The sequence below is a fragment of the Streptomyces sp. AC555_RSS877 genome (assembly GCF_019049245.1).
Lineage (GTDB): Bacteria > Actinomycetota > Actinomycetes > Streptomycetales > Streptomycetaceae > Streptomyces.
Map to the genome: position 1 here is coordinate 1 of NZ_JAGMUK010000064.1, position 56,601 is coordinate 56,601.

Annotated in this window: 50 protein-coding genes (1 of these 50 only partly in view); 30 read left to right on the plus strand and 20 right to left on the minus strand. The window is 71.4% G+C overall.

What is annotated here, in order from left to right; translation table 11 throughout:
- Positions 1-97: 97 nt before the first annotated feature.
- Positions 98-1,117: a LacI family DNA-binding transcriptional regulator gene (locus KUM49_RS28510; RefSeq protein ID WP_217239833.1), complete on the minus strand. Its 1,020-nt coding sequence runs from the start codon at positions 1,115-1,117 to the stop codon at positions 98-100.
- 181 nt (positions 1,118-1,298) lie between these two features.
- On the opposite strand from KUM49_RS28510, the gene KUM49_RS28515 reads away from it, so the two are divergent.
- From KUM49_RS28515 to KUM49_RS28525, 3 genes are all read left to right on the plus strand, one after another.
- The gene (locus KUM49_RS28515) at positions 1,299-2,684 is read left to right on the plus strand and encodes a mucin-1 (RefSeq protein WP_217239834.1); all 1,386 of its coding nucleotides are present in this window, start codon (positions 1,299-1,301) and stop codon (positions 2,682-2,684) included.
- Positions 2,685-2,982: 298 nt separating this feature from the next.
- On the plus strand, positions 2,983-3,504 hold the full coding sequence (locus tag KUM49_RS28520; RefSeq protein WP_217239835.1) for a hypothetical protein: 522 nt from the start codon (positions 2,983-2,985) through the stop codon (positions 3,502-3,504).
- A 117-nt stretch (positions 3,505-3,621) separates the two neighbouring features.
- On the plus strand, positions 3,622-4,317 hold the full coding sequence (locus KUM49_RS28525) for a class F sortase (protein WP_217239836.1): 696 nt from the start codon (positions 3,622-3,624) through the stop codon (positions 4,315-4,317).
- A 21-nt stretch (positions 4,318-4,338) separates the two neighbouring features.
- On the opposite strand, the gene KUM49_RS28530 is transcribed toward KUM49_RS28525, so the two are convergent.
- Positions 4,339-5,121: a sulfite exporter TauE/SafE family protein gene (locus KUM49_RS28530; RefSeq protein WP_217239837.1), complete on the minus strand. Its 783-nt coding sequence runs from the start codon at positions 5,119-5,121 to the stop codon at positions 4,339-4,341.
- A 358-nt stretch (positions 5,122-5,479) separates the two neighbouring features.
- On the opposite strand from KUM49_RS28530, the gene KUM49_RS28535 reads away from it, so the two are divergent.
- The 5 genes from KUM49_RS28535 to KUM49_RS28555 all read left to right on the plus strand — a co-directional run bounded on the left by KUM49_RS28535 (position 5,480) and on the right by KUM49_RS28555 (position 11,115).
- Positions 5,480-6,694 (plus strand): NAD(P)/FAD-dependent oxidoreductase, encoded by a 1,215-nt coding sequence (locus tag KUM49_RS28535; protein WP_217239838.1) that lies wholly within the window; start codon positions 5,480-5,482, stop codon positions 6,692-6,694.
- The gene (gene nirB, locus KUM49_RS28540; protein WP_217239839.1) at positions 6,694-9,300 is read left to right on the plus strand and encodes a nitrite reductase large subunit NirB; all 2,607 of its coding nucleotides are present in this window, start codon (positions 6,694-6,696) and stop codon (positions 9,298-9,300) included. Before KUM49_RS28535 ends, nirB begins: the two co-directional genes overlap by 1 nt.
- Positions 9,297-9,647, plus strand: coding sequence for a nitrite reductase small subunit NirD (gene nirD / locus KUM49_RS28545; RefSeq protein WP_217239840.1), 351 nt, complete (start codon positions 9,297-9,299; stop codon positions 9,645-9,647). The genes nirB and nirD overlap by 4 nt, the downstream gene beginning before the upstream one ends.
- 46 nt (positions 9,648-9,693) lie before the next feature.
- Positions 9,694-10,278, plus strand: coding sequence for a TetR/AcrR family transcriptional regulator (locus KUM49_RS28550; protein WP_217239841.1), 585 nt, complete (start codon positions 9,694-9,696; stop codon positions 10,276-10,278).
- Positions 10,279-10,347: 69 nt separating this feature from the next.
- Positions 10,348-11,115 (plus strand): SDR family NAD(P)-dependent oxidoreductase, encoded by a 768-nt coding sequence (locus tag KUM49_RS28555; RefSeq protein ID WP_217239842.1) that lies wholly within the window; start codon positions 10,348-10,350, stop codon positions 11,113-11,115.
- A 79-nt stretch (positions 11,116-11,194) separates the two neighbouring features.
- On the opposite strand, the gene KUM49_RS28560 is transcribed toward KUM49_RS28555, so the two are convergent.
- From KUM49_RS28560 to KUM49_RS28570, 3 genes are read right to left on the minus strand one after another with little or no spacing between them, the layout of a single operon-like run.
- Entirely contained in the window at positions 11,195-12,121 is a 927-nt protein-coding gene (locus tag KUM49_RS28560; protein ID WP_217239843.1) for an oxidoreductase, read from the minus strand.
- Between the two features lie 31 nt (positions 12,122-12,152).
- Positions 12,153-13,847, minus strand: coding sequence for a SulP family inorganic anion transporter (locus KUM49_RS28565; RefSeq protein ID WP_374200207.1), 1,695 nt, complete (start codon positions 13,845-13,847; stop codon positions 12,153-12,155).
- Positions 13,844-14,449: a carbonic anhydrase gene (locus tag KUM49_RS28570; protein ID WP_217239845.1), complete on the minus strand. Its 606-nt coding sequence runs from the start codon at positions 14,447-14,449 to the stop codon at positions 13,844-13,846. The genes KUM49_RS28565 and KUM49_RS28570 overlap by 4 nt, the downstream gene beginning before the upstream one ends.
- A 252-nt stretch (positions 14,450-14,701) precedes the next feature.
- Here KUM49_RS28570 and KUM49_RS28575 point away from each other — a divergent pair, with 252 nt between their 5' ends.
- The 5 genes from KUM49_RS28575 (at position 14,702) to KUM49_RS50315 (ending at position 19,625) form a co-directional block, all read left to right on the plus strand.
- Positions 14,702-15,538 (plus strand): response regulator transcription factor, encoded by an 837-nt coding sequence (locus KUM49_RS28575; protein WP_217239846.1) that lies wholly within the window; start codon positions 14,702-14,704, stop codon positions 15,536-15,538.
- A complete protein-coding gene (locus KUM49_RS28580) occupies positions 15,535-17,073 on the plus strand; it encodes a HAMP domain-containing sensor histidine kinase (RefSeq protein ID WP_217239847.1) in 1,539 nt (512 codons plus the stop codon). Before KUM49_RS28575 ends, KUM49_RS28580 begins: the two co-directional genes overlap by 4 nt.
- Before the next feature lie 67 nt (positions 17,074-17,140).
- Complete coding sequence (locus tag KUM49_RS28585) at positions 17,141-18,301, plus strand: alkaline phosphatase PhoX (RefSeq protein WP_217239848.1); 1,161 nt, start codon at positions 17,141-17,143, stop codon at positions 18,299-18,301.
- 93 nt (positions 18,302-18,394) lie between these two features.
- Entirely contained in the window at positions 18,395-18,871 is a 477-nt protein-coding gene (locus tag KUM49_RS28590) for an excalibur calcium-binding domain-containing protein (RefSeq protein ID WP_217239849.1), read from the plus strand.
- A gap of 322 nt (positions 18,872-19,193) precedes the next feature.
- Entirely contained in the window at positions 19,194-19,625 is a 432-nt protein-coding gene (locus tag KUM49_RS50315) for a hypothetical protein (protein ID WP_308406776.1), read from the plus strand.
- On the opposite strand, the gene KUM49_RS28605 is transcribed toward KUM49_RS50315, so the two are convergent.
- From KUM49_RS28605 to KUM49_RS28615, 3 genes are all read right to left on the minus strand, one after another.
- Positions 19,610-19,936, minus strand: a complete 327-nt coding sequence (locus KUM49_RS28605) for a hypothetical protein (RefSeq protein ID WP_217239850.1) — start codon at positions 19,934-19,936, stop codon at positions 19,610-19,612. The genes KUM49_RS50315 and KUM49_RS28605 overlap by 16 nt on opposite strands.
- A gap of 203 nt (positions 19,937-20,139) precedes the next feature.
- The gene (gene ppdK / locus KUM49_RS28610; RefSeq protein ID WP_217239851.1) at positions 20,140-22,887 is read right to left on the minus strand and encodes a pyruvate, phosphate dikinase; all 2,748 of its coding nucleotides are present in this window, start codon (positions 22,885-22,887) and stop codon (positions 20,140-20,142) included.
- Positions 22,888-23,304: 417 nt separating this feature from the next.
- The gene (locus KUM49_RS28615; protein ID WP_217239852.1) at positions 23,305-24,531 is read right to left on the minus strand and encodes an ROK family protein; all 1,227 of its coding nucleotides are present in this window, start codon (positions 24,529-24,531) and stop codon (positions 23,305-23,307) included.
- Between the two features lie 119 nt (positions 24,532-24,650).
- Here KUM49_RS28615 and KUM49_RS28620 point away from each other — a divergent pair, with 119 nt between their 5' ends.
- The 3 genes from KUM49_RS28620 (at position 24,651) to KUM49_RS28630 (ending at position 30,093) form a co-directional block, all read left to right on the plus strand.
- On the plus strand, positions 24,651-26,219 hold the full coding sequence (locus KUM49_RS28620) for a hypothetical protein (protein WP_374200208.1): 1,569 nt from the start codon (positions 24,651-24,653) through the stop codon (positions 26,217-26,219).
- On the plus strand, positions 26,216-28,153 hold the full coding sequence (locus tag KUM49_RS28625; protein WP_217239854.1) for a glycogen debranching N-terminal domain-containing protein: 1,938 nt from the start codon (positions 26,216-26,218) through the stop codon (positions 28,151-28,153). Before KUM49_RS28620 ends, KUM49_RS28625 begins: the two co-directional genes overlap by 4 nt.
- A 188-nt stretch (positions 28,154-28,341) precedes the next feature.
- Positions 28,342-30,093: a CDP-alcohol phosphatidyltransferase gene (locus KUM49_RS28630; protein WP_374200209.1), complete on the plus strand. Its 1,752-nt coding sequence runs from the start codon at positions 28,342-28,344 to the stop codon at positions 30,091-30,093.
- 17 nt (positions 30,094-30,110) lie between these two features.
- Here the strand turns inward: KUM49_RS28630 and dusB are convergent, their stop codons facing one another.
- Positions 30,111-31,253, minus strand: a complete 1,143-nt coding sequence (dusB, locus tag KUM49_RS28635) for a tRNA dihydrouridine synthase DusB (RefSeq protein WP_217239855.1) — start codon at positions 31,251-31,253, stop codon at positions 30,111-30,113.
- 104 nt (positions 31,254-31,357) lie between these two features.
- Between dusB and KUM49_RS28640 the strand changes: the two genes are divergently transcribed.
- A complete protein-coding gene (locus KUM49_RS28640; protein WP_217239856.1) occupies positions 31,358-32,812 on the plus strand; it encodes an MFS transporter in 1,455 nt (484 codons plus the stop codon).
- 729 nt (positions 32,813-33,541) lie between these two features.
- Here KUM49_RS28640 and KUM49_RS28645 read toward each other — a convergent pair.
- Together KUM49_RS28645 and KUM49_RS28650 are read right to left on the minus strand one after the other, a co-directional pair.
- Complete coding sequence (locus KUM49_RS28645; protein ID WP_217239857.1) at positions 33,542-38,200, minus strand: cation-translocating P-type ATPase; 4,659 nt, start codon at positions 38,198-38,200, stop codon at positions 33,542-33,544.
- A 9-nt stretch (positions 38,201-38,209) separates the two neighbouring features.
- Complete coding sequence (locus KUM49_RS28650; RefSeq protein ID WP_217239858.1) at positions 38,210-38,737, minus strand: hypothetical protein; 528 nt, start codon at positions 38,735-38,737, stop codon at positions 38,210-38,212.
- A gap of 235 nt (positions 38,738-38,972) precedes the next feature.
- Between KUM49_RS28650 and KUM49_RS28655 the strand changes: the two genes are divergently transcribed.
- The gene (locus tag KUM49_RS28655) at positions 38,973-39,179 is read left to right on the plus strand and encodes a hypothetical protein (protein ID WP_217239859.1); all 207 of its coding nucleotides are present in this window, start codon (positions 38,973-38,975) and stop codon (positions 39,177-39,179) included.
- A gap of 6 nt (positions 39,180-39,185) precedes the next feature.
- Here KUM49_RS28655 and KUM49_RS28660 read toward each other — a convergent pair whose 3' ends face one another.
- From KUM49_RS28660 to KUM49_RS28670, 3 genes are all read right to left on the minus strand, one after another.
- Entirely contained in the window at positions 39,186-39,608 is a 423-nt protein-coding gene (locus KUM49_RS28660; RefSeq protein WP_217239860.1) for a VOC family protein, read from the minus strand.
- Positions 39,609-39,676: 68 nt separating this feature from the next.
- Positions 39,677-40,267 (minus strand): TetR family transcriptional regulator, encoded by a 591-nt coding sequence (locus KUM49_RS28665; RefSeq protein WP_217239861.1) that lies wholly within the window; start codon positions 40,265-40,267, stop codon positions 39,677-39,679.
- A gap of 25 nt (positions 40,268-40,292) precedes the next feature.
- A complete protein-coding gene (locus KUM49_RS28670; RefSeq protein WP_217239862.1) occupies positions 40,293-41,309 on the minus strand; it encodes an aldo/keto reductase in 1,017 nt (338 codons plus the stop codon).
- A 225-nt stretch (positions 41,310-41,534) separates the two neighbouring features.
- Between KUM49_RS28670 and KUM49_RS28675 the strand changes: the two genes are divergently transcribed.
- The gene (locus KUM49_RS28675) at positions 41,535-42,647 is read left to right on the plus strand and encodes an endonuclease/exonuclease/phosphatase family protein (RefSeq protein ID WP_217239863.1); all 1,113 of its coding nucleotides are present in this window, start codon (positions 41,535-41,537) and stop codon (positions 42,645-42,647) included.
- Between the two features lie 49 nt (positions 42,648-42,696).
- Here the strand turns inward: KUM49_RS28675 and KUM49_RS28680 are convergent, their stop codons facing one another.
- The gene (locus tag KUM49_RS28680) at positions 42,697-44,079 is read right to left on the minus strand and encodes a glycine--tRNA ligase (protein ID WP_217239864.1); all 1,383 of its coding nucleotides are present in this window, start codon (positions 44,077-44,079) and stop codon (positions 42,697-42,699) included.
- A gap of 162 nt (positions 44,080-44,241) precedes the next feature.
- Between KUM49_RS28680 and KUM49_RS28685 the strand changes: the two genes are divergently transcribed.
- Genes KUM49_RS28685 through KUM49_RS28700 form a run of 4 tightly spaced genes read left to right on the plus strand, consistent with a single transcriptional unit; the run spans position 44,242 to position 47,362 of the window.
- A complete protein-coding gene (locus KUM49_RS28685; RefSeq protein WP_217239865.1) occupies positions 44,242-45,198 on the plus strand; it encodes a metal ABC transporter solute-binding protein, Zn/Mn family in 957 nt (318 codons plus the stop codon).
- Positions 45,199-45,215: 17 nt separating this feature from the next.
- Positions 45,216-45,983: a metal ABC transporter ATP-binding protein gene (locus KUM49_RS28690; protein ID WP_217239866.1), complete on the plus strand. Its 768-nt coding sequence runs from the start codon at positions 45,216-45,218 to the stop codon at positions 45,981-45,983.
- Positions 45,983-46,885 (plus strand): metal ABC transporter permease, encoded by a 903-nt coding sequence (locus KUM49_RS28695; RefSeq protein ID WP_217239867.1) that lies wholly within the window; start codon positions 45,983-45,985, stop codon positions 46,883-46,885. Before KUM49_RS28690 ends, KUM49_RS28695 begins: the two co-directional genes overlap by 1 nt.
- Before the next feature lie 60 nt (positions 46,886-46,945).
- A complete protein-coding gene (locus KUM49_RS28700; protein ID WP_217239868.1) occupies positions 46,946-47,362 on the plus strand; it encodes a Fur family transcriptional regulator in 417 nt (138 codons plus the stop codon).
- A gap of 120 nt (positions 47,363-47,482) precedes the next feature.
- Here the strand turns inward: KUM49_RS28700 and KUM49_RS28705 are convergent, their stop codons facing one another.
- Genes KUM49_RS28705 through KUM49_RS28715 form a run of 3 tightly spaced genes read right to left on the minus strand, consistent with a single transcriptional unit; the run spans position 47,483 to position 49,379 of the window.
- Entirely contained in the window at positions 47,483-48,316 is an 834-nt protein-coding gene (locus KUM49_RS28705; protein ID WP_217239869.1) for an isoprenyl transferase, read from the minus strand.
- A gap of 49 nt (positions 48,317-48,365) precedes the next feature.
- Positions 48,366-49,115: a DNA repair protein RecO gene (gene recO / locus KUM49_RS28710; protein WP_217239870.1), complete on the minus strand. Its 750-nt coding sequence runs from the start codon at positions 49,113-49,115 to the stop codon at positions 48,366-48,368.
- 48 nt (positions 49,116-49,163) lie between these two features.
- Positions 49,164-49,379, minus strand: coding sequence for a hypothetical protein (locus KUM49_RS28715; protein ID WP_217239871.1), 216 nt, complete (start codon positions 49,377-49,379; stop codon positions 49,164-49,166).
- 327 nt (positions 49,380-49,706) lie between these two features.
- Between KUM49_RS28715 and KUM49_RS28720 the strand changes: the two genes are divergently transcribed.
- The 3 genes from KUM49_RS28720 (at position 49,707) to KUM49_RS28730 (ending at position 52,427) form a co-directional block, all read left to right on the plus strand.
- Positions 49,707-50,540 carry a helix-turn-helix transcriptional regulator gene (locus tag KUM49_RS28720; protein ID WP_217239872.1) on the plus strand — a complete coding sequence of 278 codons (834 nt, stop codon included), beginning with the start codon at positions 49,707-49,709 and terminating at the stop codon, positions 50,538-50,540.
- Positions 50,522-50,809, plus strand: a complete 288-nt coding sequence (locus tag KUM49_RS28725) for a DUF397 domain-containing protein (RefSeq protein WP_217239873.1) — start codon at positions 50,522-50,524, stop codon at positions 50,807-50,809. Before KUM49_RS28720 ends, KUM49_RS28725 begins: the two co-directional genes overlap by 19 nt.
- Positions 50,810-50,948: 139 nt before the next feature.
- Positions 50,949-52,427: an alpha/beta hydrolase gene (locus tag KUM49_RS28730; protein ID WP_217239874.1), complete on the plus strand. Its 1,479-nt coding sequence runs from the start codon at positions 50,949-50,951 to the stop codon at positions 52,425-52,427.
- A 19-nt stretch (positions 52,428-52,446) separates the two neighbouring features.
- Here the strand turns inward: KUM49_RS28730 and KUM49_RS28735 are convergent, their stop codons facing one another.
- A complete protein-coding gene (locus tag KUM49_RS28735) occupies positions 52,447-53,577 on the minus strand; it encodes an abortive phage infection protein (protein WP_217239875.1) in 1,131 nt (376 codons plus the stop codon).
- 154 nt (positions 53,578-53,731) lie between these two features.
- Between KUM49_RS28735 and bla the strand changes: the two genes are divergently transcribed.
- Positions 53,732-54,613 carry a class A beta-lactamase gene (gene bla, locus KUM49_RS28740; RefSeq protein ID WP_217239876.1) on the plus strand — a complete coding sequence of 294 codons (882 nt, stop codon included), beginning with the start codon at positions 53,732-53,734 and terminating at the stop codon, positions 54,611-54,613.
- Positions 54,614-54,678: 65 nt separating this feature from the next.
- Positions 54,679-54,804 (plus strand): hypothetical protein, encoded by a 126-nt coding sequence (locus tag KUM49_RS49885; protein ID WP_302185490.1) that lies wholly within the window; start codon positions 54,679-54,681, stop codon positions 54,802-54,804.
- On the opposite strand, the gene KUM49_RS28745 is transcribed toward KUM49_RS49885, so the two are convergent.
- The gene (locus KUM49_RS28745; protein WP_217239877.1) at positions 54,778-55,269 is read right to left on the minus strand and encodes a protein phosphatase; all 492 of its coding nucleotides are present in this window, start codon (positions 55,267-55,269) and stop codon (positions 54,778-54,780) included. The two genes, KUM49_RS49885 and KUM49_RS28745, sit on opposite strands and share 27 nt — an antisense overlap.
- 81 nt (positions 55,270-55,350) lie before the next feature.
- Here KUM49_RS28745 and KUM49_RS28750 point away from each other — a divergent pair, with 81 nt between their 5' ends.
- Both KUM49_RS28750 and KUM49_RS28755 read left to right on the plus strand, forming a co-directional pair.
- Complete coding sequence (locus tag KUM49_RS28750; protein WP_217239878.1) at positions 55,351-55,917, plus strand: SigE family RNA polymerase sigma factor; 567 nt, start codon at positions 55,351-55,353, stop codon at positions 55,915-55,917.
- Positions 55,914-56,601 carry the 5' portion of a hypothetical protein gene (locus tag KUM49_RS28755; protein ID WP_217239879.1) on the plus strand. Its footprint extends 260 nt past the window's final position, so the window shows 688 of its 948 coding nt (coding positions 1-688); the start codon lies at positions 55,914-55,916; its stop codon lies beyond the right edge, outside the window. The genes KUM49_RS28750 and KUM49_RS28755 overlap by 4 nt, the downstream gene beginning before the upstream one ends.

Sequence of the window (56,601 nt, forward strand, 5' to 3'; positions counted from 1 at the left end):
GGTGGTGCCTCCGTGCTGGGGCGAGGGTTCGGGGTGCTGGAGCACATGGCGGGGCGTGGGGGGGGGTGGGGCTCAAAGGGTGGAGGGTCGGGGGGCGTTACTGCGGCCCGCGCGGGCGGGGTGGGGCGGTGGTCTCGCGCAGGACGAGGCGGATGGGCATCTGGACCTGGCCCGGCGCCTCGGCGTCGGGCTCGTCGAGCTGGCGCAGCAGCAGCCGGGCGGCTTCGGCGCCCTGCTCGGCGACCGGCTGGGCAACGGTCGTCAGGCCGACCACGTCGGCGAGTTCGTGGTCGTCGAAGCCGACGACGGACACGTCCTCCGGCACTCGCAGGCGGTGGCGGCGCAGGGCACGCAGGGCGCCCATCGCCATCTCGTCGGACTGCGCGAACACGGCGGTCGGCGGGCGGGAAGCGGCCAGCAGTTCGGTCATGGCCCGCTCGCCGCCCTCGACGGTGTAGTCGCCGTCCGCCTCCAGGGCCGCATCGTGCTCGATGCCGGCGTCGGCCAGGACGTCCAGGTACGCCTGGCGGCGCTCGACGGGAGTGGTCCAGTGCAGCGGCCCGCTGGCGCCCGAGATCATGCCGATGCGGCGGTGGCCGAGGTTGACCAGATGCCGTACGGCACTTTCGGTGCCGGCCCGGTCGTCGATGCCGACGACGGTGAAGCCGGGCCGGGTGCCGCCGACCGTGGTGGCCAGCGGCACCCCCAGGGAACGCAGCGCGGCGGACTCCTCTTCGTCAGGGATGAGAAGCGTCAGCACCGCGTCCACCCGCTTGCGGACCGGCAGCCCGGTGAAGAAACGTTTGCGAGTCTCCGGCGAGCCGAGGTTGTACAGCAGCACGTCGTACCCGGCGGCGCTGAACTCGCGTTCAGCGGCGTCCAGCACGGTGCCGAAGAACCAGCGGCCCACGTACGGGACCAGGACGCCGATGGTGAAGGTGCGGCCGCTGGCCAGGCTGGAGGCGGAGCGGGACGCGGTGTAGCCGAGCTGGGCGGCGACGGCCGCGATCCGGTCCCGCACCTCGTCGGACACGCCCGGCCGGCCGCGCAGGGCACGGGACACGGTGGACGCGGAGACGCCGACCGCCCGGGCGACGTCGTTGATGCTGGCCGTCACGGCGCAGTTCCTCCCGTTGATTTCACGTCGGTGTGATCTGTGGGTGACGTGACCGTAAACCCGACCTCGTTGTTGCGCAAGCGTTTGCGTTCATATTTACTGGGCCCGATTCTCAGGAGAGTTCGTTTTCATCGAAGGTCAGCGCACACGCTTGGGCGCTGGGAGCCGACAGGAACTGTGCATGCGATACGCCCCGCCCGGCCTCTGCCTGAACGACTTCGCCCTGCTGCGGGACAAGGACGGCAGCTACGCGGTGTTGCACCTGCAGGGGCCCTGGACAACCGAGTTCGACCACCTGCGGATGGAGACCTCCTACGGCCGGGCCACCTCCACCGACCTGGTCGGCTGGCAGCCGCAGGGCACCGCCTTCGGCGTCGGCCTGCCGGGCCGGTTCGACCAGCAGGCGGTGTGGACCATGCACCCGTTCCGGCACGGCGAGGGCATGGCGATGTTCTACACCGGGGTGAGCGGCCTGACGCCGGGCCACTGGCCGCTGCAGTCCGTGGGTTTGGCGTACTCCGACCGCACCGACGGCACCGGCTGGCGGCGCCACGGCACCGGGCCGGTCGCCGAGGCGGACCCGCGCTGGTACCGCACCGGCGAACAGATGGCCTGGCGCGATCCCTTCGTCGTACGCGACGACGAGACGGACGGCTGGATCATGGTCGTCTGCGCCAGCGACACCTCCCTCCCAGTGGACGTCAGCGGCTGCGTCGCCTGGGCCACCTCCGACGACCTGGAGCACTGGACCGTCCAGCCACCGCTCGTGTCGCCCGGCGACGTCAACGAGCTGGAGTGCCCGGTCCTGGAACGCCTCGACGACGGCAGTTGGCTGCTGCTCGGGTCCATCGGCGCGACCCGCGGGTTCGAGTCGTGGACCGCCCCGAGCCTGCGGGGCCCCTGGACCCGGCGCGGCCCCCTCGGTCCGACCGGCTCCTACGCCCCTCGCGTCATCGCCGCGCCCGACGGCTCCCGTGTCGTCCTGCACACCACCCCCCGTCAGATCGGCCTCACCGACACCGGCGCCCCCTGCCGGGGCATGCTCGCCCAGCCCAAGTCCCTGGTCGTACCGGAGGATTCGGCGCCCCGCCTGGAATGGTGGCCCGGCCTGGACGCCTGGCTGGACGAGGAGACGGACCGCCCCACCCTGCACGCCGTGGGCGACCTCGACATCACCGGGCGCGTCGACATCACCCTGCGCACCGACACCGCGGGCAGCGGTCGGTCCGTCCTTGCGCTGGGCTGCGACGGCAAGAACCTCTGGGTCACCGGCCCCGACGGCACCCGCCTCGGCGAGACAGTCCTGGCCGAGCCCGCCGGCACTCTGCGCATCGTCACGGTCGGTGAATACGTCGAGGTCTACGCCGACAACGTCTTCGCCCTCACGGCCCTGTGCTACTCCGGGCGTCCCGTGCCGTGGACAGCCGTGAGCGAGGAACACAGCCGTACGATCCCGGTCCGCCCGATCCGGCTGCCCGACCCTCACCGTGACGACGCCTCGGCCATCTGGCCCGGCCCGCACCCCGGTGACGCCCGGGAGCCCGCTCCCGGATCGCTCCCCGGCTGAGCCCCGCACCACGGCACCATCCCCGCCTGCGCGGGTGACCGGGCCGAGCCCATGCCCACGTGCGGCGGCTCGGTCACCCGTTCACACCCCCGCCCCGCGTCCTTCGGGTTCTTTTCCCGGCTCACCCGCCTCGCGCCGATGACCTGCTGAAACACCGCCCACAGCCCTCGATTCGGGCATCGTCTGACACCCATTCACCCGATTTCTGACGCCACCTCAGGAAGCGGTCTCGGGCCGGTGCCACTTACCTCGGAGGAGCAGCCCACCACCGAAGTGCGCAGAGCCCGAGGGAGCATCAATGCGACGTACCGCCCGTCTGCTGTCCGGTACCGCGTTCGCCGTCGCCGTCACCGGCCTCGGCGCCGGGCCCGCGTACGGCGGCAGTCCCGGCGGCCTGGAGGTCTACCCGACCTCCGCCGTGCCGGGCGGGCAGATCACGGTGAGCACCGCGGACTGCGGGGACGGCGGGACGGCGGCGGGCGACGCCAGCGCGGTGGGCGCCGGTGCGTTCACGCTGGCGCCCGGCACGCACGAGGGCGATGCGACCGGGCGGTTCCGGGTGCCGCCGAGCGCGCAGCCGGGGACGTACGAGGTCGTCGCGACGTGCGCGGAGAGCGGCCGGCGGGTCACGGGCGACCTGGTCGTCACGCTGACGTCCGCGCGCGAGTGGGTGGCTCCGCGAGGAAGTGTGAAGACGGGGGTCGGCGGCGCACTGGGCCCCGACCCCGTACAGACCGCGGCCGGCGTGGCGGCTCTCGCCGTCGCCGCCGCGGGTGGTACCTGGCTCCTGCATCGCCGGGCGAGAGGCGACGGGATCTGACGGACACCCTCCGCTGTCCGTCCGCCGGTACCGCATGCCCCTCCTCCTCCGGGTCCGACGCCCCTCGCGGCCCGGAGGGGGAAGCGGGCCCAGCACCTTTCGAAAGGGGCCTTCGCCATGCCCAGGTTCGGCAACGCCGCGATAGCGTCCGTCACCGTCGCGGCCCTGTGCTCCGGCGCCTGGCTGCTGCGCAGCGGCGCCGAGACACACGCCCCGCCGCAGCCGTCGGCGGCCGAGGCCCGCGTCGACCCACGCACCCAGCGGTCCGCCGCGCCCGCGCTGCCGCCCTCCCCGCCCGACCGGATCCGCATCCCGTCGATCAACGTGAACGCCCCCCTGACGGGCCTCGGCCTCACCGCGACCGGCAGCCTCGACGTCCCGCCCGCCGCGCGGAAGAACCTCGCCGGCTGGTACGAGGCCGGCACCACCCCCGGCGAGGCGGGCACCGCGATCGTCGCGGGCCACGTCGACAACGCCGACGGCCCCGCCGTCTTCTACGACCTCGGCGCCCTGAGGAAGGGCGCGGTCGTCGAGGTCGACCGGCGGGACGGAGGCGTCGCCGTCTTCACCGTGGACGCGGTCGAGGTGTACGACGCGAAGGGGTTCCCCGACGCGAAGGTGTACGGGGCGGCCAGGGGACCGGAGTTGCGGGTGATCACATGCGGTGGCGGCTACTCACGGAGCACCGGCTATCAGGGCAACGTCGTCGCGTTCGCACACCTCACGGGCAGCCGCGCCGGACGATGGACGGGTCTCGGACGTCCGGCGACGGGCAGCCCCACGCGTTCGGCGACACCTGACACGTCGGCATGACGCTCAGGCAGTGAGTCGGCGTCACGCCATCCACTGCTCGTACGCCAGTTTCGCCACCAGGGCGAACACCACCGTCAGCAGCACCACGCGGACGAAGCCGCTGCCCTTCTTCAGGGCGGTGTGCGCGCCGAGTGTGCCGCCCGCGAGGTTGAAGGCGGCCATGAGGGCGGCCAGTTGCCACAGGACCGTGCCCTGCCAGGCGAAGGTGGCGAGGGCGCCGCCGTTGGTGCAGCAGTTGACGATCTTGGCGGTGGCGGAGGCGGTGACCAGGTCGAGGTGGAGGACGGCGGTGAGGGCCAGGACGAGGAACGTCCCGGTGCCGGGGCCGATCAGACCGTCGTAGAAACCGATGCCGAGGCCGGCGAGGCCGATCGCGCCGAGGACGCGGCGGGGGCCCGCCGGGCCGGTGGCGGGGGCCGTACCGAAGGCAGGGCGGGTGATCACGAAGGCCGCGACGGCGACCAGCACCACCATGATCACCGGCTTGAGGACCTCGGTGCTCATCCCGGCCGCGAAGAAGGCCCCGGCCGAGGAGCCCGCGAGCGCCGCCAGGCCGATGCGTACGGCCAGGCGCACGTCCACGGGCGCCTGGCGGGCGTACGTCACCGCCGCACCCCCGGTGCCGACGATGGCGACCGCCTTGTTGGTGCCGAGGGCGTACGCGGCAGGGGTGCTCGACGGCAGTCCGAGGAGCAGCACCGGGAGCAGCAGCAGCCCGCCGCCGCCGACCACCGCGTCGATCCAGCCGGCCGCGAGGGCCGCGAGGCACAGGGTGACGACCATGGTCAGCGATATGTCGGGCATGGTCGGGACCCTGGGGAGGAGATAGATGCGCCGTCCATCGACCTGAGGGAGTTCTGAGGCTCGGGGCCGTCGAACCAGGATGTTCCGGGCAGGGCCGGTCGTCCGCCCCCTCGGGCGTGAGCTGGTGAAACCCGGCCCTGACCGCTCGCGCCGCCTCCGGTCGTAGACGATGCCGACTGCACGGATCCCGGCTGTTCCGCCGGCCCCGGCCCGCCCCCGCCGTGCCCCGCCTCACAGCGCGCCCCCGACGCCCGCCCCCAACCCTCACATCCCTCCACCGCCCCCGCTGAGGGCAGCGTTCCCCGCGGGAAACAGACGTGATGCGGCCGGGTAACACCGGCAACGCACGCTCCTAGACATGACCTCGAATACGCGTGTGGTGGTGATCGGCGCCGGCATCGCGGGCGTCCGTCTCGCCCGGCGGCTCGGTGAGCTCGGCGTTCCCGTGACGCTCATCGGCGAGGAGGAGCACCGGCCCTACAACCGGGTCCTGCTCGCCGAGGTGCTGGCCGGCCGCTACAGCCCCGACGTGATCGCTCTCCCGGCGCCCGCGGAGCTGACGCGCGCCCGGGTCACCGGCATCGACCGGGCCGGACGGACCGTGGAGTGTGCGGACGGCACGAAGATCGCATACGGCACGCTCGTCCTGGCCACCGGCTCCAACCCCGTACTTCCGCCTCTGCGCGGCCTGTTCAGCCCCGACCACGTGCTGCCCGAGGGCGTCCACGCCTTCCGCACGATGGACGACTGCCTGGGCCTGTCCAAGGCGGTACGGCCGGGCACGAAGGCGGTCGTCATCGGCGGTGGGCTCCTCGGAGTGTCCGCGGCCCGCGCGCTCGCCCTGCGCGGCGCCCAGGTCGTCCTCGCCCAGCAGTCCGAGCGGCTCATGGAGCGCCAGCTCGACCCGTCCGCCTCCAAGCTGGTCCGGCGGCACCTCACCGACCTCGGCGTCGAGATCCACACCGAGTGCCGGGTCCGCGACGTGCGCTGCGTCGGCGGCACGGTCCGCTCGGTGGAGATGTCCGACGGATACGCCCTCGACGCCGACCTCGTGGTCCTGGCCTGCGGGGTCCACCCGCGCGTGGGCCTCGCCCAGATCTCCGGCCTCGACGTCCGCAAGGGCGTCGTCGTCGACGACGAACTGCGCACCTCCGACCCCCACATCCGGGCGATCGGCGACTGCGCGCAGCACGACGGCACGGTCTACGGACTGGCCACCCCGGCGCTCGAACAGGCCGACGTGCTCGCCGAGTCGCTGGCAGGCCGGACGCACGCCCGCTACACCGGCACCCGCTCGCTGACCCGACTCACCCTCGCCGGGCAGACCGCCTTCGACCTCGCCGCGTTCGGCGAGACGGAGGCCCTTCCCGGCGATGACGTGGTCCAGCTCGCCGACGCCACCCGAGGCACCTACCGCAAGGTCGTCGTCCGCGACGACCGCCTGGTCGGCGGGGTCCTCGTCGGCGAACTCGGCACCGTCGGCGCGCTCGCGCGCGCCTGGGAGGGAGCAGAGCCGCTCCCGTCCGACGGCGGCCCCCTGCTCCACCTGCTCACCAATGATGGAGGCTCCTGATGTCCACGGACACCCCCACGATCGTGCTCGTCGGCCATGGCATGGTCGGCCAGCGCTTCCTCGAAGCGCTCGCCGAGCGCGGCCTGACCGCCACGCACCGCGTGGTCGTGCTGTGCGAGGAGCCGCGTCCTGCGTACGACCGCGTGCAGCTCACCTCGTACTTCTCGGGCAAGACGCCCGAGGACCTCTCGATGACGGACATGCAGTTCATCGCCGACCACGGCATCGAGCTGCACGTCGGTGACCCGGCCGAGACGGTCGACCGCACCTCGAAGAGGGTGACGGCCCGCTCCGGACTGACCGTCGACTACGACGTCCTGGTCCTCGCCACCGGTTCGTACCCCTTCGTCCCGCCGGTCCCGAACAAGGACGCCCAGGGCTGCTTCGTCTACCGCACCATCGAGGACCTTCTCGCCATCGAGGAGTACGCCAAGTCGCGGACGACGGGTGCGGTGGTCGGCGGCGGTCTGCTCGGACTGGAGGCGGCCGGTGCGCTGAAGGGCCTCGGCCTCACCTCCCACATCGTGGAGTTCGCCCCCCGCCTGATGCCGGTCCAGGTCGACGAGGGCGGCGGCGCCGCGCTGCTGCGCACCATCGAGGACATGGGCCTTTCCGTCCACACGGGCGTGGGCACGCAGGAGATCGTGGTCGACGAGTCCGGCGCGGTCACCGGCATGAAGCTGTCCGACGGCTCCGAACTCGCCACCGACCTGGTGGTGTTCTCCGCCGGTGTCCGCCCCCGCGACCAGCTGGCCCGCGACTGCGGTCTGACGGTCGGCGAGCGCGGCGGCATCAGCGTCGACGAGCAGTGCCGCACGGTGAACGACCCGCACGTGTTCGCGATCGGCGAGTGCGCGCTGGCCTCCGACGGCCGGGTGTACGGCCTGGTCGCCCCCGGCTACGAGCAGGCCGAGACCGTGGCCGCGACGATCGCCGAGGACGAGGCGGAGTTCACCGGCGCCGACCTGTCCACCAAGCTGAAGCTGCTCGGCGTGGACGTGGCCTCCTTCGGCGACGCGCACGGCGCGACCGAGGACTGCCTGGACGTCGTCTACTCCGACTCCCGCTCGGGCCTGTACAAGAAGCTGGTCATCGGCCGCGACGGCACGCTGCTCGGCGGCATCCTGGTCGGCGACGCGGAGGCGTACGGCACGCTGCGCGCGTTCACCGGGTCGGTCCCGCCGGTCTCCCCCGAGTCGCTGGTCCTGCCCGCCGGATCCGGTGAGAGCGTCCAGCTCGGCCCGTCCGCGCTGCCGGACGAGGCGGTCATCTGCTCCTGCCACAACGTGTCGAAGGGCACCATCCGCGGTGCGGTGACGGAGCACTCCTGCACGACCGTGCCCGAGGTCAAGAAGTGCACCAAGGCCGGTACCGGCTGCGGCTCCTGCGTCAAGGTCCTCGGCCAGCTGGTCACCGCCGAGCTGGAGGCCAACGGCGTCGAGGTCGACAAGGGCCTGTGCGGCTGCTTCTCGCAGACCCGCGAGGAGCTGTACGAGATCGTCCTCGCCCTGCGCATCAACACCTACCAGGACCTCCTGGACCGCTACGGCCGCGAGGACGCCCGGGGCGGCGACGGCTGCGACATCTGCAAGCCGGCGGTCGGCTCGATCATCGCCTCCCTCGCCCCGACCATCGGCGCGAGCGGCTACGTCCTCGACGGCGAGCAGGCGGCGCTGCAGGAGACCAACGACCACTTCCTCGCCAACCTGCAGAAGAACGGCTCGTACTCGGTCGTCCCCCGCATCCCCGGCGGCGAGATCACCCCCGAGGGCCTCATCGTCATCGGCGAGATCGCCCGCGACTTCGGCCTCTACACGAAGATCACCGGCGGTCAGCGCATCGACATGTTCGGCGCCCGCGTCGAGCAGCTGCCGCTCATCTGGACCCGGCTGGTCGACGCCGGCTTCGAGTCCGGCCACGCCTACGGCAAGTCCCTGCGCACGGTGAAGTCCTGTGTCGGCCAGACCTGGTGCCGCTACGGCGTCCAGGACTCCGTCCGCATGGCGATCGACCTGGAGCTGCGCTACCGGGGCCTCAGGTCCCCGCACAAGCTGAAGTCGGCGGTGTCGGGCTGCGCCCGCGAGTGCGCCGAGGCCCAGTCGAAGGACTTCGGCATCATCGCCACCTCCAACGGCTGGAACCTCTACGTCGGCGGCAACGGCGGCGCCACCCCGCGCCACGCGGACCTGCTCGCGCAGGACCTCGACGACGACGAGCTGATCCGCCTGATCGACCGCTTCCTGATGTTCTACATCCGCACCGCCGACCGCCTGGAGCGCACCTCCACCTGGCTGGAGCGGATCCCGGGCGGCCTGGACCACGTACGGGACGTGGTGGTGGAGGACTCCCTCGGCATCTGTGAGGAGCTGGAGTCCCTGATGACGGACCACGTGGCGCACTACGCCGACGAGTGGGCGACGACCATCAACGACCCCGAGAAGCTGTCCCGGTTCGTCTCCTTCGTGAACGCGCCCGACACCCCCGACCCGGTCGTCGGCTTCGTCCCCGAGCGCGACCAGATCAAGCCCGACCTGCCGCTGCTGTCCATCGGCATGCGTCCCAGTGAGAACCCGGCAGACGTCCTGGAAGGAAGTGCCCAGCGATGACACTGGCACCCGAGACGACCGACCTGAAGATCCAACTGAAGCTGGCCGACAGCTGGTTCACGGTCTGCGACCTGAGCGTGCTGCTGCCGGGCCGCGGAGTGGCGGCACTGCTGCCCGACGGCCACCAGGTCGCCCTCTTCCGCGACCGCGCCGGCTCCCTGTACGCCATCGACAACCGCGACCCGTTCAGCGGTGCGGCGGTCCTCTCCCGCGGCCTGCTCGGCGCGCTGCAGGGCCGCCCGTTCGTCGCCTCCCCCCTGCTGAAGCAGCGGTTCGACCTGGAGTCGGGGCAGTGCCTGGACGACGAGGCGGTGCGGATCGCGACGTACGAGGTACGGACCTCGTAAGCGACTTTCTTGACTGGTCGTTCCAACTACATCTAGGCTCCTGGACGTGGCCAGGACCAAGGAGTTCGATCCCGAAGCCGCGCTGCAGTCAGCTCTCGAGCTGTTCTGGCGGCGCGGCTTCGAGGCGACGTCGATGTCCGACCTGGTCGAGCACCTGGGCATCGGACGCGCCAGCATCTACGCCACCTTCGGCAACAAGCACGAGCTGTACCTGAAGGCACTGGACCGCTACGAGCGAGCGGGGCTGACCCGGATCGTGCGGGAGCTGTCCCAGCCGGGCCCGGCGCTGCCGGCCGTGCGGGCGGTCGTACGGCGTTATGCGGCCGAGTCGGCCGCGGAGGACCTGCGCCTGCTCGGCTGCATGGTCACCAACACCGCCACCGAACTCGCCCCGCACGACCCGGCCGCCGCACGGCAGGTCGAACGCAACTGGGACCAGCTGGAGACCGTCCTGCACACGGCACTGGTCCGCGCCCAGGCCCAGGGCGAGCTGCCCGCCGGCCGCGATCCGCTCACCCTCGCCCGCATGCTGCTGGTGCTGCTGCAGGGCCTGCGGGTGACCGGCAAGGCGTCCTCGGACCCAGCACGCGTCCGGGACGCGGCGGAACAGGCACTGACACTGCTCGACTGACCACGGCCCTCCACGAGGGCCTTTTCTCACGACCTCATACTGAACCGATCGGTCAATAAAGGGGAACTCATGACCACCGCTCGCTTCACCGGCAGAACCGCCCTCGCCACCGGCGCCGGCTCCGGCATCGGACGGGCCGTCGCCCTCGCCTTCGCCGCCGAGGGCGCGAACCTCGTCGTGGCGGGGCGGCGGCAGGAGCCGCTCGACGAGACGGTGACCCTCATCGAGGCGGCGGGCGGCAAGGCGCTGGCCGTCACAGCGGACGTCTCCCGCGCCGCCGACGCCCAGGCCCTCGTGGCCGCCGCCGTCGACCACTTCGGCTCGCTCGACGTGGCGGTCAACAACGCGGGCGTCTTCCGCGGCGGAGCCCCGCTGGCCGACCTGTCCGAGGAGGACTGGCACACCCAGCTCGACACCAACGTCACCGGCGTGTTCCTCGCCCTCCGGGCCGAGATCCGCCAGATGCGCACCCAGCCGGCCGGCGGCGCGATCGTCAACATCGCCTCCGTGTTCGGCGTCCACGCCCGCCATCCCGGAGCCGCCGCCTACGCCGCCTCCAAGGCCGCCGTCTCCGTCCTCACCAGGGGCGCCGCCCTCGACCACATCCGCGACGGCGTCCGCATCAACGCGGTCAGCCCCGGCGCCGTCGACACCTCCATGTCCCTGGGCCCCGGCGAGACGGAGGCCGACCGCACCCAGCGGATGCGGGAGGCGGTCCCGCTCGGCCGTGTCTCCGCCACGGAGGAAGTGGCCGCCGCCGTCCTCCACCTGGCCTCGGACGCCGCCGCCTCGACGGTGGGCACGGACCTGGTGGTGGACAGCGGGGCGACGGCCTGAAGTACCGGCGACGGATGCTGGTGCTCGGCCCGGTCCACTAGGTCACGGTGGCCTGACCGGCCGAAGGACCGACCGCCGGTCACACGGTCAGCCGGCCGCACGCCACCCCCGTCAGCTTCTCCGAGGCGGCCCACAGCCGCTCTCCCGCCCTGTCGTTGCACGTCCACGATGCCCGCCAGGACGGGCCCGGGCTCCCGCGCCACATCGCCCAGTGCGGGCCGGTGAAGGAGTCCGGGGAGACGTCGGGCGCGGTCGCGGCGTACAGGGTGGGCAGCGCGCCCGCCTCGGCGGACTGGGCGAAGAAGCGGTTGCCGACCTCCATGAACCGCTCGCCGGCCTTGCGGCCGGACATCCGGGGACCCGCGGTCTGGAGGTTGGTGGCGGCGTACCCGGGGTGCGCCGCCGCCGCGACGACGTCCGCGCCGTGGGCCGCCAGCCTGCGCGCCAGCTCGTGGGTGAAGAGCAGGTTGGCGGTCTTGGAGCGGGCGTAGGCGATCCAGCGCCGGTACCGGCGCTCGCTGTTGAGGTCGTTGATGTCGATGTTGGCCATCGAGTGCATCATGCTGGAGACGGTCACGACGCGCGCACCCGGCGTGGCGAGCAGCGCGGGCAGCAGCAGTCCGGTGAGCGCGAAGTGGCCAAGGTGGTTGACACCGAACTGCGTCTCGAACCCGTCCGCGGTCGTCCCGTACGGCAGCGCCATCACGCCCGCGTTGTTGACGAGCAGGTCGAGCCGGTCGTACGGGAAGGCAGCCGCGAACTGCCCTACGGAGGCGAGGTCCCCGAGGTCGAGCCGCGCGAACTCCACCTCCGCGCCCGGCACTTCGGTGGCGATCCGGTCCCCGGCGTCGGTGCCGCGTGCCTCGCTCCGGCAGGCCAGCACCACCCGGGCGCCCCGGCGCGCCAGCTCCCGCGCGGCGGCGTACCCGATGCCGCTGTTGGACCCGGTGACCACGGCGACACGGCCGCGCTGATCGGGGATGTCCTTCTCGGTCCAGCCGGCCATGGCCGACCCTCCCTCCGCTGGCAGGTGGGGTTCAGCCTACGAGCGGGCGGCGCTCCAGGTAATCGTCCGGGAGAGGCCGCGTGTCCAGATAGAACCACTCGGCGCCGGGGCCGGGCGTGACGTCGGGCGCAGGCATGTCGGGCTCGGCCTCGGCGGGCACCGGCTTGACCGGTCCCGGCATCAGCAGCTCCACCCGTACGCCGTTGCCCCGCTGCTGGGCCGTGAACTCCTCCACCTGGTTGCGGCAGGCGTGGTCCAGATGGGTCACGCCGGTCAGGTCGAGGCGGATCCTGGGCCTGCCCGAGGCCGCCGCGGCCTCCAGCGCCTCGATGACCTTCGGCAGCCGCAGGAAAGTCGCGTTCCCGGCCATGACGACCTTGGCGGCGTCCTCCTCGACGTGCTGCCGGATCACGGTCTGCGACATCCGCAGAGCGGCCAGCACGATGCCTGCGGCGAGCCCGACGAGCACGCCTTCGAGCAGCGCGGTCGCCACGATGACCAGCGTGGTGAGGGTCATCACCGCGAACTCGCCCCGGTCCTGGCGCCACATCTTCGGGAACTCCTCCGGCGCGAACAGCTTCCAGCCGCTGTGCACCAGCACCCCGGCCAGCACCGAGATCGGGATCAGGGCCAGGACCTGCGGCAGCAGCAGCGCGAAGGCGAGCAGCCACAGGCCGTGCAGGGTCCGGGAGAGCCGGGTCTTCGCGCCCGCCTGCACGTTCGCCGAACTGCGCGCGACCACCGCGGTGACCGGCAGGGCTCCCAGGACGCCCGCGACCGTGTTCCCCGCGCCCTGGGCGATGAGCTCGGTGTTGTAGCGGGTGCGCGGGCCGCTGTGCATACGGTCCACCGCGGCCGCCGTGAACAGGCTCTCCGCGGAGGCGATGACCGTGAAGGTGAGGATCGACGTGATGATCGCCGCATCGGCGAGCCCCGCGAACTGTTCCCCGCCGGGCACGTTCACCGCGGCGAGCAGATTGCCGACCTGGAGCGTCTTCACCTCCACACCGGGCAGCGCGGCGACCGCGATACCGATCCCCACGGCGACCAGCGCGGCCGGGACCTTCTTCACCGGCCCCGGCACCTTCTTCCACAGGAAGCTCAGCACGACGGTGACGACACCGAGCAGCGTGGCGATCATCGCCTGCCGGTCGGTGAGGATGTCGGCGAACAGCCCCGGGATCCCGGCCATGTTCTCGATCGGCGTGCCGGGCGCCTTGCCGTCGGCCATCGGGTACGCCTGGCTGAACATCAGCGGCAGCCCGATGCCGGCCAGCATGCCCTGGACGACGGCGAGGGAGATCGCCTGGAACATGCGGCCCAGCCGTACGACACCGAGGACGATCTGCAGGATCCCCGAACCCAGCACGATCACGCCCAGCATGGCCACACCGTGCTCGGCGACGGTCTCGGCGACCAGCGCCGCCAGCCCCGCGGCCGGGCCGCTGACCTGGAGCGTGCTGCCCCGCACCGCGCCGACCACCAGCCCGCCGATCACTCCGGAGATGATCCCCAGCTCGGCCGGCACACCGGAGGCGACGGCGACGCCGATGCAGAGCGGGAGGGCGACGAGGAAGACGACGAGGGAGGCGGTGATCTCGGTGCCGAGGTCGGCCTTGGGGCCGGCTTTGCCCGTCGTCGCGCCCGCACTTCCGTCGGCCTTGCCCGTACTCGCGCCCGCACTCCGCAAGACGGCCCCCCGGCTGCGCGCATGCGCCCCGCTCATCCGGCGTGCACCCGGAAACGACCGTCGTCGTCGAGCTCGTACACCCGCCCGGTGTCGACCTCGTAGTACCAGCCGTGCAGCCGCAGCCGGCCCGCGTCGAGCCGTTGCCGTACCGCCGGGTGACTGCGCAGCGCGGCCAGCTGGTTGACGACGTTGTGCTGCGCCACGTCGGACAGCGACGGATCGTCGGAGGCGTCGGCGAGCATCGGAGCCAGTTCCGGGCGGGCCACCTCCAGCCAGGCACCCACGCCGGGCAGCGCGGCCAGGTCGTCGCCGGACTTCAGCGCGCCCATCGCTCCGCAGTGTGAGTGACCGCACACCACGACGTCCTGAACCCCGAGGACCTCCAGTGCGTACTCGATGGTGGCGGCCTCACCACCGGCCCCGGGCCGCCCGTACGACGGCACGATATTGCCCGCGTTCCGCAGCTCGAATATCTCTCCGGGCCGGGCGCCCGTGATGAGCGCGGGTATCACCCGGGAGTCCGAGCAGGTAATGAAGAGCGCCTCGGGATATTGCCCCTCGGCCAGTTTTCGGTATTCGCCGGGCTCGAATTCGACCCGCTGTGTGAACGTGCGGGCGCGGTCCAGAAGTGCCTTCAACGATGCCTCCGTCACGGGAAGTTCGACCAGGTCACCCCACCGTAGGAGGACGCGCCCCAGAGGAAGGTTAAGCAACGGCCAGAGCCCGGACAGGAATTGAACATTTCTTGTCGGGTCCCGTGCGTGCACGGTCATCTTGTAACGTGTCGACACCAGGGCAGGTAAATGCGGATCCGGGTGCCTGGATTCATAGCCGATTCCTGGTTCACGATTCCTGGTTCACGATTCACGGTTCACGGAGAGACGGGACGCATGGGCCTACGAGTACTGCTCATCGAGGACGACGAGACGATCGCCGAACCGCTCACCGAGGGTCTCGGCCACTTCGGCCTGACGGTCGACCACGTCGCCACCGGCACCGACGGCCTGAGAGGTCCGTACGGCGATGTCGTCCTGCTCGACCTCGGGCTGCCGGACATGGACGGCATCGACGTCTGCCGGGGCATCCGGCAGGTCTCCGACGTCCCCATCGTCATCCTCAGCGCCCGCGGGGAGGAGGCGGACCGCGTGCTGGGCCTGGAACTGGGCGCCGACGACTACCTGGCGAAACCGTTCAGCATGCGGGAGCTGGTGGCACGGGTGCGGGCGGTGACGCGACGGACACAGCGGACACAGGCGATGGCAGAGCAGGTACCCGCACCGGTGCCGGTGTCCGTACCGGTGCCGATGCCGTCGTACGACCGCGCGCCGGTCCCGCCGCCGGCCCCGCCGTACGAGCCCCCGCCCCCGCCGCCGTCGTCGTACGAACAGCCCGTCTCGGCGGCGCCCCCCGCCCCCGAACCCGGCCCTCTCGTCGTCGACCGCCGCACCCGTCAGGTCTGGGTAGGCGAGGCCCAAGTCGCCCTCACGCCGAAGGAGTTCGAGCTGCTCGCGCTGCTCACCGAGGACCCCGGCGCGGTCTACTCCCGGCAGCAGATCCTGGACCGGGTCTGGGATCCGCACTACGAGGGTCCGACCAAGACCCTCGACGTCCATGTCGCCGCCCTGCGAAGGAAGTTGGGCCACCCCGCCTGGATCCAGACGCTGCGCGGCGTCGGCTTCCGGCTGGCGGTGCACGGCGAGCCGAACGAGCGACTGGGTTCGACATGACCCGTCGTCTCCTGTTCAGCTACCTCACCCTCGCCGCACTCGTCCTGCTCTGCCTGGAGATCCCGCTCGGCTTCGTGTACTCGCGGGGCGAGCGGGAGCGGGTGGTCAACGCGGCGAAGGACGAGGCCGAGTCGGTCTCCGCGTACGCCGCCCTGTCCCTCGCCGCCGGCCGCGCGGAGCAGGACCTGCCGGCCCGGGTGGCCCACTGCGCCGAACGCATCGGCGGGAAGGTGGTGGTCGTCGACGAGTCGGGCACACCGCTCGCCACCTCGCACCTGCTGGCCCCGGACGCGTCCCGCGCCCTGATGTCCCGCCCCGGCATCACGGCCGCCCTGCGAGGCGACTCCACGGTGGACGTCCGCACCTCCACCATCGGCGGGGTGGAGTACCTGTCGGTGGCCGCGCCCGTAGGCCAGGGCGTACGGCCGGAGGGTGCCGTATGGCTCACGCTCCCGACCCGCATGGTCCACGAACGCGTCCACCACGTATGGCTGTTGCTCGCCGTGGGCGGACTCGGCGTGCTCACCGCGGTCACCTTCGTCGGCTTCGGCATCGCCCGCTGGACCGGCCGCCCCATCCGTGAACTGGAGCGCGCAACCCACGAGTTGGCGGGTGGAGGCCGCGTCCAGCCCGTGACCGTCACCAAGGGCCCGCCCGAAGTCCGCAGCCTGGCCGCCGCGTTCAACCGCACGGCGGCCCGCCTCGCCCATCTCCTCGACTCCCAGCACGCCTTCGCCGGCGAGGCCTCGCACCAGCTGAAGACACCGCTCGCGGCCCTGCGCCTGCGCCTGGAGAACCTGGAACCGAACGTCACCGCCCGCGGCCGGACCAGCCTCACCGCCGCCGTCACCGAGACGGACCGCCTCTCCCGCATGGTCGAGGGTCTGCTGGCCATGGCGCGACTGGAGGAACACGCGGCCACACCCGGCCCGACCGACATCGGCGCGGTCTGCGCGGAGCGCCACCACACCTGGGCGCCGCTCTTCGACCGGCAGAACGTGTCCCTGGTCCTGTTCGCGGGCAGCGTCGGACCGGTGCTGGCGCTGCCGGGGTCCATCGAACAGATTCTGGACAACCTCCTGTCCAACGCCCTGCGGGCCTCCCCACCCGACACCACCGTCACCATCGAACTCCGCCTCCACGTCCCCGCCCGCCGCGCCCTGCGCGACGCCCGCCCCTGCTGGGTCGACCTCCACATCACCGACGAGGGCCCCGGCATGACCCCCGACCAGCGCGCCCGCGCCTTCGACCGCTTCTGGCGCGCACCGGGCGCCCCCAAGGGCGGCACGGGCCTCGGCCTCTCCCTCGTCCAACGCCTCGCCCACGCGGGCGGCGGCGAGGCGAGCGTGCGCGCGGCGGCGACGGGGGGGCTGGACGCGGTGGTGCGGCTGCCGTCGGCGGAACCCCTGGCCGGCCATGCACCGGGCAGTGCCGCCCAGCGAGGCAGAGAGCTGCTGGCACTGCACGTTGCTGGTCATGTACACCGCGCCTCCGCTTCACAGCCCGTCCACAGGCAGTCCATCCCGCGCCCCTAGGGTCCGTGACCGCGCCACCCCGCCGCCGAACCGGTGGCGGGCGGTCACGACACACCTTGGAGCAAGCGTGGAACGTCGTACCCTCCTGCGTGCGGCCGTCATCGGCGGCTCCTCCGCCGCCCTCGGCGGAACCCTGTGGCGAGGCGCCGCGTACGCGGCCCCCGCCCAGCCCGGAGCCGGCCCGTACGGGGCCCTCGGCTCCCCCGACACCAACGGCATCAGACTCCCGAGCGGCTTCACCAGCCGGGTCGTCGCCCGCTCCGGCCAAACCGTCACCGGAACGTCGTACACCTGGCACAACGCCCCCGACGGCGGCGCCTGTTACGCCGACGGCACAGGCTGGATCTACGTCTCCAACTCAGAGATCAACCCGTCGGGCGGCGCGAGCGCGGTGAAGTTCTCGTCGACGGGCACGATCACGGGCGCGTACCGCATTCTCTCCAACACCCGGCAGAACTGCGCGGGCGGCAGGACGCCGTGGAACACCTGGCTGTCCTGCGAGGAGGTGTCGTTGGGCTACGTCTACGAGACGGACCCGTGGGGCGTCCAGTCGGCCACCCGCCGCGACGCTATGGGCCGCTTCAAGCACGAGGCGGCGGCCGCGGACCCGGTGCGCAGGGTGGTCTACCTGACGGAGGACGAGACGAACGGCCGCTTCTACCGCTTCGTACCGACGAGCTGGGGCAACCTCTCCTCCGGCACCCTCCAGGTCATGGTGGCCGGCACCGCGACCTCAGGCTCCTTCACCTGGGCGAACGTCCCCGACCCGGACGGCTCCCCCACCACCACCCGCACCCAGGTCTCCGGCTCGAAGTCCTTCAACGGCGGCGAGGGCTGCTACTACGCCGACGACACGGTCTGGTTCACCACGAAGGGCGACAACCGCGTCTGGCAGCTCAACCTGCTGACGAACACGTACGAGCTGGCGTACGACGACTCTCTGGTGACAGGCGGCACCGCCCCGCTCACGGGCGTCGACAACATCACCGGCACCACCTCCGGCGACCTGTTCGTGGCGGAGGACGGCGGCACCATGGAGATCTGCGTGATCACCCCGACCGACGTGATCGCCCCCTTCCTCCGCATCGACGGTCAGTCCTCGTCGGAGATCACGGGCCCGGCGTTCTCCCCCGACGGCACGCGGCTGTACTTCTCCAGCCAGCGGGGGACGACTGGGAGTTCGTCGGGCGGGATCACGTATGAGGTGCGGGGCCCGTTCAGGACGTAACACCGCACCACGATCACGAAATGAACACATCACCCACACAACTGGGTACGCAGCAATACGGTCATCCCCTCACGTAACACCTTGGGGGACGACATGAGCAACCCGTACCACCACCCCACGCAGCCCATGGGCCCGACCGCTTCCGGCCCCGCCCCCAAGTGGGCCCGGAAGCGGTACGTCCTGCCGGCGCTGGCATGGGCCCTCCTGGTCGGCATAGGCATCGGCGCCAGCGGCGACAACAAGACGACGGACGCGAAGCCGACGGCCGCCGAGCCACAGCCGACGGTCACCGTGACGGCAACGGCCGCGGCGGAGGAGACGGCCGAACCCGAACCGGCCGGCACCGTGACCGCCACGGAAACGGTCACGGTCAAAGTCAAGGTCAACGTCACCAGAACGGTCACCGCACAGCCGGCGGCAGGCAGCGACGACGGTTCCTCCGACGCGGACGTCTACTACGAGAACTGCACCGCGGTCCGAGCCGCGGGCGCCGCCCCCATCCACCGCGGCGAACCCGGCTACGCGTCCCACCTGGACCGCGACAACGACGGCGTCGCCTGCGACACCTGACCCGTCAGTCCCTCCGGATCAACTCGGGGTCGATCCGCCGCCCGGCCAGGGGCAACGCCCACGAGCAGCGACGAGGAGCAGGGACTGGCCATCCCCGTCGTCCAGACGATCGCCGCTCGCCGGTTCCAGAGCAGCCTCCAGCCACTGCTGGTCGCCCTGGCACTCTGATCTCTCGTTTGGGATGGGCCAGGCACCGCAGGGCCCCGTGCCTCTGGCCACCGGTACCGCGTGCGCGCGCCGTGGACTGTACGGCTTCACCTGTCCGCATCTATGTCCTGTCCCCGGAGGAACGGCTGCTGGCGCAGTCCGGGCAGGTGCTGCCATGACGAACGCACCGCGCATTGACGATCTCGTGAAGGACACCGCGTCCAACAAGGTCGGTAGGGTCATGGGGTTCGTCGGGCCATACGTCCAACTGAGGCCATTCGGCGGCGGCAAGGAGTGGGACGCGCGGCTGGAACATCTGGGGCCGGTCGGCACGGCGGAGGCGCTGAGCGCAGGTGTAGCCGAAGCCAATGCCCGGTCCAGGAAACGAGTGGCCGTGGCCACTGGCACAGCTGCCTCAGTGTCCGAGGCCCGGGATACTCCGTCGACCGAGTGCGCGCTCGCCCAACGGCCCGGCTACGAGGAGCTGCACAACGCGTGCCACCAGACGCACGACGTATTCCTCCCTGGAGCCAACGGCATCCTTCTGGCGCCCGGTTGCAGCTGCCGCTGTCACACCACTGACAAAGATCTTCACGCTGATCGATAGAACGTCAGGTGAATGAGCCCTTCGATGCCGCCCAGATGCGCCTGCAGGCTGGGGTCCGGGTTCGCGGTGGCCGTCGTCAACAGCACCCGCGCCTCCGGGTGTTCGAGGACATATAGCTCGTCTTCACCGTCGTCGCCTGGCTTCAGGTTGGACTGGATCTCGATCCGCCCGTCGAGGTTGTCAGCCAAGTGATAGACGCCCCGGTAGTCGCTCTCACGTTTGGTGAAGCGCCATCCGAAGCGGTCACTGACGAGCCGGACCAGCTCGTCGGCGGTGTGGGTGCTGGTTCCGTAGGTGTGGAAGTCGGTCATCGTGCGACCGACCCTATGCCGCGAGGTCACCCGCGCAGAGGCAATGCCGAGAGGGCGGCACCCCGCACAGGGTGCCGCCCTCTCTTCGTGCTCCGGTACCGCCGCCCATCGGTGAGGGTCGGTCGGGGACGGTTGGCGGTTCCGGCGTTCAGCGGGCCGAGGCCTCCGCGGGTCAAAGCCTCCGCCGCCAAGGCCCGTCGGGCCTACCGGTGGTCGCTCCCCGCCGACTGCGAAGCCGCGCGCCCCGCCTCCAGGCGTGCCACCGGGATCCGGAAGGGCGAGCAGGAGACGTAGTCCAGTCCGACCTCGTGGAAGAAGTGGACGGACTCGGGGTCGCCGCCGTGCTCGCCGCAGACGCCGAGCTTCAGGTCGGGGCGCGTCGCGCGGCCCGCCTCCACGGCCAGCTTCACCAGCGAGCCCACGCCGTCCTTGTCGATCGTCTCGAAGGGGGAGACGCCGAAGATGCCCTTCTCCAGGTACGCCGTGAAGAACGAAGCCTCCACGTCGTCCCGGCTGAAGCCCCACACGGTCTGGGTCAGGTCGTTCGTGCCGAAGGAGAAGAACTCCGCGGCCTCGGCGATCTGACCGGCGGTCAGGGCGGCGCGCGGCAGTTCGATCATCGTACCGATCGCCAGCTTGAGTGACGTGCCCGTGGCGGCCTCGACCTCGGCCACCACCTGGTCGGCCTCCTCGCGGACGATCTCCAGCTCCTGGACCGTGCCCACCAGCGGGATCATGATCTCGGCGCGCGGGTCGCCCTTCGCGGCCTTACGCTCGGCCGCGGCCTCGGCGATCGCCCGTACCTGCATGGTGAACAGGCCGGGGATGACCAGGCCCAGGCGCACGCCGCGCAGGCCGAGCATCGGGTTCTGCTCGTGCAGGCGGTGGACGGCCTGGAGCAGGCGCAGTTCGTTCTCGTGGGGCTCCTGGCGGGACTCGGCCAGTGCCACGCGGACGGAGAGTTCCGTGATGTCCGGCAGGAACTCGTGCAGCGGCGGGTCAAGGAGCCGGACCGTCACCGGGAGGCCGTCCATCGCCGAGAAGAGCTCCACGAAGTCTTTCTTCTGGAGGGGGAGCAGCGCCTTCAGCGACTCCTCGCGCTCGGTCTCCGTGTCGGCCAGGATCAGCCGCTCGACCAGCTCACGGCGGTCACCGAGGAACATGTGCTCCGTACGGCACAGACCGATGCCCTGGGCGCCGAAGCGACGGGCGCGCAGCGCGTCCTCGGCGTTGTCGGCGTTGGCCCGGACACGGAGGCGGCGCTTCCGGTCCGCGAAGGCCATGATCCGGTGGACCGCCTCGACCAGTTCGTCGGCGTCGTTGGCGCCCGCGTGCATCCGGCCCTCGAAGTACTCCACCACCGGGGACGGGACGACCGGGACCTCGCCCAGGTAGACCTTGCCCGACGACCCGTCGATGGAGATCAGGTCGCCTTCCTCCACCACGTGCCCGCCCGGCACTGTCATCCGACGCCGCTTGGTGTCGACTTCCAGTTCCTCCGCGCCGCACACACAGGTCTTGCCCATGCCGCGCGCGACGACCGCCGCGTGGGACGTCTTGCCGCCGCGCGAGGTCAGGATGCCCTCGGCCGCGATCATGCCGTCGAGGTCGTCGGGGTTCGTCTCGCGGCGGACCAGGATCACCTTCTCGCCCGAACGCGACCACTTCACGGCGGTGTACGAGTCGAAGACCGCCTTGCCGACCGCCGCGCCCGGTGACGCCGCGATGCCCCGGCCGACCTTCGCCACCTTCGTGTCCTCGTCGAAGCGCGGGAACATCAGCTGGGCCAGCTGGGCGCCGGTCACTCGCTGGAGCGCCTCGGCCTCGTCGATCAGGCCCTGGTCCACGAGCTGCGTGGCGATACGGAACGCCGCTCCCGCGGTGCGCTTGCCGACGCGGGTCTGAAGCATCCACAGCTGACCGCGCTCGATGGTGAACTCGATGTCGCAGAGGTCCTTGTAGTGGTTCTCCAGCGTCTCCATGATCTGCATGAGCTGGTCGTACGACTTCTTGTCGATCGTCTCCAGCTCGGCCAGGGGGACGGTGTTGCGGATGCCCGCGACGACGTCCTCGCCCTGGGCGTTCTGAAGGTAGTCGCCGTACACGCCCTGGTGGCCCGAGGCGGGGTCACGGGTGAAGGCCACGCCCGTGCCGGAGTCGGGGCCGAGGTTGCCGAAGACCATCGAGCAGACGTTGACCGCGGTGCCCAGGTCGCCCGGGATGCGCTCCTGGCGGCGGTAGAGCTTGGCGCGGTCGGTGTTCCAGGAATCGAAGACCGCGTGGATGGCGAGGTCCATCTGCTCGCGCGGGTCCTGCGGGAAGTCCCGGCCGGCCTCGGTCTTGACGATCTTCTTGAAGCGGGTGACCAGCTTCTTCAGGTCCGCGGCTTCCAGCTCGGTGTCGACGGTGACCTTCTTGGCCGTCTTCGCCGCCTCCAGCGCGTCCTCGAAGAGGTCGCCGTCGACGCCGAGGACGGTCTTGCCGAACATCTGGATGAGGCGGCGGTAGGAGTCCCAGGCGAAGCGGTCGTCGCCGGCCTGCTTGGCCAGGCCCTGGACCGACTTGTCGGAGAGCCCGATGTTCAGGACCGTGTCCATCATGCCGGGCATGGAGAACTTGGCGCCGGAGCGGACCGAGACCAGGAGCGGGTCGTCGGCCTGGCCGAGCTTCTTGCCCATGCGCTGCTCCAGCGCGTCGAGGTGCGCACTCACCTCGTCACGCAGTGCCGCCGGCTCGTCGCCGCTGTCGAGGTAGACCTTGCACGCCTCGGTGGTGATCGTGAAGCCCGGAGGCACCGGAAGGCCCAGGTTGGTCATCTCGGCGAGGTTGGCACCCTTGCCGCCGAGGAGGTCCTTGAGCTCTTTGTTGCCCTCGGTGAAGTCGTAAACGAACTTCACGCTCTCAACGCTGGTGCCGTGCTCAGCTACCTGGGGATCTTTGTTTTCCGACACGGGTCTCGACTCCTCGAGGACGCGGTGGCTGCCCTGACGAGCAGGAACATACCCAGATCAAAGGCTTATGGGTACGTCCACTTGCCCGTCATACGCCTGTAACCACTCGTGCGCCACCGGATCGAAAGTCGAAGCGTGGCAAGCGAATACGGGCGCATGTTTTCACTTCTTGAACGCAAGAGCGCTCACTTTCCCAAAATTCGGCTCACATGAGCGGCTGTAGGCCCGTCCGTTTTCGATCGATGAACGATCAAGGGGTGGCACTGAGTGCCACCCCTTGGAGAAGTGCAGTCGATCACGATCCGCTCATCTGAGCGCAACCCTTATCAGGGGTGGCGATAATCACGCTGTCACAGGCGCCGGGATTTCACCATGCGGACGTGTCTTGGGAGCGAAACACGCCGGAAAAGATCGTGGTCACACCCCCAGCGCGGCCAGTCGTTCCTCCACCCGCTCCGGCGCGTACAGGTGCTCCACGACCATCGCCCCCGCCCCGACCAGTCCCGCCCGCTCCCCCAGCCGCGAGGTCACGACGTCCAGATGAGCGGTGGAGCGCGGCAGCGCCCGCTGGTAGAGCAGTTCGCGTACGCCCGTGAGGAAGGCGGTTCCGGCCAGATCCCCCGCGATCATCAGGACGCCGGGGTTCAACAGCGTCACGACCGTCGCCAGGACGTCCCCGACCTGCCGGCCCGCGTCCCGCGCGAGGGCCGCCGCCTCCGGGTGCCCGGACGCCAGCAGGTCCCGCACATCCGAGCCGGACGCCGCCGGCACCCCGGACTCGGCCAGTCGCCGCGCCACGGCGCCACCGCTGGCGACGGCGGCGAGGCAGCCGTAGGAGCCGCAGCGGCACAGCGCGTCGGCGCCCGCGGGGACCCGGATGTGGCCGAGGTCGCCCGCGCCTCCGTCGATGCCGCGGTAGATCGAGCCGTCGACCACGACTCCCGCTCCGATGCCCGTCGACACCTTCACCAGCACGAAGGCCGAGCAGTCGGCGTATCTCGTGTGCTGTTCGCCGTACGCCATGAGGTTGGCGTCGTTGTCGACCAGCACCGGGACCGGCCCGGCGCCGGAGTGTTCGGTGAAGGCCCTCGCCAGGCGGCCTCTTATGTCGTAGCCGTCCCAGCCGGGCATGATCGGCGGCTGTACGACCCGGCCGGTGTCGGTGTCGACGGGGCCCGGCACCGCGAGGCCGATGCCGCAGACCTCGTCCGGCCGGTGGCCGGCCTTCTCCAGGAGCTCGGCGAACCAGCGGCCGATTTCGCCGAGCACGACGTCGGGGCCGTCCTCGACGACCGGCGTGCCGCTGTGCTCGGCGAGGATCTCGCCGCTCAGCGACAGGACGGCCGCACGGGCGTGCCGGGTGTCGAGGTCGGCGGAGAGGACGACCGCGTGCGCGTCGTCGAACTCGAGGGTGATGGAGGGCCGTCCGCCGAGGGGTGAGTCGACGGGGCCGCCGGCGCCCTCGCGGAGCCAGCCGGCGCGGAAGAGGCGGTCGAGGCGGTGGCCGACGGTGGCGCGGGAGAGACCGGTGGCCTGCTGCAGGGCGCCGCGGGTGGTGGCACGGCCGCTGCGCACCAGTTCGAGCAGATCTCCGGCGCTCGCCTGACTTCCCGTTCTGCCGGTCCTGCCGGGTCGTCCGGTCATGCGCACCCCCTTGTGTTTCTCAAGCTTGCATTACATATTGAGTTTTGCGTGTTAAATAGACGTAACCCTACGGTAGCCACTGCCGAACTGGTCGGCCGTACGTCTTCGGGGAGCCTTGAGTGGATCGCGCAACGCAGCTCACCGCCCGCAACACCGGGCACTTGACGCCCGTACGCACCTTTTCCTCACCACCGTATTCCGGGCACGGTGAGGTGCCGGGACCTCAGGCCGTTGCATACGATCCGCCGTCCGCGACACATGCGCCGCCGACGGCACGTTCCCTGCACGTCAGGGCCGCCCGGGTACTGGAAGGCAACTGGACCGGCACCTCCACGGTGCCCTCGCACGGCCTGTACCCGCACCAGTGGTCCTGGGACTCGGCGTTCATCGCGATCGGCCTGCGCCACCTGTCGCCGCTGCGGGCGCAGACGGAGCTGGAGACGCTGCTGAGCGGCCAGTGGGCGGACGGGCGGATCCCGCACATCGTCTTCAACCCCTCCGTCCCCCTCGACGCGTACTTCCCGAGCCCCGACTTCTGGCGCTCCTCGACCGCGGGGCGCGCTGCGGGCGCCCCGCGCACCGTACAGACCTCGGGCATCGTGCAGCCACCGGTGCACGCGCTGGCCGCGTGGCTGGTGCACTGCGCCGACCCGGGGCTGTCACGGGCGCGTGGCTTCCTCGCCGGGGTGTATCCGCGGCTCGCCGCCTGGCACCGGTATCTGCTGCACCGGCGGGACCTGGGCGGGGGGTCGCTGGCGTCCGTCGTGCACCCCTGGGAACAGGGTATGGACAACAGTCCCTGCTGGGACGCCCCGCTGAGCAGGATCACACCGGCTCCCGCCCGCTCCTTCCGCCGCGCCGACCTGGACCACGGGGCGCCGGAGGACCGGCCGACGGACCTGGACTACGGGCGGTACGTACGGCTGGCGAGCGACTACCGGGACGGCGGGTACGCCGACGGGGCAAACGAGGGGGCGGCCCGCAGGGCCTCGGTTGAGGGCGGTGGTGGGAGACGGGCGGGCGAGTTCGCCGTCGAGGACCCCGCGTTCAACGCCCTGCTCATCGCCTCCGAGCACGCTCTCGCGCGGATCGCGCAGGAGCTGGGCGCCACCGGGACGGCCCGGCACGCGCGGGCCGAGCGGCTGACGGCGGCGCTGATCGACCGGCTGTGGGATCCGGCGGAGGGGATGTTCTTCTGCCGGGACGTGCGGGGCGGGGGGCTGATCCGCGAGCGCAGTGTCTCCGGGCTCGTTCCGCTGCTGCTGCCCGGTCTGCCGCGAGAGACCACGGACGCGCTCGTGCGCACGCTGGGTGGGGCGCACTTCGGGCTCGGTGACTCGACCCGCCTGGTCCCGAGCTACGACCTGCTCGGCGAGGCCTTCGACCCGCACCGCTACTGGCGCGGCCCGGCCTGGTTCAACACCGGCTGGCTGGTGGAGCGCGGGCTGCGCACGCACGGCGAACAGGGGCGGGCCGACGCCCTGCGCCAGGCCGTCCTGGACACCGCCGACACCTCCGACTTCGCGGAGTACGTCGACCCGTACACCGGGGAGGCCTGCGGGGCGACCGGCTTCAGCTGGACCGCCGCGCTCACGCTCGACCTGCTGCACACCGGCCCGGGGGACGACATGTCCCCCACGGGCATCCGGACGTTCGAGATGAGTGACAGGGGAGGGGACCGGGGATGACGGACCGGCATCATCTGCTCGTGCACGGCCAGACGTTCGCCGCCGTGGGCGACGGCGGGGACATCAGCGGCGTTCGGGGCGGCAGTTCCCCGGACGGGTTGTTCGTGCGGGACGCCCGGCATCTGAGCCGGTGGCAGCTCACCGTGGACGGCGCGGTGCCCGAGGCGCTGTCTCCGGTCGCCGACGGGGACACCGCGCGCTGTGTACTGGTGCCGCGCGGCGGACGCCAGGAGCCGCCCGCGTACACGCTCTTCCGTGAACAGGCCGTCGGTGACGGCTCGTTCGTCGAGTCCCTGCGGGTGACCAGCAACCGCCCGGTGCCGACGACGGTCCGGCTCGCGGTGACCGCGGACGCCGACTTCACCGACCAGTTCGAACTGCGCTCCGACCACCGTACGTACGCGAAAATAGGAGCGACCCGCTCCCGTCAAGTCCTCGACGACGGTGTGGAGTTCGCCTATCAGCGCGGCGAGTGGCGGTCCTGTACGACGGTGACGGCCGAGCCCGCCCCGGACGGCGTCGAGGAGACCGGCACCGGTGCCCGGCGCCTCGTGTGGACCCTAAATCTCGAACCGCACGGCACGGCCGAGCTGATACTGCGCGTGATGGCACGGCCGCACGGGGACAAGCGGGCGCTGCGCGTACCGCGCTCCCCGGCCGCGCTGAACGACCAACTCCTCGCGATGGAAGGCGAGTTCGTGGAGGGCGTGGCCTTCCCGACCGGCTGGCCGGAGCTGGCCGCGGCCTGTGCGCGCGGGCTCGCCGACCTCGCCTCGCTCCAGGTGCCGGCGACCGGCCCGGACGGCGAGGAGCTGCGCGTGCCGGCGGCGGGTGCCCCCTGGTTCCTGACCCTGCTGGGTCGGGACGCCCTGCTGACCTCGCTGTTCGCGCTGCCCTACCGTCCTCGGCCGGCCGCCGCCACGCTGTTGGCGCTCGCCGCGGCCCAGGCGACGGAGACCGGCCCGGAGTCGGTGTCCCAGCCCGGCAAGATCGTGCACGAGGTGCGGCACGGCGAGCTGGCGCACTTCGGGCAGGTGCCGTACGGCCGCTACTACGGCTCGGTGGACGCCACCCCGCTGTTCCTCGTGCTGCTCGGCGCGTACGTCGAGGACACCGGGGACACGGACCTGGCCCGCCGCCTGGAGCCCCACGCCCGTGCGGCGATCGGCTGGATGCTGGACCACGGCGGGCTGACCTCGCGCGGCTACCTGGTCTACCGCGCCGACCAGGGCGGCCTCGCCAACCAGAACTGGAAGGACTCCCCCGGCGCGATCTGCTCGGCCGACGGCAGCCGCGCGAGCGGCCCGGTGATGGCGGCGGGCGCCCAGGGCTACGCGTACGACGCGCTGCGCCGCACCGCGTGGCTGGCGCGCACCGCGTGGGACGACCAGGTGTACGCGGCCCTGCTGGAGCAGGCCGCCGCCGATCTGCGCGACCGCTTCCAGCGCGACTTCTGGATGCCGGAGCACTCCTTCCCCGCGCTCGCGCTGGACGGCGAGGGCCGCCAGGTGGACGCGCTGGCCTCGGACGCCGGGCATCTGCTGTGGTCGGGGCTGCTGGACAAGGAGTACGGCGAGGTCGTCGGGCGGCGCCTGCTCGAAGCCGACTTCTTCTCCGGCTGGGGCGTGCGCACGCTGGCCGCGGGGCAGCCGGCGTTCCACCCGTTGTCGTACCACCGCGGTTCGGTGTGGCCGCACGACAACGCGCTGATCGCGCTGGGGCTGGCCCGCTACGGCCTGCACGACGAGGCCCGTACGGTCGCGCACGGCCTGGTCGACGCGGCGACGGCGACCGGGCACCGGCTGCCGGAGGTCCTCGCGGGCTACGGCCGGGACACGCACGCGGAGCCGGTGCCGTATCCGCACGCGTGCGTGCGGGAGTCGCGGTCGGCGGCGGCGCCGCTGGCGCTGCTCACGGCGGTCGGGGGCGCGTAGCGAGGACCTGCGGGCCGCGTGGCCGGACCGGCCGCGAGGCGGTTGGTCCGGCGTTTGCCCGGTGTTTGCCGAGCTCTGGGCAAACCGGCTGAACACCGGACGGAGGCGAACCGTACGGGAATGCGGCGGATCCGAGGAGTCATGTCGGACCCGCCGTATCACCGGGCTTCGTACGGGAGGACCTTCGGGTGTCGACAGAGCTGACCGAGCCGGCCGAGGCGACGGGCGAAGCCGTACCCGACGAACAGACCCCCGCCACGCTCAGGGCCCGCCTGGCCCACTGGCGCGGGATGCGCACCCGGCACCCCGCCGCCGCCCGGGCCCTGTCCTGGACGGTCACCGCTCTCGCCGCCGTCCTGGTCTTCGGCGCCCTGCTGCTGCCGAACAGGGTCGGCGCGCTGGAGTACAACCGGTTCACGCGCCTGCCGGTGGAGGCGATCCTCGGAGCGGTCGTGGTGCTCGCGCTGCCGCGCCGGCCGCGGGTGATCGTGGCGGCGCTGTGCGGGGTGCTCCTCGGGGCGCTGACCGTGCTGAACCTGCTCGACATGGGGTTCATCGAGTACCTGGGCCGGGGCTTCAACCTGATCCTCGACTGGGGGCTGCTGGACGACGCCCTGGCGTACGTCGAGGACTCGATGGGCAAGGCGACGGCCGTCGGCGCGACGGTCGGCGCGGCCCTCCTCGTCGTGCTGCTGCTCGCCGTGACGGCGTTGGCGACGATCCGGCTGAGCAACCTGCTGGCGCGCGACCGCCAGACCGGCACCCGGGCCACCCTGATCGCGGGCACCGTCTGGATCACCTGCTCCGCTCTGGGCCTCCAGATCGACGGCATGCCGATCGCCTCCGACCGGGCCGGCGGCGCACTGAAGATCCAGGCGCGGCGGGTGCAGGACACGCTCCGGGACGAGGCCGCGTTCGCGAAGGAGGCGAAGGCCGACACCTTCGGCGGCACGCCCGGCAGCCAGTTGCTGCCCGATCTGCGCGGCAAGGACGTCATCTTCACGTTCATCGAGAGCTACGGCCGCAGCGCGATCGAGGACCCGCGGATCGCGCCGGGTGTCGACAGGACACTGGACGCGAGCACCGAGGCCTTGGCGAAGGCCGGTTTCCACGCGAAGAGCGGCTGGATGACGTCGGCGACGTACGGCGGCAGCAGCTGGCTCGGCCACTCCACCACCATGTCGGGTCTGTGGATCGACAACCAGCAGCGCTACCGCACGGTCATGTCCGGCGACCACCTCAGCCTCACCAAGGCCTTCCAGAAGACCGGCCACTGGGACACCGTAGGGATCATGCCCGGCGTGCAGAAGGCCTGGCCGGAGGGGAGCTTCTACGGCCTCGACAAGATCTACGACGCCTTCCAACTGGGCTACAAGGGCCCGAAGTTCAGCTGGTCGACCATGCCGGACCAGTACGCGCTGGAGGCCTTCCAGCGTCTGGTGCACGGCAAGAAGCGCGACAAGCCGCTGATGTCGGAGATCATCCTGACGTCCAGCCACCAGCCGTGGGCGCCGATCCCGAAGCTGGTCGACTGGGACGAGCTCGGCGACGGCTCGGTCTTCGGCCCGATCCAGAAGGCCGGCCTCGACCCTTCGGACGTCCTCACGGACTCGGCCCGCTCCCAGCAGGAGTACGGCAAGTCCGTCCAGTACTCCGTCACCAGCCTCACCCAGTGGCTGGAGCGCTACGGCACCGACGACACCGTCCTCGTCTTCCTCGGCGACCACCAGCCCATCGCCCGGGTCAGCGGCGCGGGCGCCAGCCGTGACGTGCCCGTCTCGATCGTCGCGAAGGACCCGAAGGTCCTCGACAAGATCGCCGCGTGGCGCTGGACGGACGGGCTGAAGCCCGCCAAGGACGCGCCGGTGTGGAAGATGAGTGCGTTCCGGGACCGGTTCCTGACGGCGTACGGGTCGACGCCGCACCCCAGCAAGGACTGAGCTCCTACGGCAGGCGTTCAGCCCCCGGACGTGTCCAGTTCCGCGTCCTCGCCGATCCCCGCGCAGTCGTACGGGTCCTTCAGCCAGCCGTCCGGCAGCACCACGCGGTTGTTGCCGGAGGTACGACCGCGGGGGCCGTCGGCGCCGGTGGGCCAGGGCTGGTCGAGGTCCAGCTCGTCGAGGCCGGTGCGGAGTTCGGCCAGCGAGGAGGTGATGGCGAGGCGCTTACGCATCTCGGAGCCGACCGCGAAACCCTTCAGGTACCAGGCGACGTGCTTGCGGAAGTCGATGACCCCGCGCGCCTCGTCGCCGATCCACTCGCCGAGCAGGGTGGCGTGGCGGACCATGACGTCGGCGACCTCGCGCAGGGAGGGGCGTGCGATGTCCTCGGTACGTCCCTCGAAGGCCGCCACCAGGTCCGCGAACAGCCACGGCCGGCCGAGGCAGCCGCGCCCCACGACCACTCCGTCACAGCCGGTCTCGCGCACCATCCGCAGCGCGTCCTCGGCCGACCAGATGTCGCCGTTGCCGAGCACGGGGATCTCCGGCACGTGTTCCTTGAGGCGGGCGATGGCGTCCCAGTCGGCCGTGCCGCCGTAGTGCTGGGCGGCGGTGCGGCCGTGCAGGGCGATGGAGGTGACGCCCTCCTCGACGGCGATGCGGCCGGCGTCGAGGAAGGTGATGTGGTCGTCGTCGATGCCCTTGCGCATCTTCATCGTCACCGGCAGGTCACCGGCGCCGCTGACGGCCTCGCGCAGGATCGCCCGCAGCAGGTTGCGCTTGTACGGGAGGGCGGAGCCGCCGCCCTTGCGGGTCACCTTCGGGACCGGGCAGCCGAAGTTCAGGTCGATGTGGTCGGCGAGGCCCTCCTCCGCGATCATGCGGACGGCCTTGCCGACGGTCGCCGGGTCGACGCCGTACAGCTGGATCGAGCGCGGCGTCTCGGTCGCGTCGAAGCGGATCAGCTGCATGGTCTTCTCGTTGCGCTCGACCAGCGCCCGGGTCGTGATCATCTCGCTCACGAACAGGCCCTTGCCGCCGCTGAACTCCCGGCACAGGGTGCGGAAGGGCGCGTTGGTGATCCCGGCCATGGGGGCGAGGACGACGGGCGGCCGGACGGTGTGCGGGCCGATCTGGAGAGGGGAGGCGGGCGTGGACATTCCCCCATTGTCGCGTACGGCGGCACGTGCCCGGGCGCGTGGGGAGGTGATCCTGCGGCAGTCGTTAGTTAGACGCACTATCGATATCGGCTACGCTGGAACGCATGCCCGAGCTCAGCCATCGTCGACGCATGCTCGTCCTCGCGATCTGCTGCATGAGCCTGCTGATCGTGAGCCTCGACAACACCGCCCTGAACGTCGCCCTGCCGTCCATGCAGAGGGAGTTGCACGCCAGTACGGCGGGCCTGCAGTGGACCATCGACGGCTACACCCTGGTCCTCGCCTCCCTGCTGATGCTCGCCGGATCCACCGCCGACCGGATCGGCCGCAAGCGGGTGTTCATGGCGGGTCTGATCGTCTTCACCCTCGGCTCGGCCCTGTGCTCCGTCGCCCCGAACCTGGAGATGCTGGTCGCCTTCCGCATGGTGCAGGCGGTGGGCGGTTCCATGCTCAACCCCGTCGCCATGTCGATCATCACGAACACGTTCACGGACCCGCGCGAGCGGGCGCGGGCGATCGGTGCGTGGGGTGCGGTGGTCGGCATCTCCATGGCGGCGGGCCCGCTGGTCGGAGGGCTGCTGGTGGAGTCCGTAGGCTGGCGGTCGATCTTCTGGGTCAATCTGCCGGTGGGGCTCGCCGCTCTGCTGCTCACGCTGCGCTACGTCTCCGAGTCCCGCGCGCCCAAGGCCCGGCGGCCCGACCCGGTCGGCCAGGTCATGGTGATCGCCCTGTTCGCTTCCCTTACCTACGCGATCATCGAGGCGCCGAACGCCGGGTTCACCTCGGTCCTGCCGTTCGCCGCGCTGGCGGTGGCCGCGCTGGCGGGACTCCTGTGGTACGAGCCCCGGCGCGACGAACCCCTCATCGACCTGCGGTTCTTCCGGTCGGCGCCGTTCAGTGGGGCGACGGTGATCGCGATCGCCGGGTTCGCCGGGCTGGGCGGGTTCCTGTTCCTGTCGACGCTGTACCTGCAGAACGTGCGGGGGCTGGACGCGTTGCACGCGGGGCTGTGGATGCTGCCGATGGCCGTACCGACGTTCCTGTGCGCGCCGTTGTCCGGGCGGCTGGTCGGGTCTGTCGGGCCGCGGATCCCGCTGGTGATCGCGGGTGTGGCGATGACCGCGAGTGGTGTCCTGTTCGCCGGGTTCGAGGGCGAGACGTCCAATGTCACGCTGGCCGTCGGGTACGTGCTGTTCGGGGTCGGGTTCGGGTTCGTCAACGCACCGATCACGAACACGGCCGTGTCGGGGATGCCGCGCGCGCAGGCCGGCGTGGCCGCCGCCGTCGCCTCCACCAGCCGCCAGTTGGGGCAGACGCTCGGGGTCGCGGTGGTGGGGGCGGTGCTGGCCGCGGGCGTGGGGTCGTCGTCGTACCGGGAGGTCTTCGTGTCTGCCGCTCGGCCGGGGTGGTGGATTCTTGCGGGGTGCGGGCTTGTGGTGCTGGTGCTGGGGGCGGTGACCAGTGGGCCTTGGGCTCGGCGGACGGCCCAGCGGACGGCTGAGCGGTTGGAGTCCGCGGAGGTTCGGTCCGCTGCGGGGGTCGGCGCTTCAGCGCCGTAGGTCTTCGTGGTGGGGCGGCGACTGACGGGCCGCCTGGGGCTGGTCGCGCCCACACGGCGGAACCGCACATCGACACAGCCCCGCGCCCCTTGGGCGCTTCAGCGCCGTAGGGGCGCGCTCGTACGGCGACTGACGGGCCGCCTGGGGCTGGCCGCGCCCACACGGCGGAACCGCACATCTACACAGCCCCGCGCCCCTTGGGCGCTTCAGCGCCGTGGGGGTCGTTGCTCGTACGGCGGCTGCGGGCCGTCTGTGGCTGATCGCGCCCACACGGCGGAACCGCACATCTACACAGCCCCGCGCCCCTTGGGCGCTTCAGCGCCGTGGGGGTCGTTGCTCGTACGGCGGCTGCGGGCCGTCTGTGGCTGATCGCGCCCACACGGCGGAACCGCACATCTACACAGCCCCGCGCCCCTTGGGCGCTTCAGCGCCGTAGGGGCACGCTCGCACGGCGACTGACGGGCCGCCTGGGGCTGGCCGCGCCCACACGGCGGAACCGCACATCGACACAGCCCCGCGCCCCTTGGACGCTTCAGCGCCGTAGGGGCGCGCTCGTACGGCGACTGACGGGCCGCCTGGGGCTGGCCGCGCCCACACGGCGGAACCGCACATCGACACAGCCCCGCGCCCCTTGGGCGCTTCAGCGCCGTGGGGGTCGTTGCTCGTACGGCGGCTGCGGGCCGTCTGTGGCTGGTCGCGCAGTTCCCCGCGCCCCTTAGGCGTGTCTCCTCAGCCCCACTGATCGGCCAAGGCCGGCCAACGCTTCAGCAGCGCCTCCTCCACCGCCGGTAGGGCCCTCTGACCCGTCAGTGCCACCGCTATAGCCGCCAGTACGCCCGCCCAGGCCATCGGGCCCAGGGGGGTGCAGCCGAAGAGCTGGCTTGCGCCTGGGGTTTGTACCAGGGCGAAGAGGGCCACCGCCGAGCCCAGGGACGTGAAGCGGACCAGGGGACTGTCCCGGCGGTCGGCCAGGGTCTGGGCCAGTTGGGTGCCCACCACCGCGCACAGGGCCATCGTGGTCGAGCGGCGGGCCGTGCCCGGGGTGAAGCGGCCGAAGAGCCAGGCCACGGTGGCGCCGAGGCAGGTGGTGAGGGCCCGGTGGCGGATCTGGCGGATGAGGGGGGCACCGAGCAGCGCCGCGCCCAGGGGTTCGTCGGGTTCCGCCGCTGTGGACTCGTCCTTTTCCGTCGGGGTCACCGCCACCGCCATCGCCGGGAACAGGTCCGTGAACAGGTTGACCAGAAGCATCTGGCGGGTGGACAGGGGCGCGGCGCCGGACAGGACGGTGCCGAGGATGCCGAAGCCGACCTCACCCGCGTTGCCGCCGATGAGGATGGCGATGGCGTCGGCGACGCTGTGCCACAGGGCGCGGCCCTCCTGGACCGCCTCGATGAGCACCGACAGGTCGTCGCCGGTGACGACGAGGTCGGCGGCGTTGCGGGCGGCGGCCGAGCCGCGGGCGTTGATGCCGACGCCGATGTCGGCGGCGCGGATGGCGGCGGCGTCGTTGGCGCCGTCGCCGACCATGCCGACGACCCGGCCGGCGTCCCTGAGGGCCTCGACGACCTGGAGTTTCTGCTCGGGCGCGACCCGGGCGACGACGTCGGCGTCCCGCAGCATCCGGGAGCGGACCGTGCGGTCGGCGGCGGCGAGTTCGTCACCGGTGACCACGTTCGCGTCGTCCGGCCAGCCGAGGTCGACGGCGATGGCGTGGGCGGTCTGCGGGTGGTCGCCGGTCAGCACGACGGGCCGTACGCCCGCCTCGCGCAGCCCGCGGACCAGCGCCGGGGACGTCTCGCGCGCCACGTCGGCGAGCGCGAGCAGTCCGGTGAACTCCAGGTCCCGCAGGGGCTCTTCGAGTACGTCCGTCGCCTGCTCGCCCTCCTTCAGCGGGCGGACGGCCACCGCCAGGACGCGCAGGCCGTCGCCGGCCAGCGACTGGGCCCTGTCGTGGATGTGGGAGGGGAGACCGGCGCAGGTGGGCAGGACGGTCTCGGGGGCGCCCTTGACGACCAGGACCGGGGAACCGTCCCCGGCACGGCCGACGGCGGCGGCGTAACCGCGGGCGGCCTCGAAGGCAAGACCCTCGGTCTGCTCCCAGTCCGGGTCGGGTCCGGCGGCGTCCAGGACGGCCTCGTCGGTGGCGTGCACCGGGCGGACCGAGTCGCCGTTGAGGCGGGGGCAGGCGCGGGCCGCGGCCCGCAGCGTCTCTGCGGCGTCCGGCTGGTCGAGGGTGTGGACCGTACCCTCCCCGTCGGCCACCCGGACCAGGCGCAGCCGGTTCTCGGTGAGGGTGCCGGTCTTGTCGAAGCAGATCGTGTCCATGCGGCCCAGCGCCTCCAGCGTGCGCGGGGTGCGGACGAGGAGGCCGCGGCTGCTGAGCCGGCGGGCGGCGGCGAGCTGCGCCACGGTGGCCACCAGCGGCAGCCCTTCGGGTACGGCGGCCACGGCCACGGCGACTCCGCCACTGACCGCCTGCCGGATCGGCGTACCGCGCAGCAGCGACAGGCCGGTCACCGCAGCGCCGCCCGCCATCGTCAACGGCATCGCCTTGCTGGTGAGTTCCTGGAGGCGGGCCTGCACTCCGCCGGCCGGCGGGACGCGGGCGGCGAGCGAGACGGCCCGGGCGGCCTCGGTACGGTCGCCGGTCTCCACGACGACGGCCTGGGCACGTCCGGCCACCACCGTCGTCCCCTCGAAGACCATGCAGTGCCGCTCCGCCACGGGGGCGCGCGGGGTCGGGTCCATGTCCTTGTCGACCGGCAGGGACTCGCCGGTCAGCGCGGACTCGTCGACCTCGAGACCGTCCTGCCACAGCAGCCGGGCGTCGGCGGGCACCACGTCGTCGGTCTTGAGGTCGATGACGTCGCCGGGACTGAGCTTGGCGGCGTCGACGAGGTGTGCCGACTCCCCCTCGTCGTCGTCGGCGACCCGTGCCTTCTGCTTCTGCTGGGCGAGCAGCCCGGACAGGGCACGCTCGGCCCGCAGCCGCTGGATGCCGCCGACCAGGGCGTTCAGGTCGAGGGCTCCGAGGACCAGCAGGGCGTCCACGGCGGACCCGAGGATCGCGGACGCGGCCGAACCGACGGCCAGGACCGGGGTCAGGGGGTCGTCCAGCTCGCCGCGCACGGCCCGGGCGAGCTGCCACGACCAGCGCGCGGGAGCCAGCGCGGGCTGTCGTACGACGCTGTCGGCGGCCGTACGCGCCCGGGCGGTCGCCTGTTCGACGGGAGTCGGCTCCGGGGGCGCCTGCCGCTCCAGCCGGTCGCGTACGTCGTCCGGGTGCAGGGCGTGCCAGGACACCCGCGGCCGGGGGTGCGGGGCGCGGGCCGCGGCGACGCCGAGGGCCGCGCGGACCCCCGAGAACAGGGCGGCGGCTGCGCCGAGGTCGACCGGCGCGTGCGGGAGGCCGGGCAGAGGTGAACCACCGCCGCCCTTGCGGGACTCGCCGATCGCCACGAGCAGGCCGGACAGCGCGGCACCGGACCGGGCCAGGGTCTGTGACCGGCGGCCGACGCCACGCGCCGCCGGAATGGCGATCAGCAGCCGCCACACGTCGGCGAGGCCGTGCGGGGCGAGGACGTCCGCGCCCCACACCACCTGGCCGTCCTCGTCGGTGAGGGCGACGGCCACGTCACCGCGGAGGAGTCCGTAGGTGACGTGCGCGTCCTCGTGCGGGCGGGGGCGGGCGACGGTGACGACACCGCCCTCCTCGCGCAGTTCGTCCACCACCTCGCTCAGCGGCCGGTCCGCGTCCACGACCTGGTCGGCCAGGCCGGTGAAGTCGGCGAGCGCGGGATCGTCGACGACCACGACCCGCAGCCCGGCCCGGCGGGCGGCGTCCAGGACGGCCTCGGCCCACGGGTCCGCGCCCGCGCCGGGTGTCCTGAGCGCACTGGGATGCAGCACGACCGTGCCGGCCATTTCCAGCTGCCGCAGCCGGTCCGGGTCCCGCACGAGCACGCCCGCGCGGGACAGGGCACCGCTCAGGACGGCGTGGAAGGCGGCGGGCCCGTACCGCGCGGCCTTGGGTGAGCCGGCCAGGACGGCCTCGGCCGCCTCGCCGAGGTTGTGCTTGACGAGCAGGGCCGCCGCCGCGCCCAGGACACTGCCGGTCGAGGCGTGGGCGGCGTACTCCTGGGCCGGGGACGTCCGCAGCGGCGGGCGTACGCCCGGATCCGCGGGCACACTGTCCCGGCCGGGCGCGCACAGGTGGTCGTGCACGGTCTCGAAGGCGGCCGTCCGCACCACCGCCTCCGCCAGCTGGCAGCTGCGCAGGACCCCGTCGAGCAGCAGCGAGGTCGGGGAGTGGCCGGCGCCGTGCACGGCCGCGTTCGCGGCGGCGAGTACGACCTCCATGCGGGCGTTGCCCAGACGGGCGCGCAGCCAGGAGCGGAAGCGGGGGTTCTCGCGCAGCAGCGTGACCATGGCCGTCACCAGACGCGGCGAGGCCGGCATCCGCAGCGCGGACCCCGCCAGGGCGACCGCCACCCCCACCACGTCGGCGGCGAGCGCCTCGGCGACAGTGCGCACGGAGGCGGGATCACCGGGGTGGTCCATCTCCTCGACGGTGTCGTCGGCGGCCATCGGCACCAGCCCGTACCGCTCGGCCAGCGCCGCCGCCCGCTCCACGACCCGATCACTCACGGCTTCCTCGGTCGCCGCCACCACCAGCCGGGCCAGCCCTTGATCCCAGTAGGCGAAGGCGACATCCGGATGCTCGGCGAGAGCGACGGCCACCCGCCGGGCGAGGTGTTCGGTGTGGTGGGCGTGCCCGCCGTGCCCACCTCCACCCTCGTCCCGACCGGCCACACGCTCCACACCGACCCCTGGGCGGCCCGCGTCGCCCGGTTCGGTCGCCGGGTACAGCCCTTCATCGGCCTGACCGGCCACGCGCGCCGCGCCCGCGCCCGGGTGGCCTGCGCCGCCCGGCTCCGCCGCCGGATACTGCCCCTCGCCGGGCCGCTCGACCACGCGCGCCTCGCCAACGCCGGGGTGGCCCGCGTCGCCCGGCCCCGCCGTCGGGTACAGCCCGTCGTCGAACGTGTCGGTGCTCCGGGCCGCGTCGCCTGCGTTCTCCGCGCGCTCCGCCGCCTCTTCCGCCCGGTGGGCTGCCTGGCGGAGTTCCTCCGGGGTGGCCTGTCGTAGGGCCAGGTGGGTTCGGGTGCCGGTGTGCCAGTGGCGGGGGGCGCCCGGGAGGGCCGCGCGGGTGACGCGGGCCGCGCGGAGCGCGAAGTCGGCGCTGCGCACGCCCGCCCGGGCCGTGCCCGCCACCGCGCCGGCGGCGACGCCCACGGCGGGTGCCGTACCCCGGGCGAGCAGGCGCGGGCCGGCCAGGACGAGCCCGGCGGCTGCTGCTGTGGGACGGGAGAGAAGTCCTGCGCTCATCGCTCGCCCTCAGCCGTTCGTGCGGGCGCGTCGCGCCGTCGTCGAGCCACTCGGCCCGCTGCTCCCGCCGCTCCCGGAGGAGGACGCTGTGGGCAACTTGTCGGAGGGCGTGGGGGGTACCGCCGTGTCCGCCGCGGACGACCTGCCGGAGGTCGAGGCCGGCGCTTGTGGTGTCGGCGGCGTGCCGGACGCCGCGCCCGCACGTGCCGTACTTCCGACGGCCTCCGCCTGCTCCTCCGTCTGCTCCTTCTCCTTGGCCTGCTCCTTCTCCTGAGTCTCCTCCCGCCGCGGCTGCGTCAGCCACGCCACCGCCGCTCCGGTGATCGCGACGGGCCACTCCACGACTCCCGCGACGCCGAGTACCCCGGCGCCCGTGTACACGGCGATCCGCCGCCCGCGCGGCGACACCGCTCCGATCTTGTCCAGCGCGTCCTCGGCCGCGCGGCCCACCATTCCGGCACCGGGTACCACGCGCAGTACCGAGGCGGCCGCCCGCAGCGGCTGCGGGAGATTCTGCGTCGACTTCTGCTCGGCCATGACTCTCCTCGGGTCGGTGCCTCACCTTTCGGGGACCGAGTTCCCGCACTTCGGAGAGTCATCCCGGGTCCGGGGGATCACCTCAGACCCGTGGGAACTCCCGGGGCGAGGCCAGAACACGGGTTGGCCAACTCAATGTGAAGGATCCCCTGTTGATGTTGGTCTTGCTGCACACTCCTTGCTGCGTCAACAGGCTCTGTCAACCGACTCACAGGGCACGGCCTCTGGAGGCAGCATGCTGGAGATCAACACGAGCAAGGTGAGCCGGTGGGACCAGCACGGGCGTGAGCACGTCGTGCGGGTGGAGCGTGCCGGAATGCAGCGCACGATCAGATGCGAAACGTGCGGCTGGCGCAAGGGAGCGCAGTTCCTGCCGTGGCTGAAGGCGGAGGAGCACCTGGCGGAGGAGCACCAGGCAACGGTGGATCCGGCCGGGGCGTAGCGTCCTCTACTCGCCGAGCTCGGTGAAGAGTGTCAGCTGCAGCGCGCCCGGTGCCTCCAGCCGGGAGTTCAGCGAGTTCCAGGGGGTGCGGGTCGGCTCGGCGATCACCTCGGCTCCCGCGGCGGCCAGCTTCTCGGTCGTGGCGGTCGAGTCGTCGACCTGGAAGGCGACCCGGATGTGGCCGGCCACGCGCCGCCCGACCTCGACCTCGTCGATGAAGGCGGCGTGGTTCGGATCGGTCAGCTCCAGGGTGGCCCGGCCGGCGTCGAGGATGGTCACCCGTCCGTCGGCGGAGGCGAACGCGCCGCGTTCGGGCAGTCCGAGGACGTCGCGGTAGAAGTGCAGCGCCGCGTCGTAGTCCGCCGCCGTGACCACCAGGCGGAGTTCACGGACAGCGGGCTCGTCGGACTTGTCGGAGATATCGGCCATGTCGGCTCCTCGAAGATCGCGGGTTCTGACTCCTCAACCCTGCGGCCGGCCGGACGATTCCCGCGAGTTCAGGCCGCGAGACCCCGCAGCAACAACTCCACCAGCGCCTCGAAGTCGCCCTCCACGCCCGGCAGTTCCCACTCCCGCGCGTAGCGCGGGTCGTGGAAGCGGACTGTCGCCTGGAAGACGGCGCGGGCGGTGGCGGCCGGATCGGGGGCCGCGAAGACACCGTCCTCCACGCCGGCCCGGACGATGCGGCTCAGCTGGGCGGTGAGGTCGGTGATGTGCTCGCCGACCGCTCCGCCGTTCTCGTCGACCAGGACCATGTACGTGGCGAACAGCTCGGGGTCGTCGCCCGCCTTGCGGCGCTTGGCCTCTAGGAGGGCCGCGAGCCAGTCGCGGATGCGCTGCGCGGGGTCCCGCCCAAAGTCGGCGGCGATTCCGGCCAGGGACGCGGACGTGCGGTCCAGCCATCGCTTGGTGACCGCCTCCCGCAGTGCCGCCTTCGTGCGGAAGTGGCGGTAGACGCTGCCGTGGCTGACGCCGAGCGCGCGGGCCACGTCCACCACGGTCGCCTTGGCCGGGCCGTGGCGGCGCAGCACCTCCTCGGTGGCTTCGAGGATGCGCTCGGCGGTCAGGATCTCGCTGGTCGGTGGCATGAGCAGACCGTACCCGGCGGCCGGGTCAGCGCTCGACGTGTGCCATCTGGGCGGCCGGGTAGCGTTCGCCGGCGGCGGCTCCGGCCGGTACGGCGTCCTCGATCGCGGCGAGGTCGGCCGCCTCCAGGGTGACGTCCAGCGCGCCGAGCGACTCCGCCAGCCGCTCCCGGGTGCGCGCGCCGACGAGCGGCACGATGTCGTTGCCGTGCTGCGCGCCCCGCGAGAGCACCCAGGCGATGGCGATCTGGGCGACGCTGGCGCCCTTCTGCTCGGCGATCTTCCGCAGGGCCTCGACGAGGTTCAGGTTGTGCTGGAGGTTCTCGCCCTGGAAGCGCGGGGACATCGCCCGGAAGTCGTTCGCCGCCAGCTTGCGGTCGCCGGTGAAGTGGCCGGAGATCAGTCCGCGGGAGAGGACGCCGTACGCAGTGACACCGATGCCGAGTTCCCGGGTGGTCGGCAGGATCTCGTCCTCGATGCCGCGCGAGATGAGCGAGTACTCGATCTGGAGGTCGCTGACTGGGGCGGTGGCGGCGGCCCGGCGGATGGTGTCGGCACCGACCTCGCTCAGGCCCACGTGCCGGACGTACCCCTTCTCGATCAGTTCGGAGATCGCGCCGACCGTCTCCTCGATCGGTACGGCGGGGTCGAGCCGGGCGATCCGGTAGACGTCGATGTGGTCGACGCCGAGGCGCTGGAGCGAGTACGCGGCGAAGGTCTTCACGGCGGCCGGGCGGCCGTCGTATCCGGACCAGCCGCCGTCCGGGTCGCGCAGCGCGCCGAACTTCACGCTGACCAGGGCCTGTTCACGGCGGGCGGCGGGCGCGGTGCGCAGGGCCTCGCCGATCAGCAGTTCGTTGTGGCCCATGCCGTAGAAGTCGCCGGTGTCGAGCAGGGTCACGCCCGCCTCCAGGGCGGCATGGATCGTGGCGATCGACTCGGCGCGGTCGGCGTCGCCGTACAGCGCGGACATGCCCATGCAGCCGAGACCGAGGGCTGAGACCTGGGGGCCGGTGGTTCCGAGAGTGTGCGTGTGCATCGTCATGGCACCCACCCTGACATGACGGCTGACATAGTTCAATATCTGTCAGCTGTTATCTGTCAGTTGTTATCTGTTACCCGTCACCTGATATCCGTCATCTGTCATGTGCCATCTGTCCGGTCGACGGGACGGGTACCCCGAGGACAATGGGAGCTGTCGGCGTGCAGTCACCTCGGCGGCGCCTGCCGTCGGCCGAGCGGCCCTCGCGCCGCCCCCCAGGAGGCCTGTATGAGCATCCGCATCGCCACGTTCAACATGGAGAACGTCTTCCGCCGGCCCACGGCCTTCCGCCTGGAGGACCCGGCGAAGCGCAAGGAGATCCTCGACGACTTCGCCGCGCTGGTCGCCCGCCTCGACCTGCCGGTGTACCAGGACGCCGACAAGAAGGAGATCGCCCGGCTCGTCGAGAAGCACCGGGCGTACGCCATCGACCCGCAGAACCCGCCGCCGATCTACGTCAACCAGTCCCGCCCGGGCAAGGAGTCGGGGCTGTTCAGGACGAAGGGGTCGGGGAAGAGCACCACCGTCGAGGTCACCGCCAAGGGCCGTGCCGCCTGGGCCGGCTGGGCCGAACTGGGGCGGGACGACCTCGACCTGGACGTGGTGAGGAACACCGGCCGGGTGGTCTCGGAGGTCGACGCCGACATCCTGCTCGCCGTGGAGGTCGAGGACCGGCTCACCCTGGAGCGCTTCAACACACAGGTCCTGGCCGGAGCGCTCGGCAGGCGGCCGTACCCCTACTGTCTGCTGGTCGACGGCAACGACAGCCGGGGCATCGACATCGGGATCATGAGCCGGCACCCGATCACGTCCGTGCGGCCCCATCTCTTCGACACCAACCCGGAACGTCCCGGCAAGCGCCTCTTCAGCCGCGACTGCCCCGAGTTCGAGATCCAGCTCAACGGCACGCCCCTCGTGCTCCTCGGCAACCACCTGAAGAGCAAGTCGAACGACGACCCGGAACTGCGGCTGGCCCAGGCGAAGCGGGTCGCGGAGATCTACCGGGCGGCGCTGGAGCGCACGCCGCACGTCGTCGTCGCCGGGGATCTGAACGACCACCCGGGAAGCGACGCGGCCGCGGCGCTGGAGGGCGCCGGGCTGCGGGACGTGATGACGCACCGCTCCTACGGCGGGCTGCCCGGCACGTTCGGGGAGTGCAAGAGCGAGCAGAACAAGCTCGACTACCTGCTGCTGGCGCCGGACGTGTGGCAGGAGGTGCAACACGTCGGCCTGGAGACCCGTGGCATCTTCGCGGACGACATCAAGTCCTTCGACACCGTGACCTCGAAGGGCAACGCGGCCTCCGACCACGCGGCGCTCTACGTGGACGTGGACCTGTAAACGAGTGGTTCCCCGCACCCACCCAGGGTGCGGGGAACCACGCGGACACCTAGCAGCCGATGAGACGCGCCGCCAGGTATCCCTCGATCTGGTCCAGCGACACGCGCTCCTGCTTCATCGAGTCACGCTCGCGCACGGTCACCGCGTTGTCGTCCAGGGTGTCGAAGTCGACCGTCACGCAGAACGGCGTACCGATCTCGTCCTGGCGGCGGTAGCGGCGGCCGATGGCACCGGCGTCGTCGAACTCGATGTTCCAGTTCTGCCGCAGGGTCTGGGCGAGACCCTTGGCCTTCGGGGACAGCTCGGGGTTCCTGGACAGGGGAAGCACGGCCACCTTCACCGGGGACAGCCGCGGGTCGAGGCGCAGCACCGTGCGCTTCTCCAGCTTGCCCTTGGCGTTGGGCGCCTCGTCCTCGACGTAGGCGTCGAGCAGGAAGGCCAGCATCGCGCGGCCGACACCGGCGGCCGGCTCGATGACGTACGGGGTCCAGCGCTCGCCGGCCTCCTGGTCGTAGTAGGCGAGGTCCTGGCCGGAGGCCTTGGAGTGGGCGCCGAGGTCGTAGTCGGTGCGGTTGGCGACGCCCTCCAGCTCGCCCCACTCGTTGCCGCCGAACTGGAAGCGGTACTCGATGTCGGCGGTGCGCTTGGAGTAGTGGGAGAGCTTCTCCTTCGGGTGCTCGAACCACCGCATGTTCTCTTCACGCAGGCCCAGGCCGGTGTACCAGTTCCAGCGCTGCTCCATCCAGTACTCCTGCCACGTCTCGTCCTCGCCCGGCTTGACGAAGAACTCCATCTCCATCTGCTCGAACTCGCGGGTGCGGAAGATGAAGTTGCCGGGCGTGATCTCGTTGCGGAAGGACTTGCCCATCTGCGCGATGCCGAACGGCGGCTTCTTGCGCGAAGCGGTCTGCACCTGGGCGAAGTTGGTGAAGATGCCCTGGGCGGTCTCGGGGCGCAGGTAGGCGACGGAGCCGCTGTCCTGGGTGGGGCCGAGGTGGGTGGAGAGCAGACCCGAGAACTGCTTGGGCTCGGTGAACTGTCCCTTGTTGCCGCAGTTGGGGCAGTTCACGTCCGCCAGGCCGTTCTCCGGCAGGCGGTTGTGCTTGGCCTCGTACGCCTCTTCAAGGTGGTCGGCACGGTACCGCTTGTGACACGAGGTGCACTCGGTGAGCGGGTCCGTGAAGGTGGCGACGTGGCCCGAGGCCTGCCAGACCTCGGGGGCCAGGATCACGGACGAGTCGAGGCCGACCACGTCCTCGCGCGACGTCACCATGTAGCGCCACCACTGGCGCTTGAGGTTCTCCTTGAGCTCGACACCCAGCGGCCCGTAGTCCCAGGCGGCGCGCTGACCGCCGTAGATCTCACTGCAGGGAAATACGAAGCCACGGCGCTTGCTCAGGCTGACGATGGTGTCGATCTTGTCGGCGGCCACGGTGCTCTCTTCATTACGACGACGGGCGACGAAGCGAGGATGCTTCAGAGCGAATGCTTCAGGTTACCGGCGGGGCCTCCCCTCCGATCAAATCGGTGCCTGTACAGGCCTTCTCACCACGTTTGTTGACAACGGTTTCCATATTTGTTGAAAATGAGTGTCATGAACGTACGACGACACCACATATCCGGCATCGCGGTCGCCGCTGCCACCGCCCTCGGTCTCGGCACCCTCTCCGCCTGCTCGAGCGACAGCGCGGCGGCGGGCAACACGGACAAGTTCGACGTCGTCGCCTCGTTCTACCCGATGGCCTTCCTCGCCGAGCAGATCGGCGGGGACCATGTGAACGTCACCAGTCTCACCGAGCCCGGCCAGGAGCCGCACGACCTGGAGATCAGCGCCAAGCAGACCGCGCAGCTCCAGGAGTCCGACGCGGTGCTCTACCTCAAGAACCTCCAGCCCGCCGTCGACGAGGCGGTCGGGCAGGCCGACGTCAAGAACAAGATCGACGCGGCCACGCTGACCAAGCTGGAGGACCACGGCGAGGTCGAGCACGAGCACGAGGGCGAGGAAGCGCACTCCGAGGAGGAGGAGCACGCCCTCGACCCGCACATCTGGCTCGACCCGGTGAAGTACGCCGAGGTCGCCGAGGGCGTCGCCAAGTCCTTCGAGAAGGCCGACCCGGACAACGCGGCGGACTACCGGAAGAACGCCGACGCGCTGACCAAGAAGCTCGGCGACCTGAACACCGCGTTCGCCGACGGCCTGAAGACCACCGACAGCAAGGTCTTCTTCACCAACCACGCCGCCTTCGGCTACCTCGCCGAGCGCTACGGCCTGACCCAGGAGGCCATCTCCGGCCTCGACCCGGAGAGCGAGCCCAGCCCGGCCCGGATCAAGGAACTCCAGACCGAGGCCAAGGCCGACGGCGTCACCACCGTCTTCTACGAGACACTGGTCTCCGACAAGACCGCGAAGACCCTCGCCCAGGACGCGGGCCTCAAGACGGACGTCCTCGACCCGCTCGAAGGCATCACCGAGAAGTCCAAGGGCGACGACTACTTCCAGGTCATGGAGTCCAACCTCAAGGCGCTGCAGTCCGCTCTAGGCGCCAAGTGACCCCCACGGAGGACCTCGTGAGCGAACCCGTCATCTCCCTGCGCGGCGTCCGTGCCGAGCTGGGTTCGCGCCCGGTCCTGCGCGGAATCGACCTCACCGTGTCCCGCGGTGAGGTCGTCGCGCTGCTCGGGGCCAACGGCTCCGGCAAGTCCACGGCGATCCGCACCATCATCGGCCAGGTGCCCGTCAGCGACGGCGAGATCGAGCTGTTCGGCACCCCGCGGCGCCGCTTCCGCGACTGGGCCCGCCTGGGCTACGTCCCGCAGCGCACCACGGCCGCCGGCGGCGTCCCGGCGACGGTCACCGAGATCGTCTCCTCCGGCCGCCTCTCCCGCGCCCGCTTCGGCATGCTGCGCAAGGCGGACCACGAGGCCGTACGCCGTGCGCTGGCCCTGGTCGGCATGACCGACCGCGCGAAGGACTCCGTCGACGCCCTCTCCGGCGGCCAGCACCAGCGCGTGCTGATCGCCCGCGCCCTCGCCGCCGAACCCGACCTCCTGATCATGGACGAGCCGATGGCGGGCGTGGACCTGGCGAGCCAGGAGGTGCTGGCGTCGACCCTGCGCGAACAGGTCGGCCAGGGCACGTCCGTCCTGCTCGTCCTGCACGAACTGGGCCCCCTGGAACCCTTGATCGACCGGGCCGTCGTCCTGCGCGACGGCTGTGTCATGCACGACGGCCCGCCCCCGCACGCCCTCGGCCAGCACGCGCTGCCCGGCCACGACCACGTACACCCGCACGCGGCCCACGACGCCGAACCGATCCGCACAGGACTGCTGAGCTGATGGACCTCCTGAACTACGCCTTCATGCAGCGGGCGCTCCTGGCCGCGGTCCTGGTCGGCATCACGGCCCCGGCCGTCGGCATCTACCTCGTCCAGCGCCGCCAGGCCCTGATGGGCGACGGCATCGGCCACGTGGCGATGACCGGCGTCGGCCTGGGCTTCCTGCTGTCCTGGTCACCGGTGTGGATGGCCACGCTCGTGTCCGTGCTCGGCGCGGTCACCATGGAACTGATCCGCTGGTACGGCAGGACGCGCGGCGACATCGCCCTCGCGATGCTCTTCTACGGCGGCATGGCCGGCGGTGTGATGCTCATCAACCTCGCGCCGTCGGGCTCGAACGCGAACCTGATGTCGTACCTCTTCGGCTCCCTGTCGACGGTGAGCGAGTCGGACATCACGGCGATCTGCGTTCTGGCCGCCTTCGTGTTGTTGGTCACCCTCGGTCTGCGCCGCCAGCTGTTCGCGGTGAGCCAGGACGAGGAGTTCGCGCGGGTCACGGGCCTGCCGGTGCGTGCCCTGAACCTGCTGACGGCGATCACCGCGGCGGTCACGGTCACCGTCGCGATGCGCGTGGTCGGCCTGCTGCTGGTGTCGGCGCTGATGGTGGTGCCGGTCGCGGCCGCGCAGCAGCTGAGCCGCAGCTTCGCGGCCACGTTCGCGATCGCGGTGGGCATCGGGATCTCGGTGACGGTCGGCGGCACCGCGACCTCGTACTACCAGGACGTGCCGCCCGGCGCGACGATCGTCCTGCTCGCCATTGCGGCGTTCGTCCTGCTGACCGCGCTGGCGACCCCGCTGGCCCGGCGGCGCGCGCGGGCACAGGCGGCGACGCAGCCCGCCGGAGATCCCGCGGAATGTGTGATTCCGGCCAGCCGGGGATCCGGCGGAGAGGTCGGCGTCTGACCACTGACAGGCCGGACTGGCACAATGGCCCGGCAGGTGCAGACGTTAAGGAGGCAACCGGTGACGACCGCAGGACCGTCCGTGAAGGGCCGCGCAACCCGGCAGCGGGCCGCCGTGGCGGCGGCCCTCGACGAGGTCGACGAATTCCGCAGTGCCCAGGATCTCCACGACATGCTCAAGCACAAGGGCGACTCGGTCGGGCTGACCACGGTCTACCGCACGCTCCAGTCCCTCGCCGACGCCGGCGAGGTCGACGTCCTGCGCACCTCCGACGGCGAGTCCGTCTACCGCCGCTGCTCCACCGGGGACCACCACCATCACCTCGTCTGCCGCGTCTGCGGCAAGGCCGTGGAGGTGGAGGGCCCGGCGGTGGAGACCTGGGCCGAGGCCATCGCATCGGAACACGGATTCGTGAACGTGGCCCACACGGTGGAGATCTTCGGCACGTGCGAGGACTGCGCGGCAAAGACGGCATAGCTGCATAGCTGCGGGCAGTCGTGCCGCTGGGCGGCACAGGTGGGCGCAGCGGCACCCCGTCAGCGCCGGGCTGCGCACCCACCCCCGGCCGGCAGCAGCGCCGGGCGCCTGCCAGGCCGACTACTCCTGCTTGCCCTCCATGGCAAGCAGCTCCTCGTTCGGGATGGCCCCACCGAAGCGCCGGTCCCGCTGGGCGAACTCCAGGCAGGCCCGCCACAGATCCCGCCGGTCGAAGTCCGGCCACAGCACGTTCTGGAAGACCATCTCGGCGTAGGCGCTCTGCCAGAGCAGGTAGTTGGAGGTGCGCTGCTCGCCGCTCGGCCGCAGGAACAGGTCCACGTCCGGCATGTCCGGGTAGTACAGGTACTTCTGGATGGTCTTCTCGGTGATCTTGGACGGGTCGAGCCGGCCGGCCTTCACGTCCTCCGCCATGGCCTGCATCGCGTCCGCGAGCTCGGCCCGGCCGCCGTAGTTCATGCAGAAGTACAGCGTCAGCTTGTCGTTGTCCTTCGTCTGCTCCTGGGCGACCTGGAGCTCCTTGGCGACGGACTTCCACAGCCTGGGCATGCGGCCCACCCAGCGCACCCGGATCCCGAGCTCGTCGAGCTGGTCGCGGGTCTTGCGGATGAAGTCGCGGTTGAAGTTCATCAGGAAGCGCACCTCGTCCGGCGACCGCTTCCAGTTCTCGGTGGAGAAGGCGTACAGGGAGATGTTCTTCACACCCTGCTCGATCGCGCCCTGGAGCACGTCCAGCACCCGCTCGGCACCGACCTTGTGCCCCTCCGTGCGCGGCAGACCGCGCTCCTTGGCCCAGCGGCCGTTCCCGTCCATGACGATCGCCACATGGGTGGGCACCAGCTCACCGGGTAGCTTCGGCGGGCGGGCCCCGGACGGGTGCGGCTCCGGCGTCTTGTACTCACGGCGCTGACGCCCCAGGATCCCGCGTACGGCCATGGTGCTTCTCGTCTCCTCGTGCTTGTCGGTGCTCGTCGGTGCTCGTTGTCTAGGACTTTTCCACGTAGCGAAGAGAGCGCAGCCCGCGCTCCAGATGCCAGTGCAGGTACGCGGACACCAGCCCGCTGCCCTCCCGGACATACCGCGGCTCGCTCGCGTCCGCGGTCTCCCAGTCTCCCGTAAGCAGCGCCCCGAGGAGTTCCAGGGTCTGCGGCGACGGTACGACACTCCCCGGCACCCGGCAGTCGACGCAGACCGAGCCCCCGGCCGCCACCGAGAAGAACCGGTTCGGCCCGGGCATCCCGCACTTCGCGCAGTCGGTGAAGGTGGGCGCGTAGCCGTTGACGGCGAGGGAACGGAGCAGGAACGCGTCGAGGATCAGATGCGGCGCGTGCTCACCGCGGGCCAGCGTCCGCAGCGCACCGACGAGCAGCAGGTACTGCTGCACCGCCGGCTCGCCCTCGTGATCGGTGAACCGCTCGGCGGTCTCCAGCATGGCCGTCCCGGCGGTGTAGCGCGCGTAGTCCGCGACGATCCCGCCCCCGTAGGGCGCGATGGTCTCGCTCTGCGTGCACAGCGGCAGCCCGCGCCCGATCAGCTCGCTCCCCCGCGCGAAGAACTGCACGTCGACGTGGGAGAACGGCTCCAGCCGGGCTCCGAACTTCGACTTGGTCCTGCGCACCCCGCGGGCCACGGCCCGTACCCGCCCGTGACCGCGCGTGAGCAGGGTGATGATCCGGTCCGCCTCACCCAGCTTCTGGGTGCGCAGCACGACGCCGTCGTCACGGAACAGACTCATGGGGCCCATTCTCGCCTACGCCGGCCGTCCCCCGTCGTCCTCCGTGCTTCAAGGCACCTCACCGCGGCTGCGCGCGTTGGCATACGCCGTCATCGCGCTCAGCCGCTCGGCCGGGGTGGCATGCCGTACGGCACACGGGTCGGCGTCCCACTCCCGGCCCCCGCCGTACGGTCTCAGTTGCACGTACGGTCCCTCGTGCCCCATGACGATCCCCACCCTCCCGCTCCTGGTGTCCACGACGTACGCCCCCACCGGCGGCTTCACCGCAGCACCGCCGCGAGTCGCTGCGCGGTCTCCACGGAACACCGCCCCAATTCGACGAGCGGACAGGGCGCCTCCCGCGCGAGACTCACGGGATCGAGCCCGATTGACGGCAGCGTAATTCCTGCCGTAAGAAGCGCCGCCCGCAATTCTTTCACCGTTTCCTCCGCCTCTTCGACGCTCAGCGTCGAGCGCCGTGACTGCACAGACCTCACCGTGCTCCCCTTCCTTTTCGACTTTCACTCTTCTCGTCTCCAGAGTGCCCTGCCGGGCCTACACTCGGCAGGAGTCTGTGCACTACAAGTGCGGGTCAGCGGAGGGTGATTGGCTGTGGCCAATGGTTCACGGCAGGCGGCTTGGGAGTTCTTCGGGACGGAGCTGAAGCGACGTCGCGAGGACGCGGGGATCACTCAGGCGGAACTGGGCTTGAGGGTTTTCGTGTCCGGTGGGTACATCGGCCAGTTCGAACAGGCCATTCGGAAACCGCAATTGGATGTTGCGCAACGGATTGATGAAATACTACAAACCGATGGCTTTTTCGAACGGCTCTGGAAAAAGCTCATCAAGGAGCAGCCATACACGGAGTACTTCGCACACGTGGTGGAGCTGGAGCGGCTGGCGACAGAGATCTGCGAGTACGCGCCGACGGTGATTCCGGGGCTGCTCCAGACGCGGGAGTACGCGCGAGCGGTGTTCCTGGCGGGCAATCCACTGGCCACCGACGAGTACATCGAAGAGTTGGTCAGAGGGCGCATGGACCGGACGCAGCTCCTCAAGGACGCCACACGCCCCGTGTATTGGGCAGTTCTGCACGAGACGGCCCTACGCATCCCGGTCGGCGACGCCGGGGTCATGTCGCACCAGTTGGACCACATCGCGACGCTGCTGCGGGAGCGCGCAGTGATACTGCAGGTGCTGCCCTTCGCGGCGGGAGCGCACCCGGCCATGGGCAAGATGATGAAGCTCATGGAGTTCGAGGACGCACCGCCGACCGCCTATACAGAGGGGATGTTGTCGGGGAACCTGCTGGACGAACCGGCGGTGGTGAAGCGGGTCCGGGCGTCCTACGATCACATCAGGGCCGCCGCGTTGTCGCCGGAGGCGACCCTGGCCCTGATCGAGTCGGTGGCGGAGGACTACAGACGATGCGCGAGTACGGCCTGAGCAACGCCCGCTGGCGCAAGAGCAGCCACAGCGGCGGCAGCGGCGGGGAGGACTGCGTCGAGGTCGCGTACGACTTCCAGGGCGCCGCCAGCTGGCGCAAGAGCAGCCACAGCGGCGGCGACGGCGGGGAGGACTGCGTCGAGGTCGCCGACGGATTCCCCGGCGTCGTCCCGGTACGTGACAGCAAGGTGCCCGGTGGGCCCGTGCTGTTCGTCGGGTCGGTCGCCTGGACGGAGTTCATCCGTACCGTCGGGGTCGCCCCAAGCTGAGCCTGGCCGGGGTGATGGTGTCCCGGGCGGCTCTCGGGCTCCGGGGCAACCCTGAGCACCGCGGTGGGGGTAACCCCTCCCAAGAAAACGGGAGTTACCCGGATGTGGCGAACCGTCAGGTTCCGCGAGGCTCGTTCGCATGACGCAGATCAAGAGAAACGCCGCCCTCGTCGCCACCTCCGCCGTACTCCTCGGTCTCACCGCCCCGCTCACCACGTCCGCGTCCGCCGCCACACCCTCGCTCCCGTGGGCGAAGTGCGCGGGCACCGGCCTCGACCCCCGGCAGCAGTGCGCGACCGTCGAAGTCCCGATGGACTACGCCGACCCGCGCGGCCGGAAGATCGATGTCGTCGTCTCCCGGATCCCCGCCGAGGACCCTGACGCCCGCCGTGGGGCGCTGGTGCTGATCCCGGGCGGGCCCGGCGGGTCCAGCCTCGACAATCCTTCCGGCAAGGGCCAGAAGCTCCCGCAGGACGTACGCGACGCCTACGACCTCATCGGCTTCGCCCCGCGCGGACTCGCACCCTCGACCCCCGTCAGCTGCGGCCTGGAGCACGGCGACCTCGCCCTCTCGAAGCTGCGGCCCTGGCCCGCCCCGGACGGTTCCGTCGCCGGGAACATGGTCACCGCCCGTCGCATGGCGGACGCCTGCGTGCGCAACGGCGGTGACCTGATGAGGCACCTCAGCACCGCCAACGAGGCCCGCGACCTCGACCGCATCCGGGTGGCACTCGGCGAGCGGAAACTCTCGGCGTGGGGAGTGTCGTACGGAACGTATGTCGGCTCGGTCTACGGCCAGTTGTTCCCGCACCGCACCGACCGGATCGTCCTCGACAGCAACGACGACCCCGACCCCGACCGCGTCTCCCGTGCCTGGCTCGCCGGGCACGAGCAGGGCGTCGAGGACACGTTCCCCGAGTTCGCGAAGTGGGCATCGGCGCCAGGCAACCCGGACCGGCTGGCGGACACGGCGGCAGAGGTGCGGCCGCTGTTCCTGGCCCTGGCCGCCCGGCTCGACCGTGAGCCGATCCCCTGGCCGGGCGCCAATCCGGAGGAGCTGAACGGCAACGTCCTGCGCCAGACCCTGCTGGACAGCCTCTACGACCCGGACGACTTCCCGGCCCTGGCGAAGCTGATCCTGGCCGCCTGGGAAGGAACCGTTCCGCCCGCGCCCGCCGCTCCCCCGGAGTCCGTGCTGCAGAACGTCGCCGGCGTCGGCGCGGGGACCCTGTGCAACGACGTCGCCTGGCCCACGTCGGCCGCCCACTACCAGAAGGGCGCCGATCAGAGCCGGGCCGCGTATCCGCTGACCGCCGGCATGCCCCGCAACGCGATGCTCTGCGCCGCCTGGCCGTACCCGCCGAAGGAGCCGGCGGTGCGGATCACCGACCGCGGGCCGTCCAACATCCTGCTCGTACAGAACGAACGGGACGTCGCCACCCCGCTCGCCGGCGCCCTGAAGCTCCGCCGCGCCCTCGGCGACCGTGCCGTGATGGTCACCGTCAACTCCACCGGCCACGACGCCTACCTCGACAACGGCAACGCGTGCGGGGACGAGACGGTGTCCCGCTTCCTGGCCACGGGAGAGCGGCCGGACGCGGACGTCTACTGCGACTGACGATTACTGCGACTGACCTCTATCGCGACCGACGGGGCGACCGGCACGCCCCGGCATAGCGACGGGCCAGCGCGTGGAAGGCCTCCTTCGGCTCCCAGTGCCACCCCGCTTCCGGGTCGTCCGGGCGGTCCTTGAGCGTCTTGGTGATGCTGTAGCTCGCCAGGTCAAGGTCGTGACGCGGGTCGTCGGGGCGGTGCGGGGCGTCCGGGCTGACGAACTCGAAGGCCATCGCCGCGTACAGGCCCATGGACTCGAAGACGTCGAGCAGGTCCGTCAGGTAGGCGGCCTGGACGCGTTCGCTGCGGACCGGGTCGCCCTTGATCTCCGGCGGGTCCTTCTCGTAGTCGACGATGCCCCAGCCCATGCCGCCCGCCTCGGGGGCACCGACGTACGTGCAGGTGCCGAACTCGGTGATCGCCAGGGGCTTGCCCCAGCGGAGGAACTTCCTCAATTCCCGCACGTACGCGCCCCGGTCGCGGAAGGACGAGTAGTAGTCGATGCCGACGACGTCGAAGAGGTTCCAGTCGACCGTGTCGTCCTGGGCGGCGGCATAGCTCAGCCGGCCGCGGAAGACCGAACGGCCCACCTGCGCCGCCTTCGCCGTGAAGCGGTCCAGGCGGCGCTGCATGAGCTCCCAGTCGACCGTGCCGTTCCGCAGGTTCTCGATCCGCTCCAGGACGTTCTCCCCCGGCACGATCCCGGGCACGAACAGCCAGAACTCGCAGCCCACACTGAGGTCCACGCTCGCGCCCTGCCGCCGCAGCCGCTCCGCGAACCGCCCGGTCTCCGCGAGGTGTTCGAGGATGTCCCGCTCCGGAACGTCCCCGAGGGTCGGCTGGAGCCACACGTGCAGTCCGCGCTCGGCGGCCTCGGCGGCGGTCGCGGTCAGGCGCTCGACGCCGTCGCCGGTGACGTCGAGGGTGTCGGCGTGCAGGTCCTCGCGGATCGCGCGGACGTCGGCGCGCATCCGGGCGGTGCTGAAGGCCGTGCCGGGGGTCTCGCCGGCGCCGACGGTGTAGACGACGCCATGGTGCCTCAGCCCGCGTCCGGTCGCCTCGGCCGGGCGGGCGGGCAGTGTCGCCGCCGCGACTCCCAGGGCCGCCGCCCCGGCCAGGAACTGTGCTCGGTTGATCCCCTTCGTCTTCTCCATGCCGACACTGTGCCGAGCGGGGGGCACGCACCGCTGTCCTCCGATGGTCTACGTCCCCGCAACCAAGGGATGAGATCCGGCGTCGGTCACTGGAGAGATCGTCGACGCACATCAAGCGAAGGAGAGCGAGATCTTAGGCTCCGCACAGTCCCCGATGACCCGGCGCACCCTCCTCGCGGCCGGCACCGCCACCGCGGCCACCCTGCTCACCGGCGTGCCCGCGCACGCCACCGGCGACCCGGGCGCGGGCATCACCGCCCGCCTCCGCCGCCTGGAGGAACAACACGGCGCCCGTCTGGGCGTCTTCGCCCACAACCTCGCCACGAGGCGGACCGTCCGGCACCGCGCCGACGAGCTGTTCCCGATGTGCTCCCTGTTCAAGACGCTCGCGTCCGCGGCCGTCCTGCGCGACCTGGATCGCAGCGGCGAGTTCCTGGCCCGCCGGATCCACTACACGGAGGCCGACCTGCCGGCGACGGGTTCCGACAAGACCAGGGAGCACCTGGCCGAGGGCATGACCGTCGCCGAACTCGCCGAGGTGGCCATCACCTACAGCGACAACGGCGCGGGCAACCTCCTCCTGCGCAAGCTCGGCGGCCCCACCGCGATCACCCGTTTCGCCCGCTCCCTGGGTGACCCGGTGACGCGCCTCGACCGCTGGGAGACGGACCTCAACTCGGCCGAGCCGTGGCGGATCACGGACACGACGAGCCCGTACGCCATCGGCCGCACGTACGGCCGACTGGTCCTCGGCGACGCGCTGAACCGCGAGGACCGCGCCCTCCTCACGCACTGGCTGCTGAACAACACGACCAGCGTCAAACGCTTCCGCGCGGGCCTCCCGGCGACCTGGACGATCGCCGACAAGACGGGCTCCGGCTCCTACGGCACCGCCAACAACGTGGGCATCGCCTGGACCGGCACCGGCGCCCCCGTCGTCCTGTCCGTCCTGTCGACGAAGCCCGACAAGGACGCGGAATGGGACAACGAGTTGGTCGCCCGGACGGCGGCGCTGCTGGCCGAGGCCCTCAGCTGACCGGGAAGTACTGCCTCGGTGTCACGCCCACCAGCCGGTGGAACGCGGCGGTGAAGGAGCTGGCCGTGGCATGGCCGACCCTCGACCAGGCGGGTCTGCCGGCCCGCCTGGGGGAGGCCGGCTTCACGGACGTGTCCGTCGACACGCACCCCGCAAGCGGCGGCCTACGCTTCCGCGCCCGCCGCCCCTGAACCCGCCGCCGTCCCTGAACCCGCCGCCGCCCCGAACCGCCGTACGTACCGCGCCTGCCACGGCGTCTCCACCGCGTGCCGGTCGTAGTGGCGGCGGACATACGCGACGGCTTCCCCGGCCGGCACGCCGTCCAGCACCGCGAGGCAGGCGAGCGCCGTGCCCGTACGGCCGCGTCCGCCGCCGCAGGCGAGCTCCACACGCTCACCGGCTGCCCGTTCCCAGGCCTCGGTGAGGACCGCGCGGGCGGTCCCGCGGTCGGCGGGCAGCCGGAAGTCGGGCCAGCGCAGCCAGCGGGACTCCCAGTGCACCGGGGGCGGTTGCCGGCCGAGCAGATAGACGCCGTACGACGGGCTCGGCGCCCCCGGTGCGAGGGGGTGCCGCAGTCCCCTGCCCCGCACCAGCCGACCGGAAGGCAGCCGCAGCACCCCGGCGTCCCGTTCGTCCCACAGCTCCATACTCCCCATGGGCCCATTCGAACCCGGTGCCGGACGCCGGGCAACCGAATCCGGGAGAACGGTGGTCTGGGGGGCGAGGGAGGGTGCTTGATGCAGGCCGAACAAGAGGCCCAGTTCCAGGAGTTCGTCAGAGCCCGGTGGTCCCGGCTCGTACGGACCGCGTATCTGCTCACCGGCGACGTGCACCACGCCGAGGACCTGACGCAGACGGCGCTGGCGAAGGCGTACCGCTCCTGGCGGCGCGTGTCGCGCAGCGACAGCCCGGAGGCGTACGTCCGCCGGATGCTGGTCAGCTGCAACAGCGACCGGTTCCGCAAGCGGCGCGTCACGGAGTCACTGACCGCGGCGCCACCGGAGGTGGCGGGACGCGACGAGGCCGTGGCACGGGTCGACGAGCGCGGTGTCCTGATCGGCGCGCTGGCCGGGCTGCCGCCGAAGCAGCGGGCGGTGATCGTCATGCGGTACTGGGAGGACCTGTCCGAGGCGGAGGTCGCCGAGATGCTCGGCTGCTCCCCCGGCACGGTGAAGAGCCAGGCGTCCAAGGGGCTGGCGAAGTTGCGTACGTATCCGGGGCTCGCGCGGGCCATGGACGGGGCCGAGCGCGGTCACACGTCGTCCGCGGGCACGTCGTCCGTGGGACAGGGAGGAACCAGGTGAGCGAGGAACAAGGGCAGGGCCAAGGTCCGGAGGCCGGGGGAGGCTTCGAGGAGCAGCTGCGTGGGCTGCTCGCCGAGGACGCCTACACGATCCGGCCCTCGCCCGCGCCGTACCCCGCGATCCGGCGGCGGGGCGTGGTGGAGCGGCGGCGCCGGGTGGCGGCGGCCGGGGCGGTCCTGGTGACGCTGGCGGCGGTGCCGGTGGGGGCGTACGCGGTGGGCGGTTCGGGCGGGGGGTCGGTCACGGCGTCGCCGCAGTCGTCGGCCAGCGCCTCGCGGGCGGCGTCACCGACGCCCACGCCCACGCCCACGGCGACTTCCTCGGGACCGGCCGGGCCGGCCACGCCGGGGCAGCTGCTCGACGGGATCACGTTCGCGCAGGCCGCGGACGGGCTGGAGAAGTGTTTCGGCTACGCCCTGGAGCGGGAGCGGAACGGCGGGGTCCCCTTGAACCTGGGTTCGTCCGACAGCTACCGGATCATCCTGGCGATGAACAGCACCGGCGACCAGAACTCGCCCGGTGACGGCGTGTACGTCGTCGCCGTGCGGGAGAAGCCGGAGGAGACCCGGATCATCTGCAGCATCAAGGACGGCGAGGCCTCGGGGCTCGACGTCGGCGGAAGCGACCGGCTGCCGGGCTCCCCGTCCGTGGTGGCCGACTCCAACGGCGGCAGGCTGTACCGGC

What these genes read in the sequence shown, in the direction of transcription:
- KUM49_RS28515 (WP_217239834.1), top strand. Translation starts at nt 1,299, where the DNA reads ATGCGATACGCCCCGCCCGGCCTCTGCCTGAACGACTTCGCCCTGCTG.
- KUM49_RS28520 (WP_217239835.1), top strand. Translation starts at nt 2,983, where the DNA reads ATGCGACGTACCGCCCGTCTGCTGTCCGGTACCGCGTTCGCCGTCGCC.
- KUM49_RS28525 (WP_217239836.1), top strand. Translation starts at nt 3,622, where the DNA reads ATGCCCAGGTTCGGCAACGCCGCGATAGCGTCCGTCACCGTCGCGGCC.
- KUM49_RS28530 (WP_217239837.1), bottom strand. Translation starts at nt 5,121, where the DNA reads ATGCCCGACATATCGCTGACCATGGTCGTCACCCTGTGCCTCGCGGCC.
- KUM49_RS28535 (WP_217239838.1), top strand. Translation starts at nt 5,480, where the DNA reads ATGACCTCGAATACGCGTGTGGTGGTGATCGGCGCCGGCATCGCGGGC.
- nirB (WP_217239839.1), top strand. Translation starts at nt 6,694, where the DNA reads ATGTCCACGGACACCCCCACGATCGTGCTCGTCGGCCATGGCATGGTC.
- nirD (WP_217239840.1), top strand. Translation starts at nt 9,297, where the DNA reads ATGACACTGGCACCCGAGACGACCGACCTGAAGATCCAACTGAAGCTG.
- KUM49_RS28555 (WP_217239842.1), top strand. Translation starts at nt 10,348, where the DNA reads ATGACCACCGCTCGCTTCACCGGCAGAACCGCCCTCGCCACCGGCGCC.
- KUM49_RS28560 (WP_217239843.1), bottom strand. Translation starts at nt 12,121, where the DNA reads ATGGCCGGCTGGACCGAGAAGGACATCCCCGATCAGCGCGGCCGTGTC.
- KUM49_RS28565 (WP_374200207.1), bottom strand. Translation starts at nt 13,847, where the DNA reads ATGAGCGGGGCGCATGCGCGCAGCCGGGGGGCCGTCTTGCGGAGTGCG.
- KUM49_RS28575 (WP_217239846.1), top strand. Translation starts at nt 14,702, where the DNA reads ATGGGCCTACGAGTACTGCTCATCGAGGACGACGAGACGATCGCCGAA.
- KUM49_RS28580 (WP_217239847.1), top strand. Translation starts at nt 15,535, where the DNA reads ATGACCCGTCGTCTCCTGTTCAGCTACCTCACCCTCGCCGCACTCGTC.
- KUM49_RS28590 (WP_217239849.1), top strand. Translation starts at nt 18,395, where the DNA reads ATGAGCAACCCGTACCACCACCCCACGCAGCCCATGGGCCCGACCGCT.
- KUM49_RS50315 (WP_308406776.1), top strand. Translation starts at nt 19,194, where the DNA reads ATGACGAACGCACCGCGCATTGACGATCTCGTGAAGGACACCGCGTCC.
- KUM49_RS28605 (WP_217239850.1), bottom strand. Translation starts at nt 19,936, where the DNA reads ATGACCGACTTCCACACCTACGGAACCAGCACCCACACCGCCGACGAG.
- KUM49_RS28615 (WP_217239852.1), bottom strand. Translation starts at nt 24,531, where the DNA reads ATGACCGGACGACCCGGCAGGACCGGCAGAACGGGAAGTCAGGCGAGC.
- KUM49_RS28625 (WP_217239854.1), top strand. Translation starts at nt 26,216, where the DNA reads ATGACGGACCGGCATCATCTGCTCGTGCACGGCCAGACGTTCGCCGCC.
- dusB (WP_217239855.1), bottom strand. Translation starts at nt 31,253, where the DNA reads ATGTCCACGCCCGCCTCCCCTCTCCAGATCGGCCCGCACACCGTCCGG.
- KUM49_RS28640 (WP_217239856.1), top strand. Translation starts at nt 31,358, where the DNA reads ATGCCCGAGCTCAGCCATCGTCGACGCATGCTCGTCCTCGCGATCTGC.
- KUM49_RS28645 (WP_217239857.1), bottom strand. Translation starts at nt 38,200, where the DNA reads ATGAGCGCAGGACTTCTCTCCCGTCCCACAGCAGCAGCCGCCGGGCTC.
- KUM49_RS28650 (WP_217239858.1), bottom strand. Translation starts at nt 38,737, where the DNA reads ATGGCCGAGCAGAAGTCGACGCAGAATCTCCCGCAGCCGCTGCGGGCG.
- KUM49_RS28655 (WP_217239859.1), top strand. Translation starts at nt 38,973, where the DNA reads ATGCTGGAGATCAACACGAGCAAGGTGAGCCGGTGGGACCAGCACGGG.
- KUM49_RS28660 (WP_217239860.1), bottom strand. Translation starts at nt 39,608, where the DNA reads ATGGCCGATATCTCCGACAAGTCCGACGAGCCCGCTGTCCGTGAACTC.
- KUM49_RS28665 (WP_217239861.1), bottom strand. Translation starts at nt 40,267, where the DNA reads ATGCCACCGACCAGCGAGATCCTGACCGCCGAGCGCATCCTCGAAGCC.
- KUM49_RS28670 (WP_217239862.1), bottom strand. Translation starts at nt 41,309, where the DNA reads ATGACGATGCACACGCACACTCTCGGAACCACCGGCCCCCAGGTCTCA.
- KUM49_RS28675 (WP_217239863.1), top strand. Translation starts at nt 41,535, where the DNA reads ATGAGCATCCGCATCGCCACGTTCAACATGGAGAACGTCTTCCGCCGG.
- KUM49_RS28685 (WP_217239865.1), top strand. Translation starts at nt 44,242, where the DNA reads ATGAACGTACGACGACACCACATATCCGGCATCGCGGTCGCCGCTGCC.
- KUM49_RS28695 (WP_217239867.1), top strand. Translation starts at nt 45,983, where the DNA reads ATGGACCTCCTGAACTACGCCTTCATGCAGCGGGCGCTCCTGGCCGCG.
- KUM49_RS28705 (WP_217239869.1), bottom strand. Translation starts at nt 48,316, where the DNA reads ATGGCCGTACGCGGGATCCTGGGGCGTCAGCGCCGTGAGTACAAGACG.
- recO (WP_217239870.1), bottom strand. Translation starts at nt 49,115, where the DNA reads ATGAGTCTGTTCCGTGACGACGGCGTCGTGCTGCGCACCCAGAAGCTG.
- KUM49_RS28725 (WP_217239873.1), top strand. Translation starts at nt 50,522, where the DNA reads ATGCGCGAGTACGGCCTGAGCAACGCCCGCTGGCGCAAGAGCAGCCAC.
- KUM49_RS28730 (WP_217239874.1), top strand. Translation starts at nt 50,949, where the DNA reads ATGACGCAGATCAAGAGAAACGCCGCCCTCGTCGCCACCTCCGCCGTA.
- KUM49_RS28735 (WP_217239875.1), bottom strand. Translation starts at nt 53,577, where the DNA reads ATGGAGAAGACGAAGGGGATCAACCGAGCACAGTTCCTGGCCGGGGCG.
- bla (WP_217239876.1), top strand. Translation starts at nt 53,732, where the DNA reads ATGACCCGGCGCACCCTCCTCGCGGCCGGCACCGCCACCGCGGCCACC.
- KUM49_RS28745 (WP_217239877.1), bottom strand. Translation starts at nt 55,269, where the DNA reads ATGGGGAGTATGGAGCTGTGGGACGAACGGGACGCCGGGGTGCTGCGG.
- KUM49_RS28750 (WP_217239878.1), top strand. Translation starts at nt 55,351, where the DNA reads ATGCAGGCCGAACAAGAGGCCCAGTTCCAGGAGTTCGTCAGAGCCCGG.